At 69.4% G+C, this 55,089-nt stretch carries 58 protein-coding genes (2 of these 58 cut by a window edge); 26 read left to right on the top strand and 32 right to left on the bottom strand.

Features of this window, described 5'->3' with window-relative positions:
- The 6 genes from gatA to ACIBO2_RS15210 form a co-directional block, all read right to left on the bottom strand.
- Positions 1-480, bottom strand: the start of a protein-coding gene (gatA, locus tag ACIBO2_RS15185) for an Asp-tRNA(Asn)/Glu-tRNA(Gln) amidotransferase subunit GatA (protein WP_397297407.1). Its footprint begins 1,011 nt before the window's first position; only the first 480 of its 1,491 coding nucleotides appear in the window; it begins with the start codon at positions 478-480; the stop codon falls past the left edge of the window.
- A complete protein-coding gene (gene gatC, locus ACIBO2_RS15190) occupies positions 477-776 on the bottom strand; it encodes an Asp-tRNA(Asn)/Glu-tRNA(Gln) amidotransferase subunit GatC (RefSeq protein ID WP_101787882.1) in 300 nt (99 codons plus the stop codon). The genes gatA and gatC overlap by 4 nt, the downstream gene beginning before the upstream one ends.
- 138 nt (positions 777-914) lie before the next feature.
- On the bottom strand, positions 915-2,987 hold the full coding sequence (locus ACIBO2_RS15195) for a putative bifunctional diguanylate cyclase/phosphodiesterase (protein ID WP_397297409.1): 2,073 nt from the start codon (positions 2,985-2,987) through the stop codon (positions 915-917).
- 196 nt (positions 2,988-3,183) lie between these two features.
- Complete coding sequence (ligA, locus tag ACIBO2_RS15200; RefSeq protein WP_358539337.1) at positions 3,184-5,367, bottom strand: NAD-dependent DNA ligase LigA; 2,184 nt, start codon at positions 5,365-5,367, stop codon at positions 3,184-3,186.
- Positions 5,368-5,442: 75 nt separating this feature from the next.
- Complete coding sequence (locus ACIBO2_RS15205; protein ID WP_358539335.1) at positions 5,443-5,862, bottom strand: hypothetical protein; 420 nt, start codon at positions 5,860-5,862, stop codon at positions 5,443-5,445.
- Positions 5,863-5,876: 14 nt separating this feature from the next.
- Positions 5,877-6,869, bottom strand: a complete 993-nt coding sequence (locus tag ACIBO2_RS15210; RefSeq protein WP_358539332.1) for a methionine synthase — start codon at positions 6,867-6,869, stop codon at positions 5,877-5,879.
- 23 nt (positions 6,870-6,892) lie between these two features.
- On the opposite strand from ACIBO2_RS15210, the gene ACIBO2_RS15215 reads away from it, so the two are divergent.
- Positions 6,893-7,525, top strand: coding sequence for an MBL fold metallo-hydrolase (locus ACIBO2_RS15215; RefSeq protein ID WP_358539330.1), 633 nt, complete (start codon positions 6,893-6,895; stop codon positions 7,523-7,525).
- A gap of 44 nt (positions 7,526-7,569) precedes the next feature.
- Here the strand turns inward: ACIBO2_RS15215 and mnmA are convergent, their stop codons facing one another.
- Positions 7,570-8,655 carry a tRNA 2-thiouridine(34) synthase MnmA gene (mnmA, locus tag ACIBO2_RS15220; protein WP_358539328.1) on the bottom strand — a complete coding sequence of 362 codons (1,086 nt, stop codon included), beginning with the start codon at positions 8,653-8,655 and terminating at the stop codon, positions 7,570-7,572.
- A gap of 79 nt (positions 8,656-8,734) precedes the next feature.
- Between mnmA and ACIBO2_RS15225 the strand changes: the two genes are divergently transcribed.
- Entirely contained in the window at positions 8,735-9,787 is a 1,053-nt protein-coding gene (locus ACIBO2_RS15225) for a DUF695 domain-containing protein (RefSeq protein WP_397297413.1), read from the top strand.
- Here the strand turns inward: ACIBO2_RS15225 and ACIBO2_RS15230 are convergent.
- Entirely contained in the window at positions 9,784-10,947 is a 1,164-nt protein-coding gene (locus ACIBO2_RS15230; RefSeq protein ID WP_358539323.1) for a cysteine desulfurase family protein, read from the bottom strand. The two genes, ACIBO2_RS15225 and ACIBO2_RS15230, sit on opposite strands and share 4 nt — an antisense overlap.
- A 53-nt stretch (positions 10,948-11,000) precedes the next feature.
- Here ACIBO2_RS15230 and ACIBO2_RS15235 point away from each other — a divergent pair, with 53 nt between their 5' ends.
- The 8 genes from ACIBO2_RS15235 to ACIBO2_RS15270 all read left to right on the top strand — a co-directional run bounded on the left by ACIBO2_RS15235 (position 11,001) and on the right by ACIBO2_RS15270 (position 18,012).
- Complete coding sequence (locus ACIBO2_RS15235) at positions 11,001-11,507, top strand: TetR/AcrR family transcriptional regulator (RefSeq protein WP_358429048.1); 507 nt, start codon at positions 11,001-11,003, stop codon at positions 11,505-11,507.
- Positions 11,508-11,606: 99 nt separating this feature from the next.
- Positions 11,607-12,797: an MFS transporter gene (locus ACIBO2_RS15240; RefSeq protein ID WP_397297415.1), complete on the top strand. Its 1,191-nt coding sequence runs from the start codon at positions 11,607-11,609 to the stop codon at positions 12,795-12,797.
- A 77-nt stretch (positions 12,798-12,874) separates the two neighbouring features.
- A complete protein-coding gene (locus ACIBO2_RS15245) occupies positions 12,875-13,549 on the top strand; it encodes a rhomboid family intramembrane serine protease (RefSeq protein ID WP_358539317.1) in 675 nt (224 codons plus the stop codon).
- On the top strand, positions 13,546-13,998 hold the full coding sequence (locus tag ACIBO2_RS15250) for an HIT family protein (RefSeq protein ID WP_397297418.1): 453 nt from the start codon (positions 13,546-13,548) through the stop codon (positions 13,996-13,998). The genes ACIBO2_RS15245 and ACIBO2_RS15250 overlap by 4 nt, the downstream gene beginning before the upstream one ends.
- Before the next feature lie 123 nt (positions 13,999-14,121).
- Positions 14,122-15,069, top strand: coding sequence for an ABC transporter ATP-binding protein (locus ACIBO2_RS15255; RefSeq protein ID WP_397297420.1), 948 nt, complete (start codon positions 14,122-14,124; stop codon positions 15,067-15,069).
- Positions 15,066-15,833, top strand: a complete 768-nt coding sequence (locus ACIBO2_RS15260) for an ABC transporter permease subunit (RefSeq protein WP_397297422.1) — start codon at positions 15,066-15,068, stop codon at positions 15,831-15,833. Before ACIBO2_RS15255 ends, ACIBO2_RS15260 begins: the two co-directional genes overlap by 4 nt.
- A 44-nt stretch (positions 15,834-15,877) precedes the next feature.
- Positions 15,878-16,585 carry a response regulator transcription factor gene (locus tag ACIBO2_RS15265; RefSeq protein WP_358539306.1) on the top strand — a complete coding sequence of 236 codons (708 nt, stop codon included), beginning with the start codon at positions 15,878-15,880 and terminating at the stop codon, positions 16,583-16,585.
- Entirely contained in the window at positions 16,582-18,012 is a 1,431-nt protein-coding gene (locus ACIBO2_RS15270) for a HAMP domain-containing sensor histidine kinase (protein ID WP_358539303.1), read from the top strand. Before ACIBO2_RS15265 ends, ACIBO2_RS15270 begins: the two co-directional genes overlap by 4 nt.
- A gap of 18 nt (positions 18,013-18,030) precedes the next feature.
- Here the strand turns inward: ACIBO2_RS15270 and ACIBO2_RS15275 are convergent, their stop codons facing one another.
- The 11 genes from ACIBO2_RS15275 to ACIBO2_RS15325 all read right to left on the bottom strand — a co-directional run bounded on the left by ACIBO2_RS15275 (position 18,031) and on the right by ACIBO2_RS15325 (position 30,564).
- The gene (locus tag ACIBO2_RS15275) at positions 18,031-18,984 is read right to left on the bottom strand and encodes an electron transfer flavoprotein subunit alpha/FixB family protein (protein ID WP_358539301.1); all 954 of its coding nucleotides are present in this window, start codon (positions 18,982-18,984) and stop codon (positions 18,031-18,033) included.
- Between the two features lie 20 nt (positions 18,985-19,004).
- A complete protein-coding gene (locus ACIBO2_RS15280; RefSeq protein WP_358539298.1) occupies positions 19,005-19,784 on the bottom strand; it encodes an electron transfer flavoprotein subunit beta/FixA family protein in 780 nt (259 codons plus the stop codon).
- A gap of 199 nt (positions 19,785-19,983) precedes the next feature.
- Complete coding sequence (locus ACIBO2_RS15285) at positions 19,984-21,201, bottom strand: serine/threonine-protein kinase (RefSeq protein WP_358539295.1); 1,218 nt, start codon at positions 21,199-21,201, stop codon at positions 19,984-19,986.
- A gap of 34 nt (positions 21,202-21,235) precedes the next feature.
- Positions 21,236-23,032 (bottom strand): serine/threonine-protein kinase, encoded by a 1,797-nt coding sequence (locus tag ACIBO2_RS15290; RefSeq protein ID WP_397297426.1) that lies wholly within the window; start codon positions 23,030-23,032, stop codon positions 21,236-21,238.
- 16 nt (positions 23,033-23,048) lie between these two features.
- Positions 23,049-25,157: a protein kinase gene (locus ACIBO2_RS15295; RefSeq protein ID WP_397297428.1), complete on the bottom strand. Its 2,109-nt coding sequence runs from the start codon at positions 25,155-25,157 to the stop codon at positions 23,049-23,051.
- A gap of 145 nt (positions 25,158-25,302) precedes the next feature.
- The gene (locus ACIBO2_RS15300) at positions 25,303-25,815 is read right to left on the bottom strand and encodes a YbaK/EbsC family protein (protein WP_358539287.1); all 513 of its coding nucleotides are present in this window, start codon (positions 25,813-25,815) and stop codon (positions 25,303-25,305) included.
- A 59-nt stretch (positions 25,816-25,874) separates the two neighbouring features.
- Positions 25,875-27,425, bottom strand: a complete 1,551-nt coding sequence (locus ACIBO2_RS15305) for an FAD-dependent oxidoreductase (RefSeq protein WP_358539284.1) — start codon at positions 27,423-27,425, stop codon at positions 25,875-25,877.
- A gap of 295 nt (positions 27,426-27,720) precedes the next feature.
- The gene (locus ACIBO2_RS15310; protein ID WP_358539282.1) at positions 27,721-28,563 is read right to left on the bottom strand and encodes a M55 family metallopeptidase; all 843 of its coding nucleotides are present in this window, start codon (positions 28,561-28,563) and stop codon (positions 27,721-27,723) included.
- Positions 28,560-29,000 carry a hypothetical protein gene (locus ACIBO2_RS15315; RefSeq protein WP_358539279.1) on the bottom strand — a complete coding sequence of 147 codons (441 nt, stop codon included), beginning with the start codon at positions 28,998-29,000 and terminating at the stop codon, positions 28,560-28,562. Before ACIBO2_RS15315 ends, ACIBO2_RS15310 begins: the two co-directional genes overlap by 4 nt.
- The gene (locus tag ACIBO2_RS15320) at positions 28,988-30,193 is read right to left on the bottom strand and encodes a DUF6395 domain-containing protein (RefSeq protein WP_358539277.1); all 1,206 of its coding nucleotides are present in this window, start codon (positions 30,191-30,193) and stop codon (positions 28,988-28,990) included. The genes ACIBO2_RS15315 and ACIBO2_RS15320 overlap by 13 nt, the downstream gene beginning before the upstream one ends.
- Entirely contained in the window at positions 30,184-30,564 is a 381-nt protein-coding gene (locus tag ACIBO2_RS15325; protein WP_358539274.1) for a hypothetical protein, read from the bottom strand. The genes ACIBO2_RS15320 and ACIBO2_RS15325 overlap by 10 nt, the downstream gene beginning before the upstream one ends.
- A gap of 145 nt (positions 30,565-30,709) precedes the next feature.
- Here ACIBO2_RS15325 and ACIBO2_RS15330 point away from each other — a divergent pair, with 145 nt between their 5' ends.
- The 4 genes from ACIBO2_RS15330 (at position 30,710) to ACIBO2_RS15345 (ending at position 33,509) form a co-directional block, all read left to right on the top strand.
- Positions 30,710-30,892, top strand: a complete 183-nt coding sequence (locus tag ACIBO2_RS15330; protein ID WP_397297432.1) for a hypothetical protein — start codon at positions 30,710-30,712, stop codon at positions 30,890-30,892.
- Between the two features lie 75 nt (positions 30,893-30,967).
- Entirely contained in the window at positions 30,968-31,945 is a 978-nt protein-coding gene (locus ACIBO2_RS15335; protein WP_397297434.1) for a phosphotransferase enzyme family protein, read from the top strand.
- 170 nt (positions 31,946-32,115) lie between these two features.
- Positions 32,116-32,655 (top strand): DinB family protein, encoded by a 540-nt coding sequence (locus tag ACIBO2_RS15340; protein ID WP_397297436.1) that lies wholly within the window; start codon positions 32,116-32,118, stop codon positions 32,653-32,655.
- A 308-nt stretch (positions 32,656-32,963) separates the two neighbouring features.
- A complete protein-coding gene (locus tag ACIBO2_RS15345; RefSeq protein WP_358539264.1) occupies positions 32,964-33,509 on the top strand; it encodes an RICIN domain-containing protein in 546 nt (181 codons plus the stop codon).
- Positions 33,510-33,606: 97 nt separating this feature from the next.
- Here the strand turns inward: ACIBO2_RS15345 and ACIBO2_RS15350 are convergent, their stop codons facing one another.
- On the bottom strand, positions 33,607-34,026 hold the full coding sequence (locus ACIBO2_RS15350) for a MarR family winged helix-turn-helix transcriptional regulator (protein WP_358539262.1): 420 nt from the start codon (positions 34,024-34,026) through the stop codon (positions 33,607-33,609).
- A 61-nt stretch (positions 34,027-34,087) separates the two neighbouring features.
- On the opposite strand from ACIBO2_RS15350, the gene ACIBO2_RS15355 reads away from it, so the two are divergent.
- Positions 34,088-34,888 (top strand): alpha/beta fold hydrolase, encoded by an 801-nt coding sequence (locus ACIBO2_RS15355; protein WP_397297439.1) that lies wholly within the window; start codon positions 34,088-34,090, stop codon positions 34,886-34,888.
- Positions 34,889-34,895: 7 nt separating this feature from the next.
- Here the strand turns inward: ACIBO2_RS15355 and ACIBO2_RS15360 are convergent, their stop codons facing one another.
- From ACIBO2_RS15360 to ACIBO2_RS15370, 3 genes are all read right to left on the bottom strand, one after another.
- A complete protein-coding gene (locus tag ACIBO2_RS15360; RefSeq protein ID WP_358539256.1) occupies positions 34,896-35,444 on the bottom strand; it encodes an SIS domain-containing protein in 549 nt (182 codons plus the stop codon).
- A 107-nt stretch (positions 35,445-35,551) separates the two neighbouring features.
- Positions 35,552-37,783, bottom strand: coding sequence for a catalase/peroxidase HPI (gene katG, locus ACIBO2_RS15365; RefSeq protein WP_397297441.1), 2,232 nt, complete (start codon positions 37,781-37,783; stop codon positions 35,552-35,554).
- Positions 37,784-37,841: 58 nt separating this feature from the next.
- Positions 37,842-38,279 carry a Fur family transcriptional regulator gene (locus tag ACIBO2_RS15370; protein ID WP_358539251.1) on the bottom strand — a complete coding sequence of 146 codons (438 nt, stop codon included), beginning with the start codon at positions 38,277-38,279 and terminating at the stop codon, positions 37,842-37,844.
- A gap of 236 nt (positions 38,280-38,515) precedes the next feature.
- On the opposite strand from ACIBO2_RS15370, the gene ACIBO2_RS15375 reads away from it, so the two are divergent.
- On the top strand, positions 38,516-38,686 hold the full coding sequence (locus tag ACIBO2_RS15375; RefSeq protein ID WP_358539249.1) for a hypothetical protein: 171 nt from the start codon (positions 38,516-38,518) through the stop codon (positions 38,684-38,686).
- A 13-nt stretch (positions 38,687-38,699) separates the two neighbouring features.
- Here ACIBO2_RS15375 and ACIBO2_RS15380 read toward each other — a convergent pair whose 3' ends face one another.
- From ACIBO2_RS15380 to ACIBO2_RS15390, 3 genes are all read right to left on the bottom strand, one after another.
- The gene (locus ACIBO2_RS15380; RefSeq protein WP_358539247.1) at positions 38,700-39,365 is read right to left on the bottom strand and encodes a sulfotransferase family protein; all 666 of its coding nucleotides are present in this window, start codon (positions 39,363-39,365) and stop codon (positions 38,700-38,702) included.
- A 211-nt stretch (positions 39,366-39,576) separates the two neighbouring features.
- Positions 39,577-40,848, bottom strand: coding sequence for a serine hydrolase domain-containing protein (locus tag ACIBO2_RS15385; protein WP_397297444.1), 1,272 nt, complete (start codon positions 40,846-40,848; stop codon positions 39,577-39,579).
- A 156-nt stretch (positions 40,849-41,004) separates the two neighbouring features.
- Complete coding sequence (locus ACIBO2_RS15390) at positions 41,005-41,409, bottom strand: hypothetical protein (protein WP_397297446.1); 405 nt, start codon at positions 41,407-41,409, stop codon at positions 41,005-41,007.
- 244 nt (positions 41,410-41,653) lie between these two features.
- Here ACIBO2_RS15390 and ACIBO2_RS15395 point away from each other — a divergent pair, with 244 nt between their 5' ends.
- Positions 41,654-41,788, top strand: coding sequence for a hypothetical protein (locus ACIBO2_RS15395; RefSeq protein ID WP_358539241.1), 135 nt, complete (start codon positions 41,654-41,656; stop codon positions 41,786-41,788).
- Between the two features lie 133 nt (positions 41,789-41,921).
- Here ACIBO2_RS15395 and ACIBO2_RS15400 read toward each other — a convergent pair whose 3' ends face one another.
- On the bottom strand, positions 41,922-42,455 hold the full coding sequence (locus ACIBO2_RS15400) for a GNAT family N-acetyltransferase (protein ID WP_397297448.1): 534 nt from the start codon (positions 42,453-42,455) through the stop codon (positions 41,922-41,924).
- A gap of 162 nt (positions 42,456-42,617) precedes the next feature.
- Positions 42,618-42,821 carry a DUF397 domain-containing protein gene (locus ACIBO2_RS15405; protein ID WP_358539237.1) on the bottom strand — a complete coding sequence of 68 codons (204 nt, stop codon included), beginning with the start codon at positions 42,819-42,821 and terminating at the stop codon, positions 42,618-42,620.
- 396 nt (positions 42,822-43,217) lie between these two features.
- On the opposite strand from ACIBO2_RS15405, the gene ACIBO2_RS15410 reads away from it, so the two are divergent.
- The gene (locus ACIBO2_RS15410) at positions 43,218-43,829 is read left to right on the top strand and encodes a hypothetical protein (RefSeq protein WP_358539235.1); all 612 of its coding nucleotides are present in this window, start codon (positions 43,218-43,220) and stop codon (positions 43,827-43,829) included.
- A 41-nt stretch (positions 43,830-43,870) separates the two neighbouring features.
- Positions 43,871-44,137: a hypothetical protein gene (locus ACIBO2_RS15415; RefSeq protein ID WP_358539233.1), complete on the top strand. Its 267-nt coding sequence runs from the start codon at positions 43,871-43,873 to the stop codon at positions 44,135-44,137.
- A gap of 336 nt (positions 44,138-44,473) precedes the next feature.
- Here ACIBO2_RS15415 and ACIBO2_RS15420 read toward each other — a convergent pair whose 3' ends face one another.
- On the bottom strand, positions 44,474-44,734 hold the full coding sequence (locus ACIBO2_RS15420) for a hypothetical protein (RefSeq protein WP_358539231.1): 261 nt from the start codon (positions 44,732-44,734) through the stop codon (positions 44,474-44,476).
- Positions 44,735-44,814: 80 nt separating this feature from the next.
- On the opposite strand from ACIBO2_RS15420, the gene ACIBO2_RS15425 reads away from it, so the two are divergent.
- The 6 genes from ACIBO2_RS15425 to ACIBO2_RS15450 all read left to right on the top strand — a co-directional run bounded on the left by ACIBO2_RS15425 (position 44,815) and on the right by ACIBO2_RS15450 (position 50,528).
- Complete coding sequence (locus ACIBO2_RS15425; protein WP_397297452.1) at positions 44,815-45,444, top strand: DUF5994 family protein; 630 nt, start codon at positions 44,815-44,817, stop codon at positions 45,442-45,444.
- A gap of 58 nt (positions 45,445-45,502) precedes the next feature.
- Positions 45,503-45,808, top strand: a complete 306-nt coding sequence (locus ACIBO2_RS15430; RefSeq protein ID WP_397297454.1) for a circadian clock KaiB family protein — start codon at positions 45,503-45,505, stop codon at positions 45,806-45,808.
- Positions 45,805-47,334 carry a circadian clock protein KaiC gene (kaiC, locus tag ACIBO2_RS15435; RefSeq protein ID WP_358539226.1) on the top strand — a complete coding sequence of 510 codons (1,530 nt, stop codon included), beginning with the start codon at positions 45,805-45,807 and terminating at the stop codon, positions 47,332-47,334. The genes ACIBO2_RS15430 and kaiC overlap by 4 nt, the downstream gene beginning before the upstream one ends.
- On the top strand, positions 47,334-48,389 hold the full coding sequence (locus tag ACIBO2_RS15440; protein ID WP_358539224.1) for an ATP-binding protein: 1,056 nt from the start codon (positions 47,334-47,336) through the stop codon (positions 48,387-48,389). Before kaiC ends, ACIBO2_RS15440 begins: the two co-directional genes overlap by 1 nt.
- A 10-nt stretch (positions 48,390-48,399) precedes the next feature.
- Complete coding sequence (locus ACIBO2_RS15445; protein ID WP_397297457.1) at positions 48,400-48,975, top strand: hypothetical protein; 576 nt, start codon at positions 48,400-48,402, stop codon at positions 48,973-48,975.
- 200 nt (positions 48,976-49,175) lie between these two features.
- On the top strand, positions 49,176-50,528 hold the full coding sequence (locus ACIBO2_RS15450; RefSeq protein ID WP_358539219.1) for a glycoside hydrolase: 1,353 nt from the start codon (positions 49,176-49,178) through the stop codon (positions 50,526-50,528).
- 154 nt (positions 50,529-50,682) lie between these two features.
- On the opposite strand, the gene ACIBO2_RS15455 is transcribed toward ACIBO2_RS15450, so the two are convergent.
- The gene (locus ACIBO2_RS15455) at positions 50,683-51,456 is read right to left on the bottom strand and encodes an enoyl-CoA hydratase-related protein (RefSeq protein WP_358539217.1); all 774 of its coding nucleotides are present in this window, start codon (positions 51,454-51,456) and stop codon (positions 50,683-50,685) included.
- 2 nt (positions 51,457-51,458) lie between these two features.
- Complete coding sequence (locus ACIBO2_RS15460; RefSeq protein WP_397297460.1) at positions 51,459-52,316, bottom strand: NAD-dependent epimerase/dehydratase family protein; 858 nt, start codon at positions 52,314-52,316, stop codon at positions 51,459-51,461.
- Between the two features lie 113 nt (positions 52,317-52,429).
- Between ACIBO2_RS15460 and ACIBO2_RS15465 the strand changes: the two genes are divergently transcribed.
- Positions 52,430-54,358: an N-acetylmuramoyl-L-alanine amidase gene (locus ACIBO2_RS15465; protein WP_397297462.1), complete on the top strand. Its 1,929-nt coding sequence runs from the start codon at positions 52,430-52,432 to the stop codon at positions 54,356-54,358.
- Here the strand turns inward: ACIBO2_RS15465 and ACIBO2_RS15470 are convergent.
- A protein-coding gene (locus tag ACIBO2_RS15470; protein ID WP_225292140.1) for a MurR/RpiR family transcriptional regulator crosses the window boundary here: on the bottom strand, positions 54,321-55,089 show its 3' portion. It continues 128 nt past the right edge of the window; 769 of the gene's 897 nt are visible here — the last part of the coding sequence; its start codon lies beyond the right edge, outside the window; the stop codon is at positions 54,321-54,323. The genes ACIBO2_RS15465 and ACIBO2_RS15470 overlap by 38 nt on opposite strands.

A 55,089-nucleotide genomic window follows, 5' to 3' on the forward strand; every position in this document is an offset into this window, starting at 1 on the left:
GGCGCTGGAACCACCGGACGACCCGCCGGGGATCCTGGACAGGTCCCACGGGTTGCGCGTGGGGCCGTAGGCGGAGTTCTCCGTGGAGGAGCCCATCGCGAACTCGTCGAGGTTCGTCTTGCCGAGGATGACCAGCCCGGCCGCGCGCAGGCGGCTCGTGACGGTCGCGTCGTACGGCGGGCGCCAGCCTTCGAGGATCTTGGACGCGGCCGTCGTCGGCATGTCGGAGGTGGCGAAGATGTCCTTGTGCGCGATCGGCACCCCGGCCAGCGGGCCGAGCCGCTCACCGGCGCCCAGCCGGGCGTCGACGGCCCTGGCCTGCTCGACGGTGGTCTCGCGATCGACGTGCAGGAACGCGTTGATCTTGGGCTCGACCTCGGCCATGCGGTCGAGATGCGCCTCGGCCACCTCGACGGCCGTGACCTCGCCACCGGCGATCAGCGCGCCCAGCTCGGCGGCGGTCTTGTGGATCAGGCTCATGCCTCCTCCCCAAGGATGCGCGGCACCCGGAAGCGGTCGTCCTCGACGGCCGGCGCGCCGGACAGCGCTTGCTCGGGCGTCAGGGACTGTCGCACCTCGTCGGCGCGGAAGACATTGGTCAGCGGAAGCGCGTGCGACGAAGGCGGAACGTCCTCGGCGGCGACCTCTGCCACTTTCGCGACCGACTCGATGATGGCATCGAGCTGCGTGGCGTAGTGGTCGAGTTCGTCGTCGGTGAGGGCCAGCCTGGACAACCGGGCCAGGTGTGCGACCTCGTCGCGGGTTATGGCGGACATGAGTCGTGTAACCCGTTTCGTGGATGGAGTTGGGACACTGTCATCCTAGGGGCCTTGACGGAGCGGGGCAGAACCATTAACTCTCGCCACAGGCGGCACCGCGTACCTGGCCATTCAGCGTCCTGGGGAAGCGCCGCGTCACGCGGTCTGGGTGACCCCGGAGCGGTAGCCGTACTCGATCTCCGGCTGGGTCTCGATGTGTTCGCGCAGCCAGACCGTGGCCTCGGCGGGCGGCATGGGCTTGTGGAACAGCCAGCCCTGACCCATGTCGCAGCCCATCTCGGTGAGCCGGATGGCCACATCGTCGGATTCGACGCCCTCGGCGACCGAGCTCAGGCCGAGCGAGCGGACCAGGTCGACGATGGAGCGCACGATGCGGTAGTCGTCGTCGGACTCGGCGATGCGCTGTACGAACGACGCGTCGATCTTGACCTCCGACACCGCCAGGCGCTGCAGCCTGATCAGCGAGGAGTAGCCGGTGCCGAAGTCGTCCAGGGACAGTGGCACGCCGAGCACGGCCAGCGCCTTGATCGTCTCGTGCGTGTAGGCCTGGTCGCCCATCAGGATGCGCTCGGTGACCTCCAGCTGGATCGCCGACGGCGGCAGCCGGAGCTTGGCCAGCCCCGCCTCCAACTGCTCGGGCAGGGCCGAGTCGAGCAGGTCGCGGGCGGAGATGTTGACCGAGACCTGCACCCGCAGGCCGCTGTGCCACCAGCGGGCGGCCTGCTCCAGGGCCGCCTCGATGACGTATTCGGTGAGCTGGCGCATGAGGTAGGACTGCTCGGCCAGCGGGATGAACTCCGACGGCGGGATCTGGCCGTGCACCGGGTGATGCCAGCGCAGCAGGGCTTCCATGCCGTGTACGGCGCCGGTGGCCATGCCGACCTTGGGCTGGTAGTGCAGCCTGAGCTCGCGGTTGTCCACGGCCCGCCGCAGGTCGCCGAGGAGGTTGAGCCGTTCGGGCGAGTTGCGGTCCTTGTCGGGCTGGTAGAGCTCGACGCCGGTGCGTCCCTCTTTGGCGAGGTACATGGCCACGTCGGCGCGCTGGAGCAGCAGCTCGAAGTCGGGCGCGTGGTCGGGGTAGAGCGCGATGCCGACCGAGCCGTCCAGGTCGAACGACATGCCCTCCAGGCGTACCGGCTCGGTGAGCGCCGCGCGCAGCCGGGCGGCGACCTCGCGGGCCGCGTGGGCGTCCCTGATGGAGGGCAGCAGTACGGCGAACTCGTCACCGCCCAGCCGGGCCACGACGTCGCCGGGGCGTACGGAATGGGTGAGGCGGTGGGCGACCATCTGCAGCAGGCGGTCACCGACCGGGTGGCCCATCGTGTCGTTGACCTCTTTGAACCGGTCGAGGTCGAGCAGGAACAGGCCGACCCGCTCGTGCTGGCGGGCCTCGGCGAGCGCCTCCTCGGTGCTCACGATCAGCATCTTGCGGTTGGGCAGGGCGGTCAGCTCGTCGTGCATGGCCTGATGATCGCGGCGCATCGACAGGGTGGCGGTGAAGTAGACCGCCGCCAGGGGCGCCACGAACAGCGGTACGAGGGTGGGTGAATGGGTCATCACGACGACGACCAGGGGCGCCAGGCCGAGCAGCGCGACGTAGACGAGGCTCTGCGGGCCGAGGCTGGCCTTCAGCACGCGGGTGATCGACCGGCGTTCGTGCAGCGCGACCGCGCCACTCACCAGCGCGGCCCTGACCGCGAAGTAGGCGATGCCGGCCAGCGAGATCGCCAGCAGGTCGGCACCTGTGGGCACCCACGGCGCGGCCGGGCTCGGCACGATGCCGAACAGGCCGAGCACCACGGCGGCGGAGGTCAGCGCGAGCGTCGACTGGGCGATGTTGAACATCACCCGATGCCACGCCTTGCGGGTGACGACGCCGTTCATCACCACGGCCACCGCCTGCATCAGCACCGCCACGGGCAGGCCGAAGTGCAGGAGCACGGCGAAGGTGAACATGGTGGAGGGGTACGTGCCGCCGACGGCGGTCGCCGAGGACACCATGACGGGCCTGAGCTCGCCCAGCACCACGAGCGCGGTCAGCACCCAGAACAAGGGCGTACGGGCGAGCTCCGCCAGGCCGGTCGGGTCGAGTCTGAGCATGGCCACGGCCAGCGCGGTGAAGCCGATCACGGTGATGCCAACGAGGAACGCCCACAGAGGCGTCCCGGCGCGTGGCCCTGTGTCGCGGGTGTCGGTTGGGTCAGCCATCAGTAACAGAACCCCCATTAGGTCACTATGGGAGGGTACGACCTTTACCCCACTTCGCGAAACCAACCGCGTACGTTCCGTCACTTATCCTTCGGACATATACCCAGAAATCACTCTTAGTATACTCGCCATCAACAGCGCGTATATGATCTACGGCTGGGGGGTGACGGCCACTACGGCTGGGGGGTAGCGGCCACTACGGCTGGGGGGTGACGGCCACCCGCGAAGCCGCCTCCGGCCCTTCGGCGAGAAGCACCCCGAAGCCCGCACCGTCGAGGATCGGCACGCCCAGGCTGACCGCCTTGTCGTACTTGGACCCGGCGTTGTCGCCCGCCACCAGGAACGAGGTCTTCTTCGACACCGAGCTCGCGACCTTGCCGCCCCGATCGCTGAGCGCCTCGGCGGCGGAGTCGCGGGTGAAGCCCGGCAGCGTGCCCGTCACCACGAAGGTCAGGCCCTCGAGAGTCTGCGGCCCTTTCTCGGGAGCGGGCTCGTCCTCCATGCGGACGCCCGCGGCCCGCCATCGGCTGATGATCTCGCGATGCCAGTCGACCTCGAACCAGGCGCGGATCGTGGCGGCCACCCGCGGCCCGATGCCCTTGACGGCCGCCAGCTCCTCCTCCGAGGCCGCCATGACGGCGTCGATCGAGCGCAGGGCGACGGCCAGGTCGCGGGCAGTGGGCGGCCCGACATGGCGGATCGACAGCGCGACCAGGACATTGGCCAGCGGCGCCTGCTTGGCCCGGGCCAGCTCCTCGATGAGCTTGTGGGCGTTCTGGCTGGGCTCGCCGTTGATGTTGGAGAAGAACGAGACGACCTTCTGCTCGCCCGTCTTCGGATCGATCTTGGGCAGGCCGCTGTCCTTGTCGCGGACCACGGACTTGATCGGGATCAGCTGTTCGAGCGTCAGGTCGAACAGGTCGGCCTCCGTGCGTACGACCGGTTCCTGCGGCGGCAGCGGCTGGCTGAGCGCGGTCGCCGCGACGTAGCCGAGCCCGTCGATGTCGAACGCGCTGCGCCTGGCCGCGAAGAACAACCGCTCGCGGATCTGCGCGGGGCAGCCACGGGCGTTGGGGCAGCGCAGGTCGGCGTCGCCCTCCTGCTCGTAGGCCAGCTCCGTGCCGCACTCGGGGCAGTGGGTCGGCATGACGAACGGGCGCTCGGACCCGTCACGCAGGTCGGTGACCGGGCTGAGGATCTCGGGGATGACGTCGCCCGCCTTGCGCAGCACGACGGTGTCGCCGATGAGCACGCCCTTGGCGGCCACCACCGCGGCGTTGTGCAGCGTGGCGCGCTCGACGGTGGAACCGGCGACGCTGATCGGCTCCATCACACCGAACGGCGTGACGCGGCCGGTGCGGCCGACGCCCACCTGGATGTCGAGCAGCTTGGTGTTGACCTCTTCTGGCGGGTATTTGAAGGCGATCGCCCAGCGCGGCGCCCGCGAGGTGGAGCCGAGCTCGCGCTGGGTGCGGAAGTCGTCGACCTTGACCACCACGCCGTCGATCTCGTAGGGCGGGTCGTGGCGGTGCACGCGGTAGTGCTCGATGAAGGCGTCGACCTCGGCGGGGCCGCCGACCACCTGGTAGAGGTCACTGACCGGCAGACCGAACTCGCGCAGCCGCTCGTAGACCTCGGACTGCGCCTTGGGCTCGGCCGCGCCCTCCCAGACGCCGACACCGTGCACGATCATGCGCATCGGGCGCTGGGCGGTGATCCGCGGATCCTTCTGGCGCAGCGAGCCGGCCGAGGCGTTGCGCGGGTTGGCGAAGGGGGCGATCCCCTGCGCGACCAGCTGCTCATTGAGCCGCCCGAACTCCGCGACCGGCATGTAGACCTCGCCCCGGACCTCGATCAGGCTGGGGACGTCGGCTCCCTTGAGCCGGTGGGGCACGCCCTCGATGGTGCGGACGTTGGGCGTCACATCGTCGCCCGTCCTGCCATCGCCCCTGGTCGCGCCGCGCTCCAATCGCCCGTCACGGTAGACCAGCGCGATGGCCAACCCGTCGATCTTGAGCTCGCAGAGGTACGGGCCGGGCTCGCCCTCGGCCAGCCGCTCGGCCCGCGCCTGCCAGGCGGCCATCCCGGCCGGGTCGAAGGCGTTGTCGAGGCTCTCCATCGGCGCCAGGTGGTCGACCTTGGCGAAGTCGCCGGCCACCGGCGCGCCGACCTTCTGCGTCGGCGAGTCCGGCGTCTGAAGACCCGGATGCGCCGCCTCCAGCGCGAGCAGTTCGTTGAACCACTCGTCGAACTGAGCGTCGCTGACCGTGGGCCGGTCGAGCACGTAATAGCGATAGCGGGCTTCCTCCACCAGCTCGCTCACCTCGGCGTGCCGCTCACGCGCGGCCACGGGCACGCCATCGACGCTTGGCTCGCTCACCAGGGTCTCCTTCCGTTCAACACCCTAGGCAAACGCTATCGCCGAGCACCGACACACAACGCCAAGAGGCGGAGGTCAGCCGCCCTGGGACCAGACGCCGTCCCATCCCGAGCACTTGCCGGTGACCTTCACGGCGGTGCCGCGGCAGACCCGGCCCTCGATCGAGAGCATGTAACCGGTCGGGAAGGAGAACTGCAGCGGCTTGGTCCCCGAGCAATTGCGGAACGTCTTGGCGCCCCTGCCGCCGTCGTCCTTGACCCACCGGAACTTCAGCCACGAGCACCCGCTCCGCCCGGGGAAGTCGTAGAGCTTGCCGTTCACCACGAACCCCGGCCGGTCGAGGACGACCTTGCCCTTGGCCTTGCCCGCCTTGTCGGAGGAGTAGATGGAGCCCCAGTTCCAGATCTCCGGGTTGGCGGCGGCCGCGGCCGGAGCGGCGATCGACGCGGACGCGATCAGGAGCGTGACGCCGACCGCCACAGTGCGAAAAATCATGAAAGCGAGGTTACTCACCCGGCTTGCAGCCCGCTTGCCGGATCGTCGCGCAGCACCTGGGCGCCCTTGCGGCAGGCGGCCAGGGCGGCCCGCGCGTAGCGAGGGGAGGCCCCGGCGAGCCCGCAGGCCGGGGTCAGTACGACCTGCCCGGCCAGCTTGTCGGGCGGGAACCCGAGCCGCCGCCACAGATCCACCGCCGGCCTGGCGACGACGCCGGTGTCGGGCAACCGGGTGTCGGTCCCCGGCACCACCCCGAGGAACAGCAGCAGCCCCGCCTCCAGCGCCTCCCCCACGGCGTCGTCGTCCCTGCGGCTGAGCAGGGAGGCGTCCACCGAGACACCGCGGACGCCGGCCGTACGGAGGAGGCGGAGCGGCACCGACGGCGCGCAGCAGTGCACGATCGGATCGCCGAACAGGCGCAGCGACTCCGCCACCCGAAAGCCCTCCACAGCGGCCAGCCGCCCGAAGCCCGAGGCGGTCGGTACGGTGCCCGCGAGCACGCCGGGCAGGCCGGGCTCGTCGAGTTGCAGAACGATCTCGGTGACCCCGGGCAGCCGCCGCCGCACCTCCGCGACGTGCTCGGCGACGCCCTGGGCGAGCGAGGCGGTCAGGTCGCGTACGGCTCCGGCGTCGGAGAGCATCTTGTCGCCGTACTTGAGCTCGATGGCGCCCGCCAGCGTCCACGGCCCGCAGACCTGCAGCTTGAGCGGCCCCGCGTAGTCGTGCCCGACCTCCTCCAGGCCGTCGAGATCGCGTCTGAGGTGGTCGACCGCCCGCTGGTGATCGCGCCCGGGCCGGTCGGACAGCCGCCAGCCGCTTGGCTGCACCTCCACCGGCAGGTCCACGAGCAGCGCCGCCGTCCGCCCCACCAGGTCGGCGCCCACGCCACGGCCCGGCAACTCGGGCAGGTACGGCAGGCCGGGCAACTCACCGAACACCACTCGGAGGGCCTCGAAATGATCCTCACCCGGATGCGACCCAACCCCGGTGGCTTCGAACATCGACATGGGCCAAGCGTAGGCTCTCGACTATGAAGCTGACCAAATACGGCCACGCGTGCGTACGGCTGGAGAAGGATGGCAACGTCCTCGTCGTCGACCCTGGCGCCTTCACCGAGGGCCCCGTCCTCGACGGCGCCGGCGCTGTGCTCATCACCCACGAGCACATGGACCACGTCGACATCGAGCGGCTCAAGGCCGCCTCTTCCGACCTGGAGATCTGGACCTGCGAGGCGGTCGCCGCCCAGTTGACGGAGGTTCCGGGGAAGGTGCAGGTCGTACGGCATGGCGACGACTTCACCGCGGCGGGGTTCGAGGTGAAGGTGTTCGGCGAGTGGCATGCGAAGAACCACCCCGACGTGCCGATCGCACAGAATGTCGGCTTCATGCTCGACGACGAGATCTTCTACCCCGGTGACGCGCTGACCGTGCCGGGCGTCGACGTACCCACGCTCCTGGTGCCGACGAACGCCCCTTGGCTGAAGCTCCTGGAGATGGTCGACTACTTGCGGACGATCCGTCCGGCCAGGGCGTTCTCCACGCATGACGGGCTGCTCAACGATATCGGTCTCAGCCTGATCGACAACTACCTGAAGCTGGAGTCCGACAAGCAGCACGCCGACATGCGGCGGCTCAAGGTCGGCGAGTCGGTCGACCTGCCCTGAGATCAGCTGAGCTGCTGCTTTAGATCGGCCGAGCTGCTTGCAGATCAGCCGGCTGAGGCGATGGTGGCCGAGCCGATCACGGTCTCGCCCGAATAGAGCACCGCCGCCTGCCCCGCCGCGACCCCCGTGGCGGGGCGGTCGAGCGTGATGCGCAGCCCGTCGCCGACCTCCTCGAAGTGGCACCCGTAGACCTCGCCATGGGCCCGCAGCTGCACCCTCAGCTCGCCCGGCGCGGCCGCCAACGCGACCGAATCCGGCTCCGTCGGCCCGTTCCAGACCGGTCGGGCGCAGGTGATCGAGGTGACCTCCAGCGCCGAACGCGGCCCCACCGTGACCGTGTTGGACACGGGCTCGATCGACAGCACGTAGCGCGGCCTGCCGTCGGCGGCGGGCCGGTCGATGTGCAGGCCCTTGCGCTGGCCGATGGTGAAGCCGTGGGCGCCGTGGTGGTTGCCGACGACCTCGCCCTCCTGGTCGACGATCGGCCCTTCGGCCGAGCCGAGCCGCTTGGCCAGGAAGCCGCGGGTGTCGCCGTCGGCGATGAAGCAGATGTCGTGGCTGTCGGGCTTGTCGGCGACCGTCAGGCCGCGCCTGGCGGCCTCCTCGCGTACCTCGGCCTTGGTCGAGTCGCCCAGCGGGAAGATCGCGTGGCCGAGCTGCTCGCGGGTGAGCACGCCCAGCACGTAGGACTGGTCCTTGCCCTGGTCGGCGCTTCTCGACAGCACGCCGTCGACCAGCCTGGCGTGGTGGCCGGTGGCGACCGCGTCGAAGCCCAGCGCGAGCGCCCGGTCGAGCACCGCCGAGAACTTGATCTTCTCGTTGCACCGCAGGCACGGGTTGGGCGTGCGGCCCGCCGCGTATTCGGCCACGAAGTCCTCGACCACGTCGCGCTGGAAGCGCTCGGCCATGTCCCAGATGTAGAACGGGATGCCGATCACGTCGGCGGCGCGCCGCGCGTCGCGGGAGTCCTCGACCGTACAGCAGCCCCTGGCCCCCGTGCGGTGGGATTGGGGGTTGGCCGACAAGGCCAGATGCACACCAGTGACGTCGTGACCGGCCTCGGCGATCCGGGCGGCGGCCACGGCGGAGTCGACGCCGCCCGACATGGCGGCAAGCACACGCAATCCCATGACCATTCCAGCGTACTGTCCCGCCAAGCCTGCTCGGCCATCTGCACAACCGGGCGCCGCGTCTGGGAGTATTCAGGCCATGCGACTGTTCGGGCGCAAGGACGACGACGAAGAGCCCATCGAGCCGAGTGACGGCATCGCGCCGTTCTGGGCGTGGTGGGAGGAGACCAGGCCGGAGCTCGACTCGCTCGTGGCCTCCGGTGAGGCCGAGGGGCTGTGGGAGAAGATCGCCCCGGCCGTGGCCGCGGTGCATCCCGACCTGGTCTGGGAGGTGGCTCCCGGCAGGAACGCGGCGCACGCGCTGGTCGTGACCGCCGCCGGCGACGCCGAGCTGCGCCCGCTGGCGCATCGCCTGGTCAAGGGGGCGCCGCCCGCCGACCTGCTGTGGGAGTTCCATCCGTCGCGCCAGGTCAACCCGCAGGCGCTGGAGCTCACGATCGACGTGGGCGGCTTCGAGTTCGCCTTCGACAAGCTGATGCTGGGGCTGCGGGTGCCGCCCAACTCGCCGCGCGTGGACGTGGCCGCCTATCACCCGATCTTCGGCCAGCTCGACGAGGACACCCGGCTGGAGACCACGCTGCTGGCCCTCGACTGGCTGCTCGGCGAGGACGACGTGGCCCGCTGGGTGGGCGAGATCACCCCGGCGACGTTCCAGCCGATCGACTCGGTCGACGCCGTGCACCTGCCCGCCGTGGTGGCCGACCTGGCCTCCGGCTACGAGGAGGAGCAGTGGGCGCTGCTGGAGGGGCAGACGGCGGCCGGCGCGCCGCTGGTCGCCACCGCCCGCTATCCGCTGCGGCCGGTCGACTATCCGCTCTTCGACCAGCACATCGCGATCACGCTCCCGTACGCGCACCGCGACGAGAACGGGCTGCCCGTCGGGGAGTCGCTGACGGCGCTGCGCGACTTCGAGGAACGGCTGGCGGCCCGGCTGCTCAAGCTCCACGACGACGCCGTGCTGGTGGCGCACCTGAGCGCGGAGAGCCACCGGGTCATCCACATCTACGCCGACCCGACCGGCGACGCGGCGATCCACGCCAAGGAGCTGATCGTGGGCTGGGAGGAAGGGGAGCCCAGGGTCGACGTGGCGACCGATCCCGCGTGGAGTGCGGTGGTGGCCTTCATCAACTAGCTCAGGCCGGCGCGGCGGGCGCGTTCGACCGCCGCCGGTAGCACCTCGATCAGCCGGTCGACGTCGTCGTGCGTCGAGGTGTGGCCGAGGGAGAACCTGAGCGAGCCCCTGGCCGCCGCCGAGTCGGCGCCCATCGCCAGGAGTACATGGGAGGGCTGGGCCACCCCGGCCGAGCAGGCGGAGCCGGTCGAGCACTCCACGCCCTTGGCGTCGAGCAGCATGAGCAGGGCGTCGCCTTCGCAGCCGGGGAAGGAGAAGTGGGCGTTTCCCGGCAGCCGGTCCGTCGGGTCGCCGTTGAGCAGCACGTCGGGGACCGCCTGCCGTACGCGCTGGATGAGCTCGTCCCGCAGCGCGGTCAGGCGGCGGCTCAGCGACTCCTGCTCGTTGACCGCGACCCGGATGGCGGTGGCGAGGCCGGCGATGGCGGGCGCGTCGAGCGTGCCGGAGCGTACGTCGCGCTCCTGGCCGCCGCCGTGCATGACCGAGACCGGCGTCATCCCTCGGGCCAGCAGCAGCGCGCCCACGCCCATCGGGCCACCGACCTTGTGGCCGGTCACCGTCAGCGCGTCGGCGCCGGAGTCGGCGAACGACACCGGCAGTTGCCCGACCGCCTGCACGGCGTCGGTGTGGAAGGGAATGCCGCTGTCGTGGGCGATGGCGGCCAGCACGTGCACCGGCTGGACCGTGCCCACCTCGTTGTTGGCCCACATGACGCTGATCATGGCGACGTCGTCGGGGTCGCGGGCGATGGCGGCGCGCAGCGTGTCGGGGTGCACCCGGCCGAACTCGTCGACCTCCAGCAGCTCGACGCGCGCGCCCTGGCTGTCGGCCAGCCAGTGGGCCGGATCGAGGGTGGCGTGGTGCTCGACCGAGCTGACCAGCACCCGCTTCCTCGGCCGGCGCGCCCAGTAGAGTCCCTTGACGGCGAGGTTGTCGGCCTCGGTGCCGCCCGAGGTGAACACCACCTCGCTCGGCCTGGCGCCCAGCGTGTCGGCGATGGTCTCGCGCGATTCTTCGACCACTCTGCGCACTCGGCGGCCGGTCGCGTGCAGCGAGGACGCGTTGCCGACCAGGCCGAGTTGCTCCGTCATGGCCTCGATCGCCTCGGGAAGCATGGGCGTGGTCGCCGCGTGATCAAGGTAGGCCGACGGTCTGCTCACCAGGAAATCGTATCCCCTTTGCTACTGTACCGTCCGGACGGTACAGTAGAGGCATGAGAAGGGACGAGCTACTGGACGCGGCAGAGGATCTCCTCTGTGACCAGGGCTCGACCGCGCTGACCCTGTCCGCGGTGGCCGATCGGGCCGGTGTGAGCAAGGGCGGCCTCCTCTATCACTTCTCCTCCAAGGAAGCCCTGATCAAGGGCATGGTGGAGCGGTTGATCGACGACTTCGACGAGCTGATGGCCGCCCAGGGCGACCCCACCTACACCGAGCGCTACCTCGCGGCGACGCTTGAGGCCGTGCGCTCCAACCGGCTGCGACGATGGGCCGTGGTCACGGGGGCGTCGGGCAACCTGTTCCTGCTCGCGCCGATCCGCGAGGCCATGGCCCGCTGGCACCGCGAGGGCCTGGACGACGAGCCCGACCGGGTGGCGTCCCAGATCGTCCGGCTGGCGTGCGAAGGACTGTGGGACGTGGCCAGCCACGATCCCGACCTGCACGCCGAGAGCGACCTGCGCGCCCTGGAGGCCCGCTGTCGCGCCCTCCTCAAACCCTAGCCTCCCCCTTCCACCACCTTTCTTCGCGCCCGAGCTCGCACTCTGAGCTCCGGGCCGCGCCGCATGCCAGTTAATGAGTGATTTGCGAGGTATGTACCAATGATCCGCGACTTGAGGATCGCCCGTCTCGGGGCGGTTCTTACTTTCGTCCTGGCCGGGCTCCTGGTGGGCACGATGACCGTGCGCATCCCGGCGTTGACCGACAAGCTCGGCCTGTCCGAGTCGGCGGTCGGCCTGATCCTGCTGGCGTGGGGTGTGGGCGCGCTGATCACCATGCAGTCCATGCGCCGGGTCATGAGCCGGGCGGGCAGCAAGACCGTCCTGCGGATCGGCGGCCCGCTGACGGCGCTCGGCCTGGTGGGCGTGGCCTTCGCGCCGAACCTGCCGCTGCTGCTGGTCGCGGCCACGTTCTTCGGCATGGCGTTCGGCATGGTGGACATCGCGATGAACGCCCAGGGGTCCACGGTCGAGCGGGCCTACGGGCGCCCGCTGCTGAACGGCATGCACGCGGGCTGGTGCGTGGGCGCGATCTCGGCCGGCGCTGTGGGCAGCCTGTCGATCGCCCTGGGGCTGTCGTTCACCGTGAACGTGGCGCTGGTCGGCCTGGTCTCGCTGCCGGTGATGGTCCTGCTGGGCCGTACGTACCTGCCCGAACCCCGGGCCGTGTCGACCACCGCCAAGGCCGGCCGCCGCCTGCCCCCGATCGTCTATCTGCTCGGCGCTCTGATGTTCTTCGCGTTCATGGTGGAGGGCACGGTCGCCGACTGGAACGGGCTGTTCATGCGCGACACCCTGGGCGCTCCGGAGGCGCTGGCCGCGCTCGGCTACCCGGTCTTCGAGGTGGGCATGCTGGTCGCCAGGCTCACCGGCGACAGGCTGCGGACCCGGTTCGGGGTACGCGGCATCATGACGGCCTCCGGCGTGGCCACGGCGGGCTTCTTCGCCGTCGTCCTGGTCGCGCCCGCGCCGCTTGTGGCGGTGCTGGCGATGTTCTTCGTCGGCCTCGGCGTGGCGACGATCTCGCCGATGACGCTCTCGCTGGCCGGGACCGCCACCGACACCCCCGGCCCGGCGATCGCCCAGGCGGGGGCCATGGGCTACGCGGGACTGCTGCTCGGCCCGGTGGTGATCGGCTTCCTGACGGACGCCACGTCGCTGCGTGTCGCGCTCGGGATCGCGGTGCTGTTGGGCGTGGCGATCGCGGTGGCCGCCCGCTTCCTGCCACGCGAGGAGCCCACGGCGGTCACCGCCGGTCCGGCCGTCAGGGAGCCCGAACTCGCCGCTGCCTGACCCCGTGACATTTGTCCTGGCTCAGTGGCTTACATTCTGCACTGCCCCGATCCGCAGATCAGTGTGAGGCTGAGCCCATGGTCAAACCAGTCGTCACCGCCTCGGTCCTCGTCGTGACCGCCGTGCCGAGTGTCCTCCAGTTCTTCCTCCCCGGCCTGGAACCCGCGCTCATGCGCGACCCGGCGGCCATCCGCGCCGGGGAATGGTGGCGACTGGGGACCTCCCTCGTCGTCCAGGACAGCGGCGTATTCGGCACTCTGTTCAACCTGGCGTTCCTGGCGGTGCTCGGCTACCTCGCCGAGCGCTCGCTCGGGCCCGCCCGCTGGCTCATCCTGTACGGCGCGGGCGCCGTGGCCGGGCAGGCTGCCGGATACCTGTTCAGCGACCCGGGAGCCGGGAACTCGATCGCCTTGTGCGGCCTGGCGGCGGGCCTGGCCATCGCCTGCGAGGGGTCGCTGGAGCGCTCCGTGGGCGCCTTCTACGCGGTGATGCTGGGCGCGTCCGCCCTCGCGCCCTCCGGCGGCATCTGGAGCTGGGTGGTGACGATCGCTGTCACCGCGGTCGGGTTCCAGCTGGTGACCCGTCACGAGCGGCTGCCCCTGCGGCTCTTCCCCGTCGTCCTCGCGGTCGTCGCCGTCACACTCACCGCCCTCGCCGACCTCCACGGCGTGGCCCTGCTGGGTGGCATGATCGCGGCATGGGCTCTGAGAGGAACGTCCCGTTCGACATACCGGCCTACGTCGCTCGCGTGAAAAGCGGGCCGTGCTTCATCTGCGCCATCGTGGCCGGTGACCCGGCGTACGACCTGGAAGAGATCGTCTACGAGGACGAGCGTCACCTGGCGTTCCTGGCCCGCTACCCGACGATGCCCGGCTACGTCCTGGTGTGTCCGAAGGTGCACGTCGAGCACGCGGTCCGCGATCTCGACGAGGGCGACTACCTCGATCTCATGCGGGTCGTACGGCGGGTGGCGCTGGCCGTCGAGGCGGCGGTTCCGTCCGAACGCACGTACCTGCTCACGCTCGGCAGCCAGCAGGGCAACACGCACCTGCACTGGCACGTGGCCCCGCTGCCACCCGGCACCCCCTATGAGGAACAGCAGTACTACGCCCTCATGTCGGAGAACGGGGTGATCTCCTGGTCGTCCGGCCAGGCCCGGGAGCTCGCGGGCCGGATCCGGGAGGCGCTGGCCAGGGCGTGAGCTGGAAGTTCTCTGTGGATTCCGGCCGCGCTCCATGTCGATCCGCTGCTCGGGGGCTCGCGTTCCCAGGAATCTCACAGATCTCCCCAGAAGCCCTCCATCCGGGCGTACGACGCTGGCCACATGATCCAGCTCAACGGACTGACGAAACGCTACGGCGAGGTGCTCGCCGTGGACGACCTGACCTTCACCGTACGCCCCGGCCTGGTCACGGGCTTTCTCGGCCCGAACGGCGCGGGCAAGTCCACCACGATGCGGATGATCGTCGGCCTCGACCTGCCCACGGCGGGTTCGGTAACCGTCAACGGGCGGGCGTACCGCGACCTGCCCCAGCCGCTGCGGGAGGTGGGGGCGCTGCTGGAGGCGCGGGCCGTGCACCCGCACCGCGGCGCCCGCAACCACCTGCGTTACCTGGCGCAGACCAACGGGATCCCTGACCGGCGCGTCACCGAGGTGCTCGACCTGGTCGGGCTCACGGACGCGGCCGGGAGGAGGGCGGGGACGTTCTCCCTGGGCATGAGCCAGCGGCTCGGCATCGCCGCCGCCCTGCTCGGCGATCCGCCGGTGCTGCTGTTCGACGAGCCGGTGAACGGGCTGGACCCCGAGGGCGTCCTGTGGATCCGCACGCTGATGCGCGGCCTGGCCGCCGAGGGGCGCACGGTGCTGGTCTCCAGCCATCTGATGGGCGAGATGGCGCTGACGGCCGACCGGCTGGTGGTCGTCGGCAAGGGAAGACTCATCGCCGACGCCGACACCGGGACGTTCACCGACACCGGCGCGGAGGTGCTCGTCCGCACGCCCGAGGCCGCCGTCTTCACCCGGCTCCTGGAGCTGTCCGGAGCCCACGTGCGGACGGGCGGCGAGCATAACGGGTCTGGCTCCGGGTCCGGGTCCGGGTCCGGGTCCGGGTCCGGCGAGCTGATCGTGACCGGCATGACCGCGCCCGACGTCGGACGGCTGGCCGCCGCCGAGGGCGTGCCCCTGTTCGAGCTCGCCCCGCGCCGTACCAGCCTGGAGGAGGCCTTCATGGAGCTCACCCGTGACAGCGTCGAGTACGGGGCGGCCCGATGACCGCCGCAGGCGCGCTGCGCGCCGAATGGACCAAGTTCATCACCATCCGATCGACGACGATCCTGTCCGCGGGGATCGTCGCGCTGTCGATCCTGTTCGGCTGGCTGTTCGGGACCGCGACCGCCAATCAGTACGACGCTGCCTCGGCGCAGGACCGGCTGAGCTTCGACCCGATGGCCTCGGCCACGCGGGGCCTGTTCATCGTGCAGCTGCTGGTCGCGGGGCTGGGCGCGCTGGTGGCCTCCTCCGAGTACGGCTCGGGCACCATTCGCGCGAGCGCCGCGGCCGTGGGGCGGCGGCGCCTGCTGATCGCCAAGGGCGGAATGACCGTGCTCGTCGCGCTACCGGTGAGCGTGGCGGCCATGGGGCTGATGATCCTGACCTTCATGGGGACGCTCTCAGCGCGTGGAACACCGGCCCTCGGGCTCGGCGACGCCGCCGTCATCCGCTTTGTGACGCTCGGCCCGATCGTGTTCACACTGCTGGCGCTCTTCGGGCTGGCGCTCGGCGTCCTGCTGCGGGGCACGGCCGCCGCCGTGAACGTCAGCACCGCCTTTCTGCTGCTCCCGATCTTCGCCGGGACCTCTCCCGGCTGGCTGCGCGAGGCCCTCGGCGTCTACTGGCCGAACGTGGCGGCCTTCTCGGCCGCCTCCGGACAGGTACACGCCGGTCTGTCCCCTTGGGGCGGGTTCGGGATCCTCATCGGGTTCACGGCGGTCATGCTGGGTGTCGCGTTCGTACGGTTCGAGGCCCGCGATCTCTGATCCGCTCGTACGCTCGAAAGCGGTCAGGACAGGGAGGAAAGCAGTTGGGTGAAGGCGAACGGCTGCTCGTGGTCGACGACGAACCCACCGTCAGGGAACTGCTCTCGGCGACCCTGCGCTTCGCCGGCTTCACCGTGAGCTCGGCCGAGAGCGGTGTCCAGGCGCTGGAGTCGGCCCGAGCCGACCCGCCCGACCTGGTCCTGCTCGACGTGATGCTGCCCGACCTGGACGGTTTCGAGGTGATCCGCCGGCTCAGGCTGCTGCCCCGGGGTGACGGCCGACCGGGCCCTGTGCCGGTGCTGTTCCTGACGGCCCGCGACGCCACGGCCGACAAGATCAACGGGCTGCGACTGGGCGGCGACGACTATGTGACCAAGCCGTTCGACCTGGAGGAGCTTCTGGCCCGCATCAGGGCCATACTCCGGCGGACGGGCGCGGCTCCCGGCAACGACACGCTGCGCGTGGCCGACCTGGAGGTCGATCCCGAGGGCCACCAGGTGACCAGGGCGGGCCAGGCCGTACGGCTGTCTCCGACGGAGTTCAGGCTGCTGCTCCATCTCGTGCTCAACGCCGGGCGGGTGCTGTCCAAGGCGCAGATCCTCGAACACGTCTGGCGCTACGACTTCGCCGGGGACTCCAGCATCGTCGACACCTACGTCAGTTACCTGCGCCGCAAGATCGACACCGGCGAGACGAAGCTGATCCACACCGTGCACGGCGTCGGATACGTGCTGCGCAGGCCGAAGCGATGATCAGGCGCCTGTCCCTGCGGCTCAGGCTCCTGGCCATCACGGTGGCGCTGCTGTTCGTCGGGCTGGTGGTGATCAGTTCGGTGGTCGTGCAACAGCTGGAATCCCAGCTTCTGACCAGGATCGACGAGAAGCTGGCGCCCATGGGCACCGCCCTGTCCGTGATCTCGCCCCAACTGGCCGATCGGCTGAGGCAGCGGCCGGTCAGCGACCACGTGGCGCAACTCGACCTCTTCGAGCAGGGGTACGCGGCCTACCTGTCCGCCGACGGCACGGTCCTGCGGGAGCTGACCACCGGCGGACGTCCCGAACTGCCCCGGCTGGACTCCGCCACCGTCGCCAACCGCGCGAAGCGGCCGTTCACCGTGAGCGGCGCCGATGACACGGCGTGGCGGGCGATGGCGCTGCCCAAGGCCGGACGGGACGGCTCCGCTCACGCCAGTGTCGTCGTCGCGCTGTCGCTCGACGGCCTGGACACCACGATCGACCGGGTTCGGGTCGTCTGTCTCATCGCGGGTTCGGTGCTGCTGGCCGTGCTCGCTCTCGTCGGCGGCGTGGCGATCCGGGCGGGGCTCGCGCCGCTGCGGCGGGTGGAGGAGACCGCGGCGGCCATCGCGGGCGGCGACCTGACTCGGCGCGTACCGTACCTGGCCATGCCGGGGACGGAGGTCGGGCGGCTCGCGCACGCGCTGAACGGCATGCTCGCCCAGATCGAGCAGGGGTTCGCCGCCCGCGCGGAGTCCGAGGCGCGCATGCGCGGGTTCGTCGCCGACGTCAGCCACGAGCTGCGTACCCCGCTGTTCGGCATCAAGGGGTTCTCGGAGCTGTATCGCATGGGCGGCACGGACGCCGACGCGGCGCTGGCTCGCATCGAGAGCGAGTCCGGGCGTCTGGCGCGGCTGGTGGACGACCTGCTGCTGCTCGCCTTCCTCGACGAGCCCACGACCGCGGGGCTCGACCTGACGCCCATGGACCTGCGTACGCTGGCCGCCGACGCGCGGCACGACTTCGCTGCGCTGGACCCGTCCAGGCCGATCGCGTTCACCGGGCCCGCCGGCGGACCCGCGGCCAGCGCCCCCGTGCTGGGCGACGAGGCCAGGCTGCGGCAGGTGGTCAGCAACCTCGTCGGCAACGCCGTCACCCACACCCCGGCCGGCTCCCCGGTCAGGATCGGCGTCGGCACCCTCGGCGACCAGGCGGTGCTGGTCATCGAGGACGAAGGGCCGGGGCTCAGCGCCGAGGAGTCGGCCCGGGTCTTCGACCGCTTCTACCGCGCCGACGGCTCCAGGGCCAGGTCCACGGGTGGGGCGGGACTCGGACTGGCCATCGTGCGCTCCATTGTCGCCGCCCACGGGGGCCGCGTGGAGGTCCGCTCCGCGCCGGGGCGGGGAGCGGCCTTCCAGGTCCTGCTCCCCGCCAGCGACCAGTGACTCCGGCCCCAGCAAGCGCTACTTGCGCTTGGTGACCTCTTCGGTGAGCTGCGGCACCACCTGGTGCAGGTCGCCCACGACGCCGTAGTCGGCGAGCTCGAAGATCGGCGCCTCCGGGTCCTTGTTGATAGCGACGATGGTCTTCGCGGTCTGCATCCCGGCCCGGTGCTGGATCGCGCCGGAGATGCCGGCCGCGATGTACAGCTGCGGCGACACCGTCTTGCCCGTCTGGCCCACCTGGAACTGGTGGGGGTACCAGCCAGCGTCGGTGGCGGCGCGCGAGGCGCCCACGGCCGCGCCCAGGGCGTCGGCCAGGCCCTCGATGACCGAGAAGTTCTCGGCCGAGCCGACGCCACGGCCGCCGGAGACCACGATCGCGGCCTCGGTCAGCTCGGGGCGCGCGCCCTTCTCCTGCTTCACGCGCTCCAGGACACGGGCGGCCTTGGCGGACTCGGTCAGGGTGACCGACACCTGCTCCTCGGTGCCCGCGCCCGCGGCGGCCTCGGGGGCCGTCGAGTTGGGGCGTACGGCGACGATCGGCGTGCCCTTGCGCACCTTCGAGCGGACGTTGACGCCGCCGCCGAAGATGGACTGGTCGGCCACGAAGCCCTCGCCGAGGCCCACGGCGTCGGTGATGACGCCCGAGTCGGTCTTGACCGCGAGCCGGCCGGCGACCTCCTTGCCCTCGGTCGTGGCGGCCACCAGCACGGCGGCGGGCGACTTGTCGGCCACGAGCTGGGCGAGCAGCTCGGCCTTGGGCGCGACGACGTAGTCGACGATCTCGTCGGCTCCGGCGACGTAGATCTTCTCGGCACCGTATTCGGCGAGCCTGGCCTTGGCCGCGTCGGTGATGCCGGGTCCGGCCCAGACGGCGGCCGGTGCGCCGAGCGAACGGGCCAGGGTCAGCAGTTCGAGTGTGACCTTCTTGACCTCGCCGTCGACGTGCTCGACGAGAACGAGAATCTCCGACATATCAGCTGTCTCTCCCGTGCTCAGATGAACTTCTTGGACGCGAGGAAGTCAGCGGCCTTCGAGCCTCCGTCACCCTCGTCCTTGACGATCGTGCCGGCCGCGCGCGGCGGGGCCGCGGCGAACTCGACGACCTCGGACCAGGCCGCGTCCAGGCCGACCTGGTCGGCCGCGATCTCCGCGTCGGCGATGGCCAGCGTCTCCACCGGCTTCTTCTTGGCCGCCATGATGCCCTTGAAGGACGGGTAGCGCGGGTCGTTGATCTTCTCCACCACGGACACGACGGCGGGCAACTGGGCCGCGACCTTGTCGAACCCGTAGTCGGTGATCCGCTGGATCACGATCTCGGAGCCCTCGATGTCGACCTTCTTGGCGAGGGTGAGCTGGGGTGCGCCCAGGCGCTCGGCCAGCATCGCGGCCAGCACGCCCGTACGCGCGTCGGTGGACTCCGAACCCAGGATGACCAGGTCGAACCCGATCTTCTTGAGCACCTGCGCCATCGCATAGGAGGTCGACAGGGCGTCGGAGCCGTGCAGCGCGTCATCCGTCAGGTGGACGGCCTTGTCCGCGCCCATGGCCAGGGCCTTGCGGATGGTCTCGGTGGCCCGGCTCGGTCCCATGGTGAGAACGGTCACCTCACCGCCGTGGGCTTCCTTGAGCTTCAGGGCCTCCTCGACCGCATACTCGTCAAGCTCGTTCACCACGCCGTCGACGGCGTCACGGTCGAGCGTCTTGTCATCGGACCGGAGCTTGCGCTCGGTCGCCGTGTCGGGGACCTGCTTCACGCAGACGACGATGTTCATGGCCGGTGGCCGACCTCCCGTGTTCGCGTGCGCCGACGCTCGGCGCCTGATGCTTGCTGACAGACTGCCAGGTGTCCCATGGGGCCGTGACAGCGGGTGCTCTCGCGGCCATGTTACCCATGAGTAGCTTAGGCGCAAGCAAGCGAGGCTTACGACAAAGCACCCCCCACCCTACCGAACTTTATTCCGTTACCTGAGTTCAGGCCGACATCAGGAACACGACCCCGACCACCAGCGCCGTACCGGCGAACAGGGCGAGTGTGAACGTACTGAAGACCGCGCTCAGCCCCAGGCAGAGCCCCGCGGCGCCGAGCATCCCGGCGAAATCGAAGATGATCCGGCTCATCCGGAAGCGGCCGCGCGTGAACAGCGCCACCCCCGCGTCGGCCACCGCCACCAGCGCGTACGCGGCCAGCAGGAACAGCGTCACCTCTGGCAGCGGCTCCCGCGCGGCGGCGGCCAGCAGGGCCACGAACAGCCCGGAGCCGATCAGCCAGCGCCTGCGTACCTTCTCCCGGTGCCTGGCCCTGGACTCCTCGACCGACGGACGGCCCCGCTCCTGACCCGGCCGCCACTCCCGGGTCTCCAGGTCGTGCGCCTCGCCGGGCCGGGGGCGCAGAGCCGTGGCGGGCGGACGGACGGCGTAATGGGCGGCCTCGACGCCGAGCCTGTCGCAGATCTGCGCGGCCGTCGGCCGCGCGAGCGGGTCGGTGGCTAGGCACTCGCGCAGCAGCGGGCTCAGCCAGTCTGGGACCCCCTCCAGATCGGGATCGTGGTGCACGACCCGGTAGGCGACCGCCGAGGCCGGTCCCTGCCCGTACGGCTGCCGTCCCGTGGCCGCGTAGGCCAGCGTGGCCCCGAAGGAGAACACATCGGCCGGCATCCCCGACTCCTTGCCCTCCAGCACCTCGGGCGCCAGATAGCCGGGCGTGCCCACCACGGCCCCCGAGGCCGTCACCGAGAGGGAGTCGAGCGCGCTGGCGATGCCGAAGTCGATGACCACCGGCTCACCTTCGGCCATCATCACGTTGGCCGGCTTCAGATCCCGATGCACGACACCCGCCTCGTGCATGGCCAGCAACGCGTCGGCCAGTCCGGCGGCCAGCTGCCGGAGCTCGGGCACCGGCGTGGGGACCGCGCTGAGCGGCCTGCCCTGGACGTAACGGGTCACCAGGTAGGGCTTGGCGACGTCGAGCGAGGCGTCGAGCACCTCGGCAACGTGCGGCCCGCCCACTAACCGCATCGTCTCCACCTCGCGCGCCAGCCGGGTCAGCGCGCCACTGCCGGCCGTCACGTGCGGGTGCAGGACCTTCACCGCGACCGTACGCCCCTCGGGGTCGAGCGCCAGGTGCACCTCACCGAACCCGCCCGCCCCGAGCCGGGAGAGTAACTGATAGGGGCCCAGCCGCTCGCTCATACCCCTTATCTCCCCCCGGAGCGGGCCAAGACACTTACGACCAGGGTGACAGGAACCCCAACCCCACGCCGTCGAGCAGATCGTTGATCAGGCCGGTGATCAAGCCGATCGTGCTCCGCCGCGCATCGCTGGTCAGCTCGTTGATCACGGTCTCCGGAGCCCGCCAGGGCGCCCAGGTCGGTGCCTGGCCCATCGCGAACATCACCGCGAACATCGCGGCCGTACCGACGATCAGGGCGGCGACCAGGGCCGCGCCGGGAGTGCGCAGGATGCCGGTGAGCGAGCGCGTGACCGCCTTGCGCGGCGCGCCGCCGCCCGGCAGCACGAACAGCCCGGCCGTGAAGGCGCCCGCGCCGTACGCGGCGGCGGCGTTGACGCTCATCCCGCCGCCCCAGCGCAGCACGCCCCAGACACAGACGCCGAACATCAGCGCCAGAGGCACGTGGACCAGCGTCACGAGCGCGGCCTTGACCAGCGCCCACGGCGTGCCGACCAGGACGAGCAGCGGATCGGCCGCGCTGCTCCCCCGCACCTGCCTGCGCTTGACCATGTCGCCGAAGAGGTATTCGCCCACCCGCAGCACCAACGCCAGCGCGACGGCCACCGCGCTCACCGCGACGGGCAGCACGACGGCCAGCGCGGTCAGCGTGACCAGCAGCAGCAGGCCGACGAACTGGCTGCCGACCAGGTAACGCTTGCGCTCGGCCGGCGGTGTGTACGGGGGCGGCGCGACCGGCCGCTGCTGACCCGCCTGGGTGGCCGGGCGGTAGGCGGGCGGGTGTGTTGGCGGCGCCGGGTAGCCCGCGACCCGCTGGTCGACGCGCGGGGCCGGGTGCCGCTCCGGCATCGGCGCCGGGACGTAGGGCGGCGGCCGCTCCTCGCGCGGCGGCTTCTCCTCGCGCGCGGGCGCGGCCGGGGTGCCGTACGCGACCGGGGGCAGCAGGTCGGAGTAGTTCTCCATGACCCGAGTCCGGTTACCCATCCGCTTGGTGCCGGTCGGCCCGTCGGCGGACGTCTCGTGGAAGGAGGTCACCGACGGGTCCAGCGCCCTGGCCATCCGCAGGAGCTCCTGGGCGCCGGGCCGGGCACTGGGCTCGACCCGCAGCGCGCGGCTCAGCCAGCCGCGCAGCCAGGCGGGCGCCTTGTCGATCTGCGCGCGCCCTTCCATGATGTTGAAGCAGACCGCCTCGAACGTGCCCGTGCCGAACGGCGGCGCGCCCGTCGCGGCGAAGAACACCGTGGAGGCCAGCGCGTGCACGTCGGCCGCCTGGGTGATCTCCGAGTCGCGGATGATCTCGGGCGCCAGATAGCCGGGCGTGCCGACGAACATCCCCGTCTGGGTCAGCCGGGTGGCGTTGACCAGGTGCGCGATGCCGAAGTCGATGACCAGCGGATCGCCGTTGACCAGCATCACGTTGGACGGCTTGAAGTCGCGGTGGATCACCTCGGCGGCGTGGATGGCCACCAGCGCCTGGCACAGGCCCTGGGCCAGCCTGATGACCTCGCGCGCCTCCAGCGCGCCCTCCGCCAGCACCGTTTCTTCGAGTGTGCGGCCGGGGGCGAAACGGGTCACGACGTACGGCTGGCCGCCGACGAGCTCGGCGTCGAGCACCTCGGCCACGTGCGGGCTGCGCACCCGGCGCATGGTCTCGACTTCGCGCGTCAGCCGGTCACGGGCCTTCAGGTCGGCCGCGACATGCGGGTGCAGGACCTTGATGGCGACCTCGCGGCCCTCGGTGTCGAGGCCCAGGTGGACCACGCCCATGCCGCCCTCGCCGATCTTCCTGACCAGCCGGTAGGGGCCAAGCCGCTCCGGCGCCTGCGTGCTCATCGCCACCGTCCCGGCGTCATCCCCCTGTGCTCCCCTTCAGTCCGTTGAGCTGGGTCACCACAGGTCCGACGTTCAGCGGAGCCCATACGGCCCTCCTCGCGTTGTCGAACGAGCTGTAAGCGAGGATCAGGGAGAGCGCGGCCCCCGCCGCGAGAACTCCCACCATCACCATCGCCGCTGTTCTCGAGGGTACGAGCGATGAGAGGGTTCTGCGCATCTGCCTTCCAGGCCCCTCCACTCCGGGGCCCGCGCAGACGGTCCACAGGGCGATCGCCGCGCCCCAGGCCAAGGCGTTGTAGGGGTTCATCTTGACGAACACGGTAAGCAGCAGCGTCACCGGTAGCCCCAGGATAAGGGCGTAGAAGAACAGCGCGAACGTGATCCCCACCGACTTGGCCAGTTTTTTGGGGAAGGCGAACACGCGCACCACGTCCAGCGCGGCCGACCCGGTGGACCGGCGCGCGACCAGCTCCGGCTGGGCCAGGTCGGCCGCGCGGAGCAGCACCACGACCGGGATCACCAGCAGGCCCACCAGCACGGGCGCCACCACGGCCACCATGATCATCAGGATCAGCAGCATCGCGCTCGCCAGGCCGTAGGCCCGGGACCGCTGCAGCGCCTGCCCGGGGCGGGCCGCCGGGATGAACGGCTCGCGCTTGGTCCGCAGGTCGGGCTGCTGCTGCCCGTAGGCGTCTCTCCTGGTCTGCGCCTCGTGCGGCTGGTAGGGCTGCGCCTGCGGATCATGCGGGAACTGGCCCTGTACCGGGATGTAGGGCGGTGGCTGGATCGGGTTGCCTCGCCCGTAGTCGGGCGCTTCGGGGCGTACCCGGCGGGTGGGGACGTCGGGCGGGTCGGGGCGTACGCGCCGGGTGGGCACGTCGGCATCGGCCGGCGACGGCATGTGGCTGTTGCTCGGCTGATTGTTGCTCGGCTGATTGTTGCTCGGCTGATTGTTGCCCTGCCCGGAGACCTGCCACGGCTGCGGGGCGGCCTCGCGCTGCATCTTGCGCAGCTCTTCCGGGGTCACCCTGCGGGTCGGGTAGGGGTCGCCCTGCTGCTCGGGGAGCAGCGAGACGTACTGCTGCTCCTGCGGCGGCGGCTGGGGCGGCCGGCCCTGGGGCTGCCAGTTCGGGCCGGACCCCTGGTGCGGCTGGCCCTGGTGCGGGGGCTGCTGGCGCTGCTGGCCGTCGACGAGCCGGCGCGGCGTCATGGGCGGGGTCGAGATGTCGTACGACGGCTTGTCGGCCAAGGGCTGCGGCGTCGGCAGCTCGAGCGACGGGTTGGAGCGGTCGGACCGCGGCACGGTCGAGATCTCGTCGCGCACGCCGCCCGGCGGCTTGGGCAGCATCCTGGCGGTCTGCTCGGCCAGCTCGGCCGCCTTGGGCCGCTTGGCAGGGTTGCGCTGGAAGGCCGCCTTGAGCAGCGGCTGCAGCTCCTTCGGGGCCGCGCTCACGTCGGCCTTGCCCGCGGTGATGTTGTAGAAGATCATCTCCAGCGTGCCCTTGCCGAAGGGCGGCTGGCCGGTGCCCGCGTACAGCAGCGTGCCCGCCCAGGCGTGGATGTCGACCTCGGGCCCGGCCTCCTGACCCTCGATGATCTCGGGGGCGAGGTATCCGGGCGTGCCGATGAACATCCCTGTCTGCGTCAGCCTGGTCGCGTCGACCGCCTGGGCGATCCCGAAGTCGATCAGGACCGGCTCGCCGTCGATGATCAGTACATTGCCCGGCTTGAGGTCGCGGTGGATCACGCCGACCGCGTGCACGGCGGCCAGCGCGGTGGCGACCCCGTGCGCGATCTTGACCAGCGCGGGCAGGTCGAGCGGACCGTCGTCCTTGACGATCTCGTCGAGTGGCCGCCCGGCGACGTAACGCGTGACGATGTAGGGCCGATGACCCGTCACATCGGCGTCGATCACCTCGGCGATGTATTTGCTGCGCGCGCGGCGCATGGTCTCGACTTCACGCGACAGACGCCGCCTGGCGACCTCGTCGCCGGCGACCTCCGCGCGCAGGACCTTGACCGCCACCTGCCTACCCTGCGGGTCGACAGCGAGGTGGACAACGCCCATCCCGCCTTCGCCGAGCCGCCTGAGCAGCCGGTAAGGGCCGAGTCGGTCATCGTTCATGGCATGAAGCACCATACCGGCTTAATCCCCGCCCACGAGATGAACCATGAGGCCACATTCCCACTCGTACAACGTCCCGAAGGGGCCCATCGGTTTCCCATTCAACGGTCTCGAATTGGCTTCAGTTTTAGCGTCAGCTCTGGCTTCAACTCGCCAGGGGGAGGATCTCCGCCCCCTTCAACCCGGCAAGAGCGGCCCCGGAAACGGCCAACTTCGACCGCCGAACCCCGCTTCCGATCACTACCCTGTCGTGCTCGGCCACCTTCGTGTCCACCAGGATCGGCCAGTCGGCGGGCAGGCCGAGCGGGGTGATGCCGCCGTATTCCATCCCGGTGAGCTCGACCGCCTCCGCCATCGGGGCGAAGCTCGCCTTGCGCGCGTCGAGATGCCTGCGTACGACGCCGTTGACGTCGACCCGCATCGTGGCGAGCACCATGCACGCCGCATAGCGCGTCTCGCCGCCGCGCTTGGCCGCGACGACCACGCAGTTGGCCGACTCGTCGAGCGTCACGCCGTAGCGCTCGCAGAACGCCGCCGTATCGGCCAGCTCGGGGTCGATCTCGGCCACCTCGACGCCCGCCAGCCCCTGCACGGCAAGGGCCACCGGCTCGGCCAGCAGGTCGGTCCGGTCGGTCGCGGGCACCCAGTCCAACGTCATCCCATCTCCTCGATCGCTCTCTCAGGACCTTACGCCGGTCACCTGAGCAGCGCGCGACGTCACGGTGACTGCAGCACCCGTTGGTGCAGCTGGGTGACGGCGCCACGGGCCGACTCCATGGAGCCCGCCTGCCACGCGATCAGATGGGTGAGCCAGTCGCCCGCGAAGTAAACCCTTCCGCTGGGGCGTTGCAGAAGAGTAAAGGACGAATCAAAGGCGGGCCAGCGTACCCAGCCGCCCTGGATGTGTTCCTGGCGGTCCCAGGCGATGGAGACGCTGGAGAGCAGGTCCTTGCCGTACTTGTCGCCGTGGATCTTCCTGCCCTGGGTGAGGGCGCGGCGCCTGCGGTCATCCGGGGTGAGGGCGCCGTAGAGCTCGGCGTTCTGATCGGTGTTGTAGTAGCCGACGAGCACGCCGCGCTGGGCGTGGAAACCGGCGGACGGGTACCAGATGTGGGTGATGTCCAGGTCGGTCTCGGTCACGCCGCCGTAGATGCGGTCTTCCAGTTCCCACCAGCGCCGACCGTACTCCAGGCCGATCTTGCCGCTGGCGACCGGGATGGGCGTCTTGAGCGCGGCCGTTACGGGCGCGCCGAGGTTGTGCGGGATCTTCGCGAGCAGGTGGGGCGGCAGGGTGGCGATGCAGTAGTCGGCTTTGAGCGAGCCGCCGTCCCAGGTCACCTCGACGCCGTCGGCCATATTGGTGATCTTGGTGACTTTGACGCCGGTCCTGATCCGGTCCGCACCGACCGCCTCGGTGAGCTTGACGACGATGGCGTCCATGCCGCCGACGGGCTGCAGCATGGGGGTCGACTGCTCGTAGCCGAAGTCGTTGGTGATGGAACGGCCGGTGCCGGCGGCGAGGACGGCGTGCAGGGTGCCGGGGGCCGCGAGGGGGGCGCCGCCGTCCAGCGCCGGATATTTCACGAAACCCCGGCGGTCGGAGCCTTCGTAGTCGAGCTTGGGCCCCAGGTCGCCGAACCTGCGCAGGAACTCCAGCAGTCGTTCCTGATCGTCCTTGCCGACCTTCTTGTCAAGCGCACCAACATTCGTCGCTTTAGCCAGCAGCTCCGCCACATACCCGTACATATCTGCACGCGCGGCCCTTGACCGGATCGTCTGCCCGTTGGTGTGAACGAGCGCCTGGCCGTTGGTGTTGATGAACGTCTCGATCGGGATGCCCAGCTCGCGGCAGTAGTCCAGGGTGACCATCCACGGCGCGATCCGCCCCGGGCCCGCGTTGAAGTAGACGCCCTCGCCGAACTTCACCTCCTGCGCGGGACCGTTGAGCTCGGTGAGCCGATCACCGCCGCGCAGCGTGAGGTTCCGGCCGCCGGCCCGGTCCTTGGCCTCCAGCAGCGTGCAGTCGTAGCCGGCCTTGCCCAGCTCGTACGCGGCGGTCAGCCCGGCGACCCCCGCCCCGATGATCACCACCTTGGCCGCCGCCTTGCCGCGCAGCGAGAAGTCGCCCTGCTGGGGGGCGGCGAAGTCCTTGTCCTGCTGGGACGGCGCCAGACCCAGCGCGCCCATGGCGGCGTACATGGCTCCCGCACCACCCACCGCCCCGATACCGACGAGTAACCCCCGCCGGGTCAGCGCCGCGCCCTCCATGCCACTCGCTCCCAACTATGCGGGCCCGCTACTCCGTTGGCCTGCGTGTGCTGACCTGCTCTTCACGGGCCCGCGTGTGCCGATCTGCCATTCACCGACCTGCGTTGCCGACCGGCTCTTCACCCGCCTGCGTACGCTGACCTGCCATTGACCGGCCCGTGTGTGCCGACCGGGTCTTCACCGACCTGCGTGTGCCGACCGGCTCTTCACCCGCCTGCGTACGTCGGCCTGCTCCTCACCGGCCCGCATGCGCTGACCTGCCATTCACCACCCGGCGGCTGCTCTTTGCGGGCGTTCAGCCGTAGGGGCCGCTGCCGCAGGAGATCTGACCACCAATCGTGGCGAAGATACCGAACAGCGCCATGATCTGTGCGAAGTCATCGGTAGTGAACTCAGTGTGACGCGATCCCACCGCCTTCACGCCGGGAACAAGTCCGACGGCGGCCGCGATGGCAGTGGAGTTCCACTCCACCCCCAGCGTGTACGGCGCAGCCACCTGGTAAGGCGTGAAGTCGCTCAACCGCCCCAACGCCCTGGCCGTCGCCTCACGAATCCGAGCCTGGGCAACGCTCGGCGGCAGCAGTTCGGCCGAGAACTTGTCGATCCCCTTCTTGACCGCCACCGTCTCCACATCGCCGAGCAACTCGCGCGCCTCTTCACCGACGGCCTCGTCCCCGGTCACCAGCACCACCGGAACACCGTGGAACCCCGCACACGCCGCCACCAGCCGCGTCTCGCCGCACACCTCGCCGTTGAGGTAGACGTTCTGGATCTCCTTGCCCATCCAGGTGTGGTTGAGCACGCCGTTCGTCACCCCCGCGCGGGCGTGGTACCCCACGAAACACGCGGCCTGGAACGACCCGTCAACCCCCTGCGCCATTCGCTGCGCCTTACCCGGCCCCCGGATGAGGGTGGCGCGCGGGTCCAGCAGGTCGATCCGCAGATTCTTGGTGGACCCGTGAGCGTCGTTCACCAGCACTGTGGCCGCCCCGGCCTCGAACGCCCCCTCGACGGCGGCGTTGGCATCGGCGGTCATGAGCTCGCAGCCCCGCTCGTAGCCCCGCTTGCCCGCGTGCATCTCCTCGGGGTCGGTGAGCCCGGTCACGCCCTCCATGTCGACCGACAAGTACACCTTCACAGTCCCACTCCCTCACCTACGCACCCGACATCGACCAACGGCGTATCGACCATCGGCAGACCAGCCAAAGGCGAATCGACCGAAGACCGATCAACCGACAGGGGACCGGCCGAAGGCGGACCGACCAACGGCGTAACGACCATCGGCAGATCGGCCGAAACCGTACCGACCAACAGCAGACCAGCCAAAGGCGAATCGGCCGAAGACCGTTCAACCAACGGGAGACCGGCCGAAGGCGGACCGACCAACGACGAATCGACCGAAATCGGATCGACCAACGGCAGACTGGCCGAACGCGGATCTGCCGAAACCGGATCGATCAACAGCAGATCAGCCGAAACAATATCGACCAACGGCAGATAGACCGAAGCCGTATCGGCCATCGGCGGATCGAGCAAGAGGGATCGAACAGGGCGTGAGAGCGTCACGTGCCCCATGTCTCCACCCGGCGGACCTCGGCCTCGGTCATGAGCCCGACCTTGGACGTCATGAACCCGGCCGCCTGCTCACGCCACTGGGCCGGAATCTCGTCGAGCGCCAGCGGGTAGCAGTGGTCGAGCCAGCTCGTCGACTCCTCCGTGGCGTCGAAGTAGTCGAGCGCCTTCCCGAACAGCGTGTCCTCGATGCCGGGCACCCTCGCCAGGCCGTACTCGACCATCTCCTGTCCCCCGTACGGCGGAGGCTGGAGCCACTTACGCACCCGGGGGTCATCGGCGGTGAAGGGCGTGTCGAGCGGTCGCCGTTCGACGGCGGCCTGAATGAGCTCCTTGTACAGGCACTTGCCGCACCTGCGACACGGTCCGTCGGTGCCCTGAAGGCACCATCGGACGTGCTCCTTGAGCTCCGAGTTCAGCGCCAGCCGCATGGTGACCGCTTCACTCACGCCGCCCACGGGGAGCACGATGTGTACGCCCGCCGCCGCGAACAACCGCCCCCACGCCCCGTGCGGCGCCCACATCAGGTTGTCGGGCGTGTAACGCAGAAGATAGCGATCCCCGCCGAGCCACCGTGAACCCAGTTCATACCCGAACGCCAGTCCACCGAGATCCATCTGGTCGGCGAGCAATAACGCCCCTGCCGCGACCGCGTGGTGTTCCGGGTATCCGGGCCGGGGCTCGGACAGCGTGAATTCCAAGTCGGAGTCCACCACGGTGAGTTCCCGCCCGGTGCGCCTGGCCAGCCTCGCCAGGACGTCGGAGCGGTAGTGCGGCCACCGGTTCGGCACGCGGGGGTGCGGCACACGCCGGAAGTGCACGAACGGCGCCTCGGGATAGATGGTCGCCGCCGCCACGGAGTCCGCGCCACCGCTGTAGGAGATCGCCAGGTTCGTCCCGGTACGCCGAGCCTCCGCGCCTACTGGCCCGGCCTCGATCCCCCACCCCTCGTGCAGCGCGGCGGCCACCTCAGGGGAGATGGCCCGGTCGAACACGATCTCCTTGCGCGTCCACGGCGCCACCACGGTCCATGCGGCGACGGCGAAGAGGTCAGGGTGCGCGTCTCCGGGCACCCCGGCGATGGTGCAGGAGTTGGTGGCCAGCTTGACCGGGTGCTCGTCGGCGGCCCTGCCGGTGATCTCGTCGTCGGCCCCGAGCCGGAACGTCAGCTCGCCTCCCGACCAGCTCACGCGCATGACGAATCCTCCGCCCGCACAGCATCATGCGGACGTGGTGTCCGTGACTTGAGGTCGTCGATCGCCTGCCAGAGGAGGACCTCGTTCTGGAGCACGCCGTCCAGCGCCTTGGCCGTCTCCTGAGCCAGGCGGTGCGTGTCGTCGAGCCGGGCTTTGTCCGTGGGGGCGCTGGTGGGGGCGGCGGTGGCGGGTCTGGCGTTTCGCAGACGCTCGACCTCGTCCTGCAGGGTCGCCATCTCCCGGCGCAGGGTCTGGACCTCCCAGAGAGCGTCCCTGATGTCCTGACGGTGATCGCCGATGGAGATGTAGCGGGAATCGAACCACGTGCGCACGGCTTTGCGCAGGCGGGCGGGGACCAGGACGCGCATCATGAAACGCCACGATAGTGGCAAATCCACGGCCACCAGGACGCTGTTTCCGAATGGCAACCAAGCTATCTAACTGGTGTCAACTTCTGCTGTCGCGACGGATAAATCAGCAGGCGTCCCAGCACTCGTATCGCCCATACTCAGTCGTGTGAATCTCGGCGTCGGCGGTGGCGGCGGCTGGGGCGTCGGCGGCGGCAGTGGCAGCGGCGTCAGGCGCGGCAGCAGCAGCAGTGGCGTCGTCGGCGGCGGCGGCAGCAGCAGCAGTGTCGCCCAGATTGTCGCCGCGCCCACCCGCCGTTCGCCGTTCGTCCTGCTGCCCCCAGGAGTCTGATCGTGCTGCTGTCCCCAGGAGTCTGGTCCCCAGGAGTCTGATCGTGTCGTCCTGCCTGTTCTCAGGAGTCTGATCATGGTCGAGGAGCTGGTCGCCCACGTACGGGAGGCGTTCGGGTGGGGTGAGGACGTCGTGGTGTCCGCGGGGCCGCGGGGCGCGCTGGGGCAGATCTGGCGGCTCGACGTCGGCCCGGCACGCTACGCGCTCAAGGAGATCTTCGCCGAGCCGCCGTCGGAGGCGTTGATCGAGGCGGAGCTGGCGTTCGGGCGGCGGGCGGCCGAGGCAGGGGTACGGCTGCCGGCGAGTCACCCCGACCGCGATGGGCGCCACCTGCTTGAGCCGCCCGGCGGGACGTGGCTGCGCCTGTACGACTGGATCGACCTGCGGCCGGTCGAGCTGACGGCGCCGGCCACGCCGGGAGAGATCGGGGCGCTGCTCGCGCGCCTGCACCGATGCGCCCCCGCCGCGACGGTCGAGCCGGACGGCGGACCACCCGCTCGCTGGTACGACCGCGTCCCCACCACGCACGAATGGGCGGAGGTGGCCACGTCGGACGCGGTGTGGGCCGCGAGACTCGCCGATCTGCTCGCCACGCTCCCAGAGCTGTGCGCGGCCGTCGCGCCGGCCGATCCCGGCGAGCTGATCCTCTGCCACCGCGACCTGCACCCGGAGAACGTCCTCGCCGACTCCACCGGCGCGCTCGTGGTCGTCGACTGGGACAACCTCGGCCCGGCCGCGCCGGGCCGGGAGCTGGCGCGGGCGCTGTTCGACTGGTTCTGCGACGACTCGACCGCCGACCTCGAAGCCATGCGCGCCATGTACGAGGCGTACAAAAGTGAGGGCGGCCCTGGCCGCATCACCGGCCTGGCCGACTTCACCATGCTTCTCGCGTCCCACCTGAACTTCCTGCTGGTCCAGGCCCGCGTCGCCCTCGACCCGCACGCCGAGCGGCGGCACCGCGAGTGGGCGGAACGCGAGATCGACGAGGCACTACGCATCCTGCCGACCGCCCGGCAACTGACCGACGTGCTGAAGCTCACGCGCACCTCCTGACACTTGGTGGTGGGGCACCGCCGTCGACAACGCACGTGGTGGATGTCGAGCACCGACACCGTGGCAGCGACGGGGCCGCATCGCGTTGAGCCGATCCGCCGTGACCTGCACCGCCCCTGGACGACGGCCGCCCTAGAACTCGCCTGGGCCGACGGGTAGACTCCCCGCGCGTGATCAACCTGGACGAACATGGCCGCCCCGAACCTCCGGTCGCGGCCGACGAAACCGCCACCCTCCTCGGCTACCTGGACTACCAGCGCGCGACCCTGGAGTGGAAGTGCGCCGGACTGGACGCGGCCGGCCTGAACGCGACTGTCGGCGCCTCGACGATGACCCTCGGCGGGATGCTCAAGCACCTGGCCTATGTCGAGAGCTGGTGGTGCTCCCAGCGGCTGTACGGGAACGCCCCGGAGCCCCCGTGGGACACCGTGGACTGGGAGGCCGATATCGACTGGGACTGGCACTCGGCCACCGAGGACACCCCCGAGCAGCTCCTCACGCTCTGGCAGGACACCGTGGCCCGCTCCCGCTCGCTGGTCGCGGACGCGCTGGCCGACGGCGGCCTGGACCGGCTGGCCGTGCGCCCCTGGTCCGACGGCCGGGTACCCAGCCTCAGGTGGATCCTGTTCCATCTCGTCGAGGAGTACGCACGGCACAACGGCCACGCCGACCTCCTCCGCGAGGCGGTGGACGGACGCACCGGAGACTAGCCACCCATCGGACGGTCACCGAGCGAGCGACTCCCGAGCGACCCACCTGACCAAGCGGACGACTTCCGGGGCGGACTACCCGACCGAGCGGACGACTTCCGGGCGGCCTACCTGATCGATCGACCCGGTGGACCCCTGCGAGGCGGCCCGAACCAGGACCACCTGGACGTGGCACTCGCTGCCTCGTAAACCAGCTCATCTACCCCCGCGCGACACGAATATGATCACGGGAAGCGACTCGCCGATACGCTGAGTGATTCATGTTACGACGGACCTGCTGATCTTTCGAGAGCGTCTCAGGAGGTTCGATGACACTCATTCACGCTGGTCAAGCGGTCGCTGTCGCGGCTGCTCTGCTCGCTGCCCCGTTCACGGCGGCGTCGGCGGCGAACGCCGACACCGCCGGCGCGGCGCAGCGGTTCCTTCCCAAGTTCTCGGCGACCCTGGTGGCCCGTCACAGCGGCAAGTGTCTGGACGTGGCGGGCGTCAGCACCGCCGACGGGGCCAACGTTCACCAGTGGACCTGCATCAACGGGCAGGCCAACCAGGAGTGGAACTTCGTGGCGACCAGCGACGGTTACTACACCCTCCGCGCGACGCACAGCGGCAAGTGTCTGGACGTGTCGGGCGCCAGCACGGCCGACGGCGCCAACGTTCACCAGTGGACCTGCCTGAACCAGCAGCGCAACCAGGAGTGGCGACTCGTCCAGAAGGACAACGGCTACTTCTCCCTCGTCGCTCGCCACAGCGGCAAGTGCCTGGACGTGGCGGGCGTCAGCACGGCCGAGGGGGCCAACGTCCATCAGTGGACCTGCCTGATCGGACAGCGCAACCAGGAATGGCGACTCGCCTGAGCGACGACACCTGAGATGGCGGCCGTACGCCACACGCGCGTGGTGTACGGCGTCCGTTCGGGTCACGTGTCGCCGCCCCACTCGGCATCCGTTCGGGTCAGGCGTCCTCGCCGCAGTTGAGGCGTTGCAGGAGATCGAGCAGGGTCGCGCGGTCGCCTGGCGCCAGGGGGGCGAAGCAGTCGGTCAGGACCTCGTCGGCGACCCGGTGCCCCGCGTCGAGCATCTGCTCGCCGGCCGGTGTCAGATGGTGCTCGATGCGTCGCCCATGGCCCGGCCGGCGCTCGATCAGGCCCTGGGCCATCAGCCGGCCGGCGAGTGTGCCGAATGCCTGCTCGCTCTGGAACGTCGCCGAGGCCAGGGCGCGCGCCGGCGCCCCAGGTGACCGGCTGATCGCCCGCAGGGCATCCCACTGGGCCAGCGTGGTGCCGATGGCGGCGAGCCGGCTGTCCAGCGCCCGATGCTGCCGGTATTGGGCTTGCTTGACCGCTCTTCCAAGGACCTGCAGTTCACCGAACACGAATCGAGTTTAGCAGCTACTCAACTAGCTTATATCAACAAGTTTAGTTATGGTGTTGGCCATGCCTACGACAAGCCACACCATCGCGCTCTACCCGGACCTGCCGCTAACCCTGTCCGAGGCCGGCACCGGCCGGCCCATCCTGATCCTGCACGGCGGTGGCGGCCCGGCCACCGTCGCCGGGCTCGTCGACCACCTCGCGCGGACCGGCCACGCCATCGCCCCCACTCACCCCGGCTGGGACGGCACCGACCGCCCCGGCTGGTTCACCGGCATCGACGATCTCGCCCTCGCCTATCTGCACTATCTCCACGACCGGCAGCTGTCCGACGTGCTGGTCATCGGCTCCTCACTCGGCGGCTGGACCGCCGCCGAGATGGCCGTACGCGACAACGCGGGGATCATCACCGGGCTCGTCCTGATCGACCCCGTCGGCGTGCACGTCGAAGCCGAGCCGATCAGAGACTTCTTCGCCCTCGACGCCCGTGGCGTCGCCGAGTACTCCTGGCACGACTCGGCCCGCTTCTACGTCGATCCCGCCGACATCCCCGCCGCGCAACTCGCCCTCCGCCAGGGCAACATGGCCACCATGCGCGTCCTGGCCGGCGACCCGTACATGCACGACCCCAAGCTCGCCCACCGCCTGGCCCACGTCGACCTGCCCGCCCTGCTGCTCTGGGGGGAAAGCGACCGCATCGTCACCCCCGCCTATGGCGCGGCGTACGCGGCCGCCTTCGGCGACGCCCGGCTTGAGCTCATCCCCGAGGCCGGCCACCTGCCCCAGATCGAGCAACCGCGAGCCACCTTCGCCCTGATCGACACGTACCTACGCCAGACGAGCGCCGCCACCGTCAAAACCTAGTGACCCATCACTCCATGTTGGTGTGCTTGGCGCGCATCGTCTCTTCCGTAGCCCCGATCAACGCCCCGAGCTTCAGTACCATCACCTCGAACAGCACGAACAACGCGCCTTCATAGGCGGACCCCATCGGCAGCACGGACGTACTCCGGTCGCCGGCCATGGTCTGCGCCGGGATCACGAGCACGGCGTCGGCGAGCTCCGCGGCGTTGCTTTCGGGCTCGGCGGTCAGCAGCAGGTTCGTCGCACCCGCCGCCGTCGCCGTCCGCATCAGCGCCAGGACCGTGGACGCTTCGCCAGGGCCGGAGGTGGCGAGGAAGACGTCGTCGCGCCCCAGCGCCGGCATGGTCATGTCGCCGACCACCGCCACCGGCAGACCAAGATGGAACAGGCGCATCGCGAAACCCTCGATCTGCAGCGCCTCCCGGCCGCAGCCGTAGACGCCGATCGTTCTGGCGTCGGCGATCAGCCGGCAGGCCGCGTCGATCGACTCTTCGTCGACCTGCGCGAGCACGGCGCCAAGCTCGTCGAGCACGCCGCGAAAGAGGTCGTCGTTCACGACACCCGATGACATACCTGCATGGCTACCCGGTACTGCCCGCTCATATAACAAGACGTCCAGGTCAGCCGATAAGGGCCGACCTGGACGTCAAAAAATCAGACGGATCAGACGAGGTCGAACCGGTCCAGGTTCATGACCTTGTCCCACGCGGCGACGAAGTCCTCGACGAACTTCTTCTTCGCGTCATCGCTCGCGTAGACCTCCGCGAGCGCGCGCAGCTCGGAGTTCGACCCGAAGACGAGGTCGACCCGGCTGCCGGTCCACTTGACCTCGCCCGTGACGGCGTCGCGAGCCTCGAACGTGGTCGCGTCCTCGGACGTCGCCTTCCACGTCGTACCCAGGTCGAGCAGGTTGACGAAGAAGTCGTTCGTCAGCGACCCGGGGGTCGCGGTGAAGACGCCGAGCGACGACTGCTGGTGGTTCGCGCCCAGGACGCGGAGACCACCGACGAGGACCGTCATCTCGGGGGCGCTCAGGGTCAGCAGGTTCGCCCGGTCGAGCAGCAGGTACTCGGCCGGAAGACGGTTGCCCTTCCCGAGGTAGTTGCGGAACCCGTCGGCGACCGGCTCGATCGCGGCGAACGACTCCACGTCCGTCTGCTCCTGCGCGGCGTCCACGCGGCCCGGCGTGAAGGGGACCTCCACGTCGAAGCCGGCGCTCTTGGCGGCCTGCTCGACGGCCGCGGCACCGGCGAGCACGATCAGGTCGGCGAGCGAGACCTGCTTGCCGCCGGTCTGGCCGGCGTTGAAGGTGCTCTGAATGCTCTCCAGGGCGCGCAGTACGATCGCCAACTGGTCGGGGTCGTTGGCCTCCCACCCGCTCTGGGGCTGGAGGCGGATGCGCGCGCCGTTGGCGCCGCCACGCTTGTCGCTGCCACGGAAGGACGACGCCGACGCCCACGCGGTGGACACCAGCTGGGACACCGACAGGCCCGTGGCCAGGATCTGGCCCTTGAGTGCGGCGATGTCCGCGGCGTCGACGAGCTCGTGCGTCAGGGCGGGCAGCGGATCCTGCCACAGCAGCGTCTCGGCGGGGACCTCCGAGCCGAGGTAGCGCACGATCGGGCCCATGTCGCGGTGGGTCAGCTTGTACCAGGCGCGGGCGAAGGCGTCCGCGAACTCGGCGGGGTTCTCGAGGAAGCGACGCGAGATCTGCTCGTAGATCGGGTCGACGCGGAGCGCGAGGTCGGTCGTCAGCATCGTCGGGGCGACGCGCTTCGACGGGTCGTGGGCGTCGGGGACGGTGTCCGCCCCGGCTCCGTCCTTCGGCCGCCACTGGTTGGCGCCGGCGGGGCTCTTGAACAGCTCCCACTCGTAGCCGAACAGGATCTCGAAGAAGCTGTTGTCCCACGTCACGGGGGTGTTGGTCCAGATGCCCTCAAGGCCGCTGGTGATCGCGTCGGCGCCCTTGCCGGTGCCGAAGGAGTTCCGCCAGCCGAGGCCCTGCTCCTCGATCGAGGCGGCCTCGGGGTCGGGACCGACGTTGTCCGCGGGGCCCGCGCCATGGGTCTTGCCGAAGGTGTGACCGCCCGCGATCAGGGCGACCGTCTCCTCGTCGTTCATCGCCATCCGGCGGAAGGTCTCACGGATGTCGCGAGCCGAGGCGAGCGGGTCCGGGTTGCCGTTCGGGCCCTCCGGGTTGACGTAGATGAGGCCCATCTGTACCGCGCCGAGGGGGCTCTCGAGCTCCCGGTCACCGGTGTAGCGCTCGTCGCCGAGCCAGGTGGTCTCGGGGCCCCAGTAGACGTCCTCGTCGGGCTCCCAGACGTCCGCGCGACCGCCGCCGAAGCCGAAGGTCTTGAAGCCCATCGACTCCAGGGCCACGTTGCCGGTGAGGATCATGAGGTCGGCCCAGGAGAGCTTCTGACCGTACTTCTTCTTGACCGGCCACAGCAGGCGACGCGCCTTGTCGAGGTTGCCGTTGTCCGGCCAGCTGTTGAGGGGGGCGAAGCGCTGCTGGCCGGCCCCGGCGCCGCCGCGGCCGTCGCTGATCCGGTACGTGCCCGCGCTGTGCCACGCCATCCGGATCATGAACGGGCCGTAGTTGCCGAAGTCGGCCGGCCACCAGTCCTGCGAGGTCGTCAGCACCTCGGCGATGTCCCGCTTGACGGCCGCGAGGTCGAGGGTCTTGAACGCCTCGGCGTAGTCGAACTCCTCACCGAGCGGGTTGGCCACGGCGGGGTTCTTGGCGAGGATCCTCAGGTTGAGCCGCTCCGGCCACCACTGGCGGTTTCCACCGCCCTGGGTCGGGTGCGGGGCGCGCTCGTGCGCGACCGGGCAGCCACCTGCTCCCTCCGTCTTCGGGTCGGTGACGATCGCGTCATGGTTCTCGGTCATGGGAATCCTTCCGGACTATGTGGATCAAGTGCTCAGGAAGTACGGGCGGTTGAACAGCTCAGGAAGCACGGGCGGTTGAGCAGCCGGGGCACAGGCCCCAATAGATGACCTCGGCCTCGTCGACCGCGAAGCCGTGCTCGTCGGAGGCGGTCAGGCAGGGCGCCTCGCCGACCGCGCAGTCGACGTCAGCGACGGCACCGCACGACCGGCACACGATGTGGTGGTGGTTGTCCCCTACGCGCCCCTCGTACCGCGCCGGGCTGCCGGCCGGTTCGATGCGGCGTACGAGTCCCGCCGCGGTGAGCGCGTGGAGCGCCTCATAGACGGCTTGCAGCGAGATGTGGCCCACGCGATCACGCACCCCGGAGGCGATCGCCTCGACGCCGAGGTGGTCACCGTCCCGGACGGCCTGGAGCAGCGCGACGCGGGCCGCTGTCACCCGCAGGCCGGCGCCGCGCAACTCCTCGGCGATGGTCGGAGTGCTGGATGCGGTCATGCGACCAAACCTACCCACATAAACACGAATGGTACAAGATAACGAATTATCCAAGTCTAGTGCGCACCCGGGCACCGTTCATCCCATTGCGGCGCGACACGCCGTCTGGAGAGTGAGTCTGGGAGCGCGGCCGTCCTAGGACGCCGTCAACCAACGTGCACCAGCCGCCACATAGGCCCTGAGCTGCGAAGTCACCTATCCGGGGACTTACGGCGGACAGGCGGGCGGTAGACGTCGTGCAGACTGGAGATAGCGGAGACGACGGTGTTCTCCGGCCGCGTGAGCAGGTCGCGAGTGTGCGGGAACTGCTCAAGGGCATCGCCGGGGCGGCCCGGGCGCCGGCCGCGAGCGCGGCCGGGCCCTCGTGGGCTCATGCGAGCCGGCTGTTTCCCCTCACCGCCATCTGACGTGGCGCTGAGATCACTGACCGTCCGCGTCGTTCATCCTGGCCCGCATGTCGGCCGTGGTGTTCTCGTGCGGGAACGGCTCGTCCGGGATCGGAAGGTCGAGTGCGGCGCACAAGGGCTGCCAGCCGTCGGCCGGCTGCCATTCCAGCAGCCGATGCGCCGGTACGGTGGCGCGGACCTCGGCGAGGTGCCGCTCGTAGGCCGCGATGACGCTGTCACGGTCGAAGGGGTCGTCGAACGCACCGCCGAACAGCGCCTGGATCATCTCCTCCATGGCGCGGGCCTGCTCAGGGGCGATCTCGACGAGCGTCGGAGGCCGCCTGGAGTCCCCGCGCATCAGGCGGCGCGCCCCTTCCAGCACCGTCTGATCCATGCTCTGGTACCACCGCTCGACACTTTCCCGCCGGGACAGCAGCACCAGCGCGTCCGGGAACTCGGCGGACAGTTCACGCCAGAACCACGACACCGGCCAGTCCACCCCAGCGGCGTATTCTCCGAGGAATTGGCGCCAGTCCGGCATGACGCCCGCGCAGGCGTCACGCCACACCGCGGCGTCGTCCGGCCGCCCGAACACCTCCCTCATGTGGTAGCAGGGCGCCCCGAGCAGTTGCTCCAGCGCCGCCTTCAGCGATGTCGTCCCCGTACGCGGAAACCCCGCCCCTACAACTCGTAAACCCATACCTGCCCTTCCTCTCTCGATCACAGCGGCAATGCCGCGAACGCATTTGCCTACCGGGCGGTTAGTAAGATACTTGCCGACCGACAGGTAAGCAAGGGATTCTAGATCGTCGAGAGAGCTGAGATTGGGAGCAAGGAAGAGCGATGACAAAGAGGGAACAGGTAATGTGATGGCCACGCCGAGCCCAGCGAGCTCGGCGTGGCCGGTCCGTCTACTGAGCCGGCCTGGTCTCGCCAGCCGCCCCGGCCTGCCCACCGCAGAACACCGCCTTGATGAGTTTGTCCAGGGCCTTCGGGAACACCACTGACTGGTCGACCGCGGCGTCCCCCATGGTCAGCGAGGCGGTCAGGGTCCTGCTGCCGTCAGGCGTGCTGTACATCAGCGACCCGTAGCCCCCCGGAGGGCTGCCGTCGTGGTTGAGGATGATGCCGGCGCAGTCCGGGCCGGTGTCCAGCACGTACTGACCGAGGCCGTACTGGCCGAAGAGGCCGGTGCTTCTCGGGTCCGGCTTGCGCATCTCGGCCAGCAGCGAGGCCGGCAGGAGCTTGCCACTCTGCAGGGCGGAGAAGTACGTCTGGAGATCCTGGGTGGTCGAGATCATGTCACCGGCGCCGGCCAGCAGGGAGAGGTTCTGGCGGGTGACGTCGACCACCTTCCACTGGTCGGCGTCCTGGTAGCGGTAGTAGCCGTGGGCGTAAGGTCCGGGGAGCTCGGTCCGGTTGCCCGGCACCACGGTGCCCCGCAGGCCGAGCGGCCCCAGGATCCGCCGCCGCATCTCCTCGGCGTACGAGCGGCCGGTGACCTTCTCGATCAGCAGCAGGGCCAGCGTGTAGTTGGTGTTGGCGTAGCTCCAGTTCGTCCCCGGCGCGAACTTCGCCGGCTTGGACAACGCCAGCCGTACCAGCTCCTCGGGCTGGTAGCTGTGGAACCGGTTGTCCACCCACTCTTTGCCCGTGGCGGGGATCCCCGGCACGAACGTCCCGTCGGTGTAGTACTCGCCGGTGTAGTTGAACAACCCGCTGGTGTGCTGCAACATCATCCGCACGGTGATCCGCCGGTCCAGCCCGAGCTTGGGCAGGTAGCCGGCCACCGGGCTGTCCAGCCCGATCTTGCCCTCGGCCACCAGCTGCAGCACCAGGGTCGCGGTGAAACTCTTGGTGGAGCTGCCGATCCAGAACCGCCCGTTGGTCGGCGGCTTGGCGACCGCACCCAGCTTGCGCACCCCGGCACTGCCGACCCAGTCGCCCCGCTGATCGTGTACGCGTAGCTGCAGCCCGGCGTAACCGGAATCGACGACCTCCTGGATGACCTGCTGCAGCTCCGGGCGATCCGGCCCGGCGGCGGCCTTCGGCACGGCCACACTGTCGGCCGCGGCCACTCCGGATGTGGCCACCCCAGCTAACAGCGCGGCCGCCAGCGCCGTGAGCGCCACTCGCCGGAAGACCTTGGTCGCCCTGATCGCTGGAGGGAATGCGGGTTTCATAGTTCCTCGTCTCTGGTGTCGCACTTAGGCGAAGAGCTCATCGATGAGCCGCTGCGCTGCCTTCTGGAACGCCCCTGCCTGGGACATCACGCCGCCATGTCACGGGGTCCGGAGAGGACCCCGTGACGAGCTGTGGCTGTCGCAGGTCGGCATCCGTCAAGCGGCGTCGAGGGCCTCGGTGATCTTGCGGGCCATCTCGGTCATGGTGGGGCTGGGCTGGCCCTTCTGGGGCCGGCCGGCTGCCTCGATGGCGACGATGACGGTACGGCGGAAGTTGTCGGCCTCTTCCGGAGCCTGCGCCTTGAGCAGGCTCATGGATGCCGTCAGCGCCGGCAGCACCTGGTCGGCGAGGGCGGCGACGGTCTTGCCGTACTTCACGCCCTTGGGCGCCTTGGCCAGCACGTGCCCGACCAGACCGGTCGCGGAGGTCAAGGCGATGGAGGCCTCGGTGGCGGCCTTGTGCGCCGAGCCGGCGGCACCGGCGGCGGACATCAGCGAGACGGCGCCCCACGCGGCGGTGCGCAGGGTGAGCTTGTGCTGGTCGTTAAGGGTGATCGACATCGTGTTGTGCTCCTTCAGATCCGTTACGAAGTTCAAGGGAACGGACGGAGATCGCACCCGGCCTTGAGGCCGCGATCGCTGAACCGTTCATGGCGTTTACGATCGCCGACCGCTCTGATACCGGGCCGTTGCCGTGCTGACGCGGCCGCTGACACGACAACACATGCCTGTCCCGGGGCCGCCGCTAGCGCCGTATCAGCAGCTCCCGGCATCGTCTTGCTCGTCGAACGATGAGCAGACGGCGATGCACGCGATCCGAGCCGAAGGGCTGATCAAGAGGTATGGGGAGACGACCGCGCTGAGCGGGGTGAACCTGGAGGTCCCCGTGGGCAAGGTCATCGGCATCCCGGGACCCAATAGGGGCCGGCAAGCGGGATGATCATGGTGGTTCGAGAGTCAGGCCGGGCTGTGGTGATCAGATGAGGCCGGGTACTGGATCTTCTTGAGCCGACGCTTGACGATGCGGACCAGGCCACGGAGGTCAGTCACGACAAAGTCGCCGATCGAGCGTGTCAGCGGCCAGGCACGGCTCGCTCCAACTCGACCAGGGCCAGCGGGGGACCTTCGTCGAAGTTGTGGTCGTGGGTCCTGCCGGTCTCGGCGAAGCCGTTCTTGGCGTAGAAGCGGCGCGCTTGGGCGGAATCCCGGAGCGTCCACAGATGCACGTCGTCGTACCCGGCGTCTCGCACTCGATCCAGGACGGCCGTCAACAGGGCCTTCGCGATGCCGCTGCCCCAGACGTCCGGGTGCGCGAAGAAGGTATGGATCTCCGCGTGGCCGGGGCGGGAAGTAGAGGCCCCGAACCGGGCGAAGGCCCCCGGCTGCTCGTTCAAGCGCGCCAGCAGGATCGTGTCCATGCCCTCGGCCTCGGCCTCGACCTCGGCCAGAATGCCGTGCCACTTGGTGCGCCGCTCCTCGACCCCGGCTGCGGCGACCTTCGGCGTGCAAAACGGGCCGTGCGAGACGCCCCAAGACAGGGCGTGGATCTCGCCGAGGATGTCCCCGTCACCGGGCTCCGCGGGGTGGACCGTGATCGCGTCAGGCATAGCGTAGACACTAACTGGCCTGACCTGGTCATTCCGCAGCGGAGCCCTCGCTGGAGGCGTGATCGAAACCTTTGCGACTCCCTGTCAGTATGTGAACGCCCGATCACCATAGAGGGCGGCCGGGCGTTCATGGCTGTCTACAGCAAGGGCGGATGCCCTTACTCAGAACTCGCCATCCCTGACTCCTGCCAGGAAAGCCGCCCACTCGTCGAGGGTGAAGATCAGCGCCGACCCGAGCGGATCCTTGCTGTCGTGAACGGCCACATGATTAGCAACGAAAGCGACCTGCACACACTGACCGTTCGAGCCGCTGAAACTGCTGGTGCGCCATTGGGCACGGGAGAGATCGACTTTCTCCTTCGCCACCCCGCACTCCTCTCACATCGCGCTCGCAAGGACACGAGTAACCAGATCACGTGTCGCTTCCGGACTGACCGCCGTGCTTGAAGTCGCTCCAATACGTTCCTATATCGTCGTGCGCTCTACTTCCACGCGAAATATCCCAAATATCTCATCCAGCGGAACGGCTGGGCGGGACAATGCACGTGATCCAAGCCGAAGGGCTGATCAAAAGGTACGGCGAGACGACGCGCTGGACAGAGTGGACCTGGAGGTCCCCGTCGGCAAGCTCATCGGCATCCTGGGCATGTGGAGTATTGCGGGTCTCCGACGCGCATAACGGCGGCTGCCCGCGGGGGTTCCCGAAAAGCCTGTCGTCTCGCCCCCGATCGTTAAGGAACTCCAGCGGCGCACCCGTCGTATTTGGAGCCGGTACCGGGCGCCGCGTCACTGGCGGTACGCGATGCTGTGATCAACCCTGGCCTGCTGCCGGAGATGAGCCCCGAGGATGACCAGGAGCTGCCCGACGCGGCCGAGCTGTGGCGGCGCGTCGAAAGTGGACAGCTCACCGCCTGGGGCGGTCTCGTCCTGAACGCTGCGGTGGCGTGCGGAGCCCGCGGGGACCGCACGCAGGCTGAGGAGTATTTGAGCGTGGCCAGGGCCGGCGCGGCCAGGGCCGGGTCCGACCGGCACGACTACTGGGTGAGCTTCGGGCCTTCGCATGTTGGCGTCCAGACCACGCACATCATGACCGCGCTGAACCGGCCTGACGCGGCGTTGAAGGCGAGCGGCGATGTCCAACGGGGAGACCTCTTGCCGGTTCAGTGGGGTCGCCACCGGCTGAACGATGCGCGGGCTCTGCTGGAGTTGCGCAAGTCAGACGCCGCCGAAGAAGCGGCAGCAGAGGCCAAGGCCGTGTCCGTAGAGTGGTTCCGTCATCAGGGGTTCGCCCGGTCTGTTGTGGATGATCTGGTTGACCACCGCCAGCGGCTTTCAGCCCCTTTGCGTGACCTGGTCAGCGCTTTCGAAGAGTAACTCGTACGCTACGTTCGATCTGCTTTCCCCCGCCCGAGCCGGTGCGCGTCAACTGGTCGCTGCGGCATTCGACGCTGGCCCAGCTCTTCTACGTCGTCCAGGGTGAAGAGCGTTTTGGAGAGGCCGTCTACGGTCCAGCCGCGCTGGCCGGGTTCCCAGAAGATATCGATCTCAACGCCTTCAAGAGGGTCGCCTCCGTGTGTCGCGTCTTGGACGGTGGTCACGTTGAGATCTTCTACGCGGAGGTACCAATCCCCGGCATTGACGTTGACCACGACGGGGTTTCGTCGGGCAGGCCGGTGAGGTAGTCGAGGAGTTGGCGGACGGTGAGCATAGGCGCAGGGTGGGCGCGGCGCCCGCGCCGTGACCGGCCTCCAGGCCGCAGCGCGGCGTGGCGCATCACGGGCCTGGACCGCGTTGCCGTGCCGACCGGCGTCACGGTGAACATGGGCTCGCTGGACGCGAAAACGACCCCGGCGTGTTCGCGCCGGGGTCGCCCCTTCCAGGCCGTTGCACATGAGAGTGCACGACCTTCATACAACACTACAGCCGACCGAACCCGATTCCTCGTCAATCGAGTTGCCGATTCCAGGACGGCCGCAAAGGTGCCAGGAGTGGTGTCAATCGCGGGGCCGGCTTCCCCGCTACAGGTACTGCCCCGCCTCAGCGCTGTCTGTCTTCGACACCCGCACCAAAACCACGTTGGCCAGGTTGATGACCACGCCATTCGTCTCGGTCTCCCGGTCATACCTAGCGCGGGTCAAAACCAGGCTGCGCTGCTCGTCAAGAGCGCGAGCGATCACCTCGAGCGCTCCCTGCTCTCCGTCGAAATCTCTACTGATCATGGAGATATCTTCACCGCTTAGTGAGTGAAATCGAATGATCAGTACGCAGTTGTCAGGCACTGTTGGCCCCTTTCACCAGAACCGGATTCAGGCAGCGGCTCAAGCCTGGGCTCTGTGCGGTCCTGCGGGCGATCTCCCCAGTGGGACCAGGCCCGTCCAAGGGGCCCTCCTGGCCGCGCGCAGGTCCGAGGCTCAGCCGTAGGGCTCGCGTCCCTCCCAGACCTCCGGTTCAAGCATCCGCCGTACGGCTGACCCTCGCAACTGCGCGTGTCCACGTTGGGCCAGTGGACAGGACATGGTGGCTCCGCTCGACCGACGCGGCGGCCGAGCTCCCGGCCCTCATCGCAGCCGTTGACCAGCGCCTCGGGGAGATGACCCTCCGAGTCGGGCTCCACGTGGACGCCTGGGACGACATCCCGCACCGGATCGCGGCTCCCGGCCGGGCGGTCAGGGTGGGATGGTTCCGATCCATGGACGGCCGACTGGTCACCCTGAGCCTCAAGGGAAAGCCGGAGGTGATACCGCCACAGGCCACGGCGGCGAGGGCCGCGTTCGCAGCGACCGGCGCGAGCATGAACGGCGGGTGCTCCAAGCCGCCGGTCGACATCGACGGGCAGATAGCGGGCGGTCAGCGGGGGTATACCGGGGTTGATGGGGGCCGACTGGCGCCGGTGGGGGGCGACCGGCCGCATAGGCACCAGGCGCAAGCGGCCAGGGCCGTGATGAGCGTGTCGGCCGTCACGGGTTGGCGCGGCGAGGGGGCGTCATGAATGGGAGTCCGGCCGGGTCGGAACACGAGTTCCTGACGGCACGGCGGTGTTGACGCCGATGGCGACCTACTCGTTCAGGTTGTACGTGGTAGGGCAGACACCGCGGTCGCTGGCCGCGGTGGCGAATCTGCGGGCCCTGTGTGACACCTATCTTCCCGGCTGCCATGAGATCGAGGTCATCGATGCCGCCGAACAACCGGATCTCGCGGAGGAGGAGCGGATTCTGGCCATCCCAATCGTGATCAGGACCAAGCCGCTCCCACATTTCCGGGTTATCGGAGATCTGTCCGATCAGGCTCGGGCTGCAGCTTTGCTCGGCCTTCCTGAGGTGGGCAGATCGTCCCCAGAAGGGCAGGCGCAATGATGGGCAGTGCCACGGTCGGGCGGACACCGACCGGTATCAATGGCTTCGACGACATCGCCATCGGGGGGCTTCCTGCCGGTCGGTCCACCCTCGTGGCCGGCACGACCGGCACCGGGAAGACGCTGTTCTGCCTGGAGTTCCTCGCCCGGGGCATCGCCGGTTTCGGTGACCCCGGCGTGTTCGTCGCCTTCGACGAGACACCTGAGAACCTCCGCCGCAACGTCGGCTCCCTGGGCTTCGACATCGCACGCTGGGAGGCCGAGGGAAAGTGGACGTTCGTCGACGCCTCGCCGGAGGCCGGTGAGCAGACGCCCACCGTGGGGACGTACGACCTGGGCGCGCTGATGGCCCGCGTCGATCGCGCCGTGCGTCAGATCGGCGCCAAACGGGTCTCCTTGGATTCGCTCGGCGCGGTCTTCATGCGTTTCGACGATCGGGAACTCATTCGCCGTGAGTTGTATCGGCTCGCCCGGGTCTTGGAGTCGCTCGAGGTCACATCGGTCCTGACCGCCGAACGCGACGCAGAATACAACCACATTACCCGGCAAGGCATAGAGGAGTTCGTATTCGATAACGTCATGATCATGCGGAACATCATGCGGAACGAAAGACGACACCGGACGATCGAGATTGTCAAGTTCCGCGGCACCACTCACCGCACCGGGGAGTGGTTGTTCACCATCGACCCGAAAGACGGGCTGGTCATCATCCCGGTCGCGTTCCTCGTGCCACGTGACCGGGCATCGCAGGAGCGGGTCTCTACCGGGAACATCGAGCTGGACGCCATGGTGGGCGGTGGTGTCTTCCGGGACGCGGTCGTCCTGCTCATCGGGTCGTACGGCGGCGGAAAGACCCTGGCGGCTCTGCAGTTCGCCGATGCCGCGTTCCGGGCGGGCGAACGCTGCCTTTTCCATGCCTTCGACGAGACTCGCGGGCAACTCGGCCGCAACGCCGCTGGCTGGGGTCTGGACTTGGACGTCATGGAGGCGTCGGGACTGCTCCGAGTAACTGCCACGTACCCGGAAGTGGCCTCAGTGGAGGATCATTTCCTGCGTATCAGGAGGGACACCGCGGACTTTGCCCCGGCTCGGCTCATCATCGACGGTCTCTCCGCCCTTGAGCGGAGAGCGACGCCGCGGACACTGCTGGATTTCGTCATCGCACTGGGCGGGGTCGTGCGGCAGCACGAGATCACGACCCTGTTCACCTCCGCACCGACCGGCGGGGGAACGTCGATGTTCACAGCGCCGATCATGGACGTCACCAGCATCGCCGACGTGACGATCCTGCTGCCCTACATCGAAGGAGCGGGTGTGGTCCGGCGTGCCATCGCCGTCCTGCAGACGCGCGGCTCGGCACATGACCACACCATCCGGCAGGTCGCCATCGACGGTGCCGGTATGCACATCGGTGACCCCTATACCGAAGCCTTCCACATGCTCTCCGACGCCGTCGTACTGCCACGCCACCCGGAGTGGCCGACCGACCCAGACCGCGCAACGGCCGGGGACCAGGATGAGAGCTGATGGGTGAGCCCCGCGACAGCGCGGAGAGGCCGAACACCGAACCGATGCGCCTCTCCGATCCCGGGCGTGACGCCGGACGTATGGTCATGGCGGCGCTGGCGGACGGGATCGTCGCGGTCGACGAGGACGGTGTGATCCGGATCTGCAACCCCGCCGCCGAGGAACTGCTCGGCCGACCGTCGGACGAACTCATCGGCACCCCGTTCGGTTACCCGGTCGTCAACGGCGAATCGACCGAGATCGACCTGATGCTGCCCGGCGGCCAGACGCGAGTGGTCGAGATGCGCGCCACCACCGCGACGGTGGCAGGAGAACACCTGTACGTCGCCGCGTTGCGCGACGTCACTCTCCGGCGCGAGGCCGAACAGCAGCTCGAAGCAGAACTCGAACGCCACAGCAGGGTGATCGCCGTGGTCGCCCATGAAGTCCGCAACCCGCTGGCGGGGATCGGCCTGCTGGTGGACATGCTGCGTGAGCCCGAGGAGAGCTTTTCCGACGAGGAGCGTGCCGACGTCCTCGACCGCATCGCGGTTCGCACGGCGAATCTCCAGGCACTGGTCAAGAAGCTGCTCACCGTGGCGAAGATCGATGCGAACGCCGTGCGGGTCTCTGTGGAGCCGGTGCCGGTGCTGGAGGTGATCCTCGAACGGCTGGCCGAGTTCGCCGATCGGCCCAAGGACGTGTACGTGTCGTGCGATCCCCAAGTCCGGGCTCTGGTGGATCGTAGCGAGTTGTCAGAGATGTTGATCAACTATCTGGAGAACGCCTTCCGATACGGAGCCCCGCCATTCGAGGTACGGGTGGCCGAGCAGCCGGACGGCGTGGAGATCCGGGTGTGCGACAACGGGCCCGGCGTGTCCGAAGAGTTCCGGCCGAGCCTGTTCGAGCGGTTCAGCCGTGAATCGCGCACCCAGCGGGAGACCGAGGGCTCGGGGCTGGGTCTGTGGATCGTCCAAAGCCTGGCCCAGGCCAACGGTGGCGACACCTACTTCGAACCAGGCGAACAAGGAGGCGCTTGCTTTTGCCTGTGTCTACCCCAGGCACCGCCGTTCTGAGCGTTCGCCTGTGGGTGCCAAGAACTCGGCCACCCTATGCAACGCGCCCTTGTCCGGGTGGACGCCGAACCATGCGCTGGCGCACCTCACCCTCGCCGATGACGGCACTGCCAGCGGCCCGTTTCTGTCGGACAACGTCTCGTTTATGTACGCCCGCCCGCATGCCCGCCCGCCACGGTCGTCGTATGTGATCGGGCTCGGCGCCGAACGTGAAAGTGTGATCGATCCGAATGTTCTGAGCAACTCGACGGGGCGGTTCGTCGCCCAGCTCGGCGCACCGTCGGCTGAGAAGTTGGGGCTTGGGGACGAAGTCATCCTGCTCGATGTGGCAACCGGTTCCCAGGCCACCACGCGCCGCAATCCGGAGGATGGGGGGTGGCTGGTCCGGCAGCACGACCCGCTGAAGCTGTGGCACGCCGTGGAGGATGCCATTCTGACGTGGCAGGGTGCGGGCAGCCCGCACCAATCGGGCTTCGGTCTCACCGTGACGCGCGAGAGTCAACGGGTGTGGCTCGGCGACCCTGACGGCCCGGCCAACCAAAGGCGAAGCGCGCGCGGGCGGAGCCCGCGCTCAGGGGGCGTCTGAGCGAAGCGAAGGCCGTGCAGTGCGGCAAGCGCCAAAGGAAGAACGCCGAGTCTTCAAGCGCGAAGCGCCTATCGGCGAGCCCTTTGTGGCCGGGCGGGCAGCAGGCGGCCGACCGCCGAAGAGGTTGACGAAGGGGCGGTGGGTGTTTACGGTTCCGGGGGCGAAATTATCACAAAGGTTCCGAAAGTTTCGGAGGCGGCATGTTACGAGGCGTTGTCGCGATCACCCTGCTCGGTCTACCCATCATCCAGGCCCCGGCCCTGGCGGATCCCCCGGCCATCACCGTGCGCGAGCGCGTTCGGCATCAGCAGATCGACGGGTTCGGGATCTCCCAGGCGTTCCGCCGCAACGAGCTGGTCAAGGCTCTCAGCGAGGAACAGCGGCGCGAGATCCTCGACCTGTGGTTCGACCGCGACAAGGGCGCCGGGCTCAGCATTCTGCGGCTCGGCATCGGCTCCGCTCCCGTGGGCAGTCCGTACGACCAGATGGTCTCCATCCAGCCGGAAGACCCGGGCGGGCCGGACGCGCCGCCCAAGTACGTGTGGGACGGCGAGGACAACAGCCAGGTCTGGGTGGCGAAGGCGGCCAAGAGGTACGGGGTCGAGCGGTTCTACGCCGACGCCTGGAGCGCGCCCGCCTACATGAAGGACAACGGCGACGACAAGAACGGCGGCACGCTCAAGCCGGAGTGGCGGCAAGCCTATGCCCGCTACCTGGTGCAATACGCGAAGTTCTACGCCCGTGAGGGCATCAGGATCACCGACCTCGGCTTCACCAACGAGCCTGACTGGACGGCGACGTACGCCTCCATGCGGTTCACCCCGCAGCAGGCGGCCGAGTTCGTCAAGGTGCTCGGGCCGATCGCCAAGGGCGTCAAGGGTCTCAAGGTGGCCTGCTGCGACTCCTTCGGCTGGACCGAGGCCAAGGCGTACACGACCGCGATCGAGGCCGACCCCGAGGCCCGCCGCTGGGTGAAGACGCACACCGGCCACACGTACGCCAGCCCGGTGGACGGACCGCTGCCGACCAGCGGAACCACCTGGATGTCTGAATGGAACCCCAACGGCTCCACCTGGGACGAGAGCTGGGACGACGGCAGCGGCTACGACGGTTTCACGATCGCGCAGGCTGTCCATGACGCGCTCACGCTCGGCAACGTCAGCGGCTACGTCTACTGGCTGGGCGCCTCGCGTGGCGCCACCCGGGCGTTGCTCCAGATCGACGAGGCCGCTGGTACGTATCACGTCTCCAAGCGGCTGTGGGCGCTGGCGGCATACAGCCGGTTCATCCGGCCGGGCGCGGTACGGGTGGACGCGGCGGCGGCCGATCCGGCGCTGAAAGTTTCAGCGTTCCGCAACCCCGACGGCTCTCAGGTGGTCGAGGTGCTCAACACCGGCACCGCCGCCGTGACGTGGCACGGTGTGTACGGCCGGGCCACCGCGTACGTGACCGACAACGCCAACGCGCTCGCCGCGAGCCCGGTCACCGGCGGGACCGTGATCCTTCAGCCTCGGGCACTCACGACCGTCGTCATCCCAGGCCGACGCGGCTAAGCGTCATCCCAGGCCGACATGGGTAGGCGTCTTCCCAGGTCGACATGGGTGGGCGCCTTCCCGGGCTGCCACGGCTAGGAGTGCCCGGCGCTGACCCCGGTCACCCGAAGCGACCACTCGCCACCAGGCCCGCCAGGTGACGAGTGGCCAACGGTCAGCGGCCGGTGAACTTCGGCTCGGCCTTGTCCGTGAACGCCCGCATCCCGATCTTGGCGTCGTCCGTCGCGAACAGTCCCGAGAACTGCAGCCGCTCGATCTCCAGCCCCGTATCCAGATCGACCTCCACCCCCTGGTCCACAGCCTGCTTGGCGGCCCGCAGCGCCACAGCGGGCCCACCCGTGAAGCTCCCCGCCCAAGCCAGCGCCGCCGCGTACACCTCCGCGTCCGGCACCACCCGATCCACCAGCCCGATCGACAGCGCCTCGGCGGCCGGTACGTGGCGGCCTGAGTAGATGAGGTCCTTGGCCCGTGCGGGCCCGATCAGGCGGGGCAGGCGCTGGGTGCCGCCCGCGCCGGGGATGAGGCCGAGCTGGATCTCCGGCTGGCCCAGTTTGGCCGACTCCCCGGCCACCCGGAAGTCGGCGCACAGGGCCAGCTCGCAGCCGCCGCCCAGCGCGTAACCGGTGACGGCGGCGATGACGGGCTTGCCGATGGCGGCCACCGCGGTGAAGCAGCCCTGGAGCCCGCGGGAGTGGGCGGCCATGTCGGCGTAGGACATGACGACCATTTCCTTGATGTCGACGCCGGCCGCGAAGACCCGCTCGCCGCCGTAGACGACGACGGCGCGCACTTCGGGGTCGGCGTCGACGGCTCGGGCGGCTTCGCCGAGCTCGTGCTGCATCTGGCCGTTGAGGGCGTTCATCTTGGGACGGTCAAGCCGGATCGTGGCGATCTGGTCGGCCACTTCAACGCGTACGAAATCACCCATGCTCAGGACATTACAAGCTGCTGGCGCTGGACCAGGTCCAGCAGATCGGTACGCGGGGTCCAGCCGAGCAGCGAGTGAAGGCGGCGGGTGTCGGCCAGTGAGTCGCCGGGCTCCTCGGGCGGAGCGGGCACAACATCAAAGGTGAGACGGGCTCCGGTCACCGTGGCGACCGCCTCCGCCATGGCCCGCAGGGTGTGGCCGCGGCCCGTGCCGAGGTTCACGATGCCGGGCGCGCCGATGAGCTCGATCATCGCGCGGGCGGCCTGGCGTACGTCGGTGACATCCCGCGTACGGTCGAGCGAGCCGAGCACGCGCAAAGGGCGGCCCTCCTGGGCGGCGCGTAACCAGATCGACAGCGCCATGTCGGGCCGCTGCCCCTCCCCCGCGACGGTGAACGGCCGGACGATCGTAATGTCAGGGCGGTCGAGGCAGAGCCGTTCGAGGGCGACCTTGCTCGTGGCGTAGCCGCCGACGGGGCGGACGGGGTCGGACTCCGCGTTGGGCCGGCCGTGGGACGCTCCGCCGTACACGGAGCTGGAGGAGGTGATCAGGAGCGGGACGCCGGGTGGCGTGAGGGCCAGCACCCGCGCGCCCGCGAGCACGTTGTCCCGATGACGCCGCCAGGCGATCTCGGGATCGGTGTCGCGTACGCCCGGGCACCCGGCCAGGTGGTAGACCGCTTCCGCATCGGAGAAGGCCCTTGGCTCCAGGTCCAGCAGGTCGGCCTTGATCACGGTGAGTCCGGGTCGTTCCTCGACGGGCAGGCGGTCGATGGCGATGACCGGGGAGCCGGACGCGAGCAGGGCCGACGTCAGCGCGCGGCCGATGAATCCGGCCGCACCGGTCACGATCGACGTCACCCGCCCCACCTTAGGGGACAAAGTGCTGAAAAATGTCTTCGCAAAGCTCTCGCCAAGAGAAGGAAATTGTTGAGACGCTGGCTCCGACTTTTCCCCCAGTCGAGGAGCAGTAGATGCGCAGAGCACTGGCGATCGCGGTGGTCGCCTTGCTGCCATTAGTCAACATGACGGCCGCGGCCGGCACCACTGCCGAGCAACCGCCGGATCGGCAGGCGGCGTTCGCCGCGGCCGCCAAGGAGTTCCAGGTTCCGGAGAGCGTGCTGCTCGGTGTCTCCTATCTGGAGTCGCGCTGGGACGCCCACGCCGGTCAGCCCAGCAACGACGCCGGATTCGGCCCCATGCACCTGACCGACGCCGCCGCCTTCACCGGGTCCAACCACCACGGCGAGGGTGAGGAGGACGCGCGCGGTGACGAGTCCAGGCCGTTGGCCCCGGTCGCGACAACGGTCGCGCCCACCGAGATCCCGGCCTCGCTCAAGACCATGGAGAAGGCCGCCCAGCTGACCGGCGCGAGCCACGAGGCGCTCCGCTCCGACGCCGCCACGAACATCAGGGGCGGCGCGGCGCTGCTGGCCGACTACCAGAAGTCGATCGGCGCGCCGCTGAGCGCGGACCCGGCCCAGTGGTACGGAGCGGTCGCCAAATACTCGGGCGCCGACGAGTCCGAGGCGGCCAAGGTCTTCGCCGACGAGGTCTACAGCACCATCGAGGACGGCGCCGAGCGGGTCACCGACGACGGGCAGCAGGTCAAGCTCACGCCGATCCCCGGCCTGGAGCGGATCGAGAAGTGGCTGGAGAAGCTCGGCCTGCGGCCGCCGCGCCGCGACGGCGTCGAGTGCCCGAGGTCGATCTCCTGCGAGTGGATCCCGTCGGCCTACGCGCAGAAGCCGAACGGCGACTACGGCCACTACGACCTGGCCAACCGGCCCGACAGCCAGAAGATCCAGTACATCGTCATCCATGACATGGAGGGCTACTTCCTCCCGTCGATCAAGCTGAACCAGGACGTCAACTACGGCGCGAGCTGGCAGTATTCGGTGCGCTCCACCGACGGCCACATCGCCCAGCATGTCAAGGGCAAGGACGTCGCCTGGCAGGCCGGCAACTGGTACATCAACGCCAAGTCGATCGGCATCGAGCACGAGGGCTTCCTGGCCGAGGGCAGCACCTGGTACACCGAGGCGATGTACCGCTCGTCCGCCAAGCTCGTGCGCTACCTGGCGGCCAGGTACGATGTGCCGCTGGACCGGGCGCACATCCTGGGCCACGACAACGTGCCGGGCACGCTGCCGACCACGGTGCGGGGCATGCACGAGGACCCGGGCCCGTTCTGGGATTGGAAGCACTACTTCGACCTGATCGGCGCGCCGCTGCATGGTTTCGGCGGCCCCAAGGCGGGCTCCATCATGATCAGGCCCGACTTCGCCACCAACAAGCCGTACTTCTACGGCTGCGACCGCAAGAACCCGGAGGCCGCCTGCCCGCCGCTCCCCGCCGGGACCGTGTGGCTGCGCACCGAGCCGCGTGACGACGCGCCGCTGATCAAGGACATCGGCAAGCACCCGACCGGCACCAACGACTCGCTCTACAGCGTGTACGACCACAGCGCCAGGGCGAGCACCGGCCAGCGGTTCGCCGTCGCCGACCGGCAGGGCGACTGGACCGCGATCTGGTACCTCGGCCAGAAGAGCTGGTTCTACAACCCGCGCTCCGCGCCGACCGCCGTCCCGTCAGCGGGCCTGGTGGTCACGCCCAAGCCGGGCCTGGCGACCGTCCCGGTCTACGGCAGGGCCTACCCGGAGCAGGAGGCCTACCCGGCCGACATCCCGTACCAGGCGGTGACCCCGCTGCAGTACACGTTCTCGGCCGGTGAGAAGTACACCCTGGCCGGGAAGGCGGCCACCGAGTATTACCGGGCGGTCACCTTCGACGAGGCCAGCCACAAGGTGGTCAAGGGCAAGACGAAGTATCTGCAGATCCAGTTCGGGCACCGGGTGATGTTCGTCAAGGCTGACGACGTGCGGGTGTCGCTCGCCTGGTGAACTCCTTGACGGCGCGCCTGGTGCTCTGCAACGCCTCCTGAGAGGAGTCGAAGGTGCGCTGGGCGACGCCGACGAACACGCAGTCGACGACGAGGAGCTGGCTGATCCGGCTGGCCAGGGCGCCGGGACGGAACTCCGTCTCGCGCCCGGCCGAGATCAGCACGTGTTCGGCCAGCTCCGCGATCGACGAGCGGGGGTTGTTGGTGATGGCGACGGTCGTCGCGCCGGCCTCCCCCGCCCTCGACAGCGGTTCGAGCACGTCGGGCGTCTCGCCCGACGTGCTGATGCCGATGGCCACGTCGCCGGGCTTGAGCAGCACGGCGCTGGTCAGCGCCAGGTGGGCGTCCTGGAAGGCGTGGCTGGACAGGCCGATGCGCAGCAGCTTCTGCGCCACGTCCTCGGCCACCAGACCCGAGGCGCCCACTCCGTAGGCGTCCACCCGCCGGGCGCCGACGATCGCGTCGACGACCAGGCCGAGCCGCTCCGAGGTGAGCTGGGCGACCGTGTCGTTGATCGCCTCCGACTCGGCCCTGGCCACCTTCTGGATGACCTCCGACAGCGGATCGTCGGGCGCCAGGTCACCTGGCACCAGCCGGTCCGGCTGGGCGGCCGCCGCGGCCAGGGCGAGGCGCAGCTGCGGGTAGCCGGCGAAGCCCAGGAGCCTGGCCGTACGTACGATCGTCGCCTCGCTGGTGCCCGAGGCGGCGGACAGCTCGGTGATCGTGCTGCGG

Origin of the sequence: Nonomuraea sp. NPDC050022, assembly GCF_044460705.1 — a bacterium.
Classification (GTDB): domain Bacteria; phylum Actinomycetota; class Actinomycetes; order Streptosporangiales; family Streptosporangiaceae; genus Nonomuraea.

Bases quoted from the DNA above. Each gene is read 5' to 3' on its own strand.
- ACIBO2_RS15300 (WP_358539287.1), bottom strand. From the start codon at position 25,815: ATGACGTTGGACTGGGTGCCCGCGACCGACCGGACCGACCTGCTGGCC.
- ACIBO2_RS15210 (WP_358539332.1), bottom strand. From the start codon at position 6,869: ATGTCGATGTTCGAAGCCACCGGGGTTGGGTCGCATCCGGGTGAGGAT.
- katG (WP_397297441.1), bottom strand. From the start codon at position 37,783: ATGACCGAGAACCATGACGCGATCGTCACCGACCCGAAGACGGAGGGA.
- ACIBO2_RS15305 (WP_358539284.1), bottom strand. From the start codon at position 27,425: ATGGAGGGCGCGGCGCTGACCCGGCGGGGGTTACTCGTCGGTATCGGG.
- ACIBO2_RS15440 (WP_358539224.1), top strand. From the start codon at position 47,334: ATGGGTGAGCCCCGCGACAGCGCGGAGAGGCCGAACACCGAACCGATG.
- ACIBO2_RS15235 (WP_358429048.1), top strand. From the start codon at position 11,001: ATGAGAAGGGACGAGCTACTGGACGCGGCAGAGGATCTCCTCTGTGAC.
- ACIBO2_RS15355 (WP_397297439.1), top strand. From the start codon at position 34,088: ATGCCTACGACAAGCCACACCATCGCGCTCTACCCGGACCTGCCGCTA.
- ACIBO2_RS15245 (WP_358539317.1), top strand. From the start codon at position 12,875: ATGGTCAAACCAGTCGTCACCGCCTCGGTCCTCGTCGTGACCGCCGTG.
- ACIBO2_RS15215 (WP_358539330.1), top strand. From the start codon at position 6,893: ATGAAGCTGACCAAATACGGCCACGCGTGCGTACGGCTGGAGAAGGAT.
- ACIBO2_RS15195 (WP_397297409.1), bottom strand. From the start codon at position 2,987: ATGGCTGACCCAACCGACACCCGCGACACAGGGCCACGCGCCGGGACG.
- ACIBO2_RS15335 (WP_397297434.1), top strand. From the start codon at position 30,968: ATGGTCGAGGAGCTGGTCGCCCACGTACGGGAGGCGTTCGGGTGGGGT.
- ACIBO2_RS15400 (WP_397297448.1), bottom strand. From the start codon at position 42,455: ATGCCTGACGCGATCACGGTCCACCCCGCGGAGCCCGGTGACGGGGAC.
- ACIBO2_RS15285 (WP_358539295.1), bottom strand. From the start codon at position 21,201: ATGAGCGAGCGGCTGGGCCCCTATCAGTTACTCTCCCGGCTCGGGGCG.
- ACIBO2_RS15370 (WP_358539251.1), bottom strand. From the start codon at position 38,279: ATGACCGCATCCAGCACTCCGACCATCGCCGAGGAGTTGCGCGGCGCC.
- mnmA (WP_358539328.1), bottom strand. From the start codon at position 8,655: ATGGGATTGCGTGTGCTTGCCGCCATGTCGGGCGGCGTCGACTCCGCC.
- ACIBO2_RS15385 (WP_397297444.1), bottom strand. From the start codon at position 40,848: ATGAAACCCGCATTCCCTCCAGCGATCAGGGCGACCAAGGTCTTCCGG.
- ACIBO2_RS15255 (WP_397297420.1), top strand. From the start codon at position 14,122: ATGATCCAGCTCAACGGACTGACGAAACGCTACGGCGAGGTGCTCGCC.
- ACIBO2_RS15390 (WP_397297446.1), bottom strand. From the start codon at position 41,409: ATGTCGATCACCCTTAACGACCAGCACAAGCTCACCCTGCGCACCGCC.
- ACIBO2_RS15315 (WP_358539279.1), bottom strand. From the start codon at position 29,000: ATGGGGCACGTGACGCTCTCACGCCCTGTTCGATCCCTCTTGCTCGAT.
- kaiC (WP_358539226.1), top strand. From the start codon at position 45,805: ATGATGGGCAGTGCCACGGTCGGGCGGACACCGACCGGTATCAATGGC.
- ACIBO2_RS15275 (WP_358539301.1), bottom strand. From the start codon at position 18,984: ATGTCGGAGATTCTCGTTCTCGTCGAGCACGTCGACGGCGAGGTCAAG.
- ACIBO2_RS15280 (WP_358539298.1), bottom strand. From the start codon at position 19,784: ATGAACATCGTCGTCTGCGTGAAGCAGGTCCCCGACACGGCGACCGAG.
- ACIBO2_RS15325 (WP_358539274.1), bottom strand. From the start codon at position 30,564: ATGATGCGCGTCCTGGTCCCCGCCCGCCTGCGCAAAGCCGTGCGCACG.
- ACIBO2_RS15320 (WP_358539277.1), bottom strand. From the start codon at position 30,193: ATGCGCGTGAGCTGGTCGGGAGGCGAGCTGACGTTCCGGCTCGGGGCC.
- ACIBO2_RS15205 (WP_358539335.1), bottom strand. From the start codon at position 5,862: ATGATTTTTCGCACTGTGGCGGTCGGCGTCACGCTCCTGATCGCGTCC.
- ACIBO2_RS15295 (WP_397297428.1), bottom strand. From the start codon at position 25,157: ATGAACGATGACCGACTCGGCCCTTACCGGCTGCTCAGGCGGCTCGGC.
- ACIBO2_RS15450 (WP_358539219.1), top strand. From the start codon at position 49,176: ATGTTACGAGGCGTTGTCGCGATCACCCTGCTCGGTCTACCCATCATC.
- ACIBO2_RS15395 (WP_358539241.1), top strand. From the start codon at position 41,654: ATGCACGCGATCCGAGCCGAAGGGCTGATCAAGAGGTATGGGGAGACG.
- ACIBO2_RS15260 (WP_397297422.1), top strand. From the start codon at position 15,066: ATGACCGCCGCAGGCGCGCTGCGCGCCGAATGGACCAAGTTCATCACC.
- ACIBO2_RS15270 (WP_358539303.1), top strand. From the start codon at position 16,582: ATGATCAGGCGCCTGTCCCTGCGGCTCAGGCTCCTGGCCATCACGGTG.
- ACIBO2_RS15455 (WP_358539217.1), bottom strand. From the start codon at position 51,456: ATGGGTGATTTCGTACGCGTTGAAGTGGCCGACCAGATCGCCACGATC.
- gatC (WP_101787882.1), bottom strand. From the start codon at position 776: ATGTCCGCCATAACCCGCGACGAGGTCGCACACCTGGCCCGGTTGTCC.
- ACIBO2_RS15225 (WP_397297413.1), top strand. From the start codon at position 8,735: ATGCGACTGTTCGGGCGCAAGGACGACGACGAAGAGCCCATCGAGCCG.
- ACIBO2_RS15380 (WP_358539247.1), bottom strand. From the start codon at position 39,365: ATGGGTTTACGAGTTGTAGGGGCGGGGTTTCCGCGTACGGGGACGACA.
- ACIBO2_RS15345 (WP_358539264.1), top strand. From the start codon at position 32,964: ATGACACTCATTCACGCTGGTCAAGCGGTCGCTGTCGCGGCTGCTCTG.
- ACIBO2_RS15465 (WP_397297462.1), top strand. From the start codon at position 52,430: ATGCGCAGAGCACTGGCGATCGCGGTGGTCGCCTTGCTGCCATTAGTC.
- ACIBO2_RS15240 (WP_397297415.1), top strand. From the start codon at position 11,607: ATGATCCGCGACTTGAGGATCGCCCGTCTCGGGGCGGTTCTTACTTTC.
- ACIBO2_RS15430 (WP_397297454.1), top strand. From the start codon at position 45,503: ATGGCGACCTACTCGTTCAGGTTGTACGTGGTAGGGCAGACACCGCGG.
- ACIBO2_RS15290 (WP_397297426.1), bottom strand. From the start codon at position 23,032: ATGAGCACGCAGGCGCCGGAGCGGCTTGGCCCCTACCGGCTGGTCAGG.